General features: G+C 65.1%; 59 protein-coding genes, 1 tRNA gene and 1 pseudogene (2 of these 61 cut by a window edge). 14 read left to right on the forward strand and 47 right to left on the reverse strand.

The features are described 5' to 3' along the window. On the reverse strand, nucleotides 1-382 hold the 5' portion of the coding sequence (yedA, locus tag AC5P8F_RS14535; protein ID WP_049404006.1) for a drug/metabolite exporter YedA. 524 nt of this gene lie to the left of the window's left edge; the window shows 382 of its 906 coding nt (coding positions 1-382); its start codon is at nucleotides 380-382; its stop codon lies beyond the left edge, outside the window. Between the two features lie 223 nt (nucleotides 383-605). On the opposite strand from yedA, the gene AC5P8F_RS14540 reads away from it, so the two are divergent. Both AC5P8F_RS14540 and AC5P8F_RS14545 read left to right on the forward strand, forming a co-directional pair. Next, nucleotides 606-1940 (forward strand): MFS transporter, encoded by a 1335-nt coding sequence (locus AC5P8F_RS14540; protein ID WP_014645636.1) that lies wholly within the window; start codon nucleotides 606-608, stop codon nucleotides 1938-1940. Between the two features lie 67 nt (nucleotides 1941-2007). Then, the gene (locus AC5P8F_RS14545) at nucleotides 2008-2304 is read left to right on the forward strand and encodes a hypothetical protein (RefSeq protein ID WP_014645635.1); all 297 of its coding nucleotides are present in this window, start codon (nucleotides 2008-2010) and stop codon (nucleotides 2302-2304) included. A gap of 127 nt (nucleotides 2305-2431) precedes the next feature. Here the strand turns inward: AC5P8F_RS14545 and AC5P8F_RS14550 are convergent, their stop codons facing one another. The 4 genes from AC5P8F_RS14550 to AC5P8F_RS14565 form a co-directional block, all read right to left on the reverse strand. Beyond that, the gene (locus AC5P8F_RS14550) at nucleotides 2432-4084 is read right to left on the reverse strand and encodes a M28 family metallopeptidase (protein ID WP_329768297.1); all 1653 of its coding nucleotides are present in this window, start codon (nucleotides 4082-4084) and stop codon (nucleotides 2432-2434) included. A gap of 105 nt (nucleotides 4085-4189) precedes the next feature. Next, entirely contained in the window at nucleotides 4190-5122 is a 933-nt protein-coding gene (locus tag AC5P8F_RS14555; protein WP_495228445.1) for an MBL fold metallo-hydrolase, read from the reverse strand. Nucleotides 5123-5326: 204 nt separating this feature from the next. Next, complete coding sequence (locus AC5P8F_RS14560) at nucleotides 5327-5623, reverse strand: hypothetical protein (protein WP_032956243.1); 297 nt, start codon at nucleotides 5621-5623, stop codon at nucleotides 5327-5329. A 172-nt stretch (nucleotides 5624-5795) separates the two neighbouring features. Further along, entirely contained in the window at nucleotides 5796-7091 is a 1296-nt protein-coding gene (locus tag AC5P8F_RS14565; RefSeq protein ID WP_032956245.1) for a tryptophan--tRNA ligase, read from the reverse strand. 108 nt (nucleotides 7092-7199) lie between these two features. Between AC5P8F_RS14565 and AC5P8F_RS14570 the strand changes: the two genes are divergently transcribed. Then, nucleotides 7200-8006, forward strand: coding sequence for a hypothetical protein (locus tag AC5P8F_RS14570; protein WP_142235561.1), 807 nt, complete (start codon nucleotides 7200-7202; stop codon nucleotides 8004-8006). Between the two features lie 73 nt (nucleotides 8007-8079). Here AC5P8F_RS14570 and AC5P8F_RS14575 read toward each other — a convergent pair whose 3' ends face one another. From AC5P8F_RS14575 to rocF, 3 genes are all read right to left on the reverse strand, one after another. Continuing rightward, the gene (locus AC5P8F_RS14575; RefSeq protein WP_004153772.1) at nucleotides 8080-8301 is read right to left on the reverse strand and encodes a CsbD family protein; all 222 of its coding nucleotides are present in this window, start codon (nucleotides 8299-8301) and stop codon (nucleotides 8080-8082) included. A gap of 202 nt (nucleotides 8302-8503) precedes the next feature. Next, nucleotides 8504-8641 carry an entericidin A/B family lipoprotein gene (locus tag AC5P8F_RS14580; protein ID WP_014035659.1) on the reverse strand — a complete coding sequence of 46 codons (138 nt, stop codon included), beginning with the start codon at nucleotides 8639-8641 and terminating at the stop codon, nucleotides 8504-8506. Nucleotides 8642-8801: 160 nt separating this feature from the next. After that, nucleotides 8802-9722, reverse strand: coding sequence for an arginase (rocF, locus tag AC5P8F_RS14585; RefSeq protein WP_053494622.1), 921 nt, complete (start codon nucleotides 9720-9722; stop codon nucleotides 8802-8804). A 274-nt stretch (nucleotides 9723-9996) separates the two neighbouring features. Between rocF and AC5P8F_RS14590 the strand changes: the two genes are divergently transcribed. The 4 genes from AC5P8F_RS14590 (at nucleotide 9997) to AC5P8F_RS14605 (ending at nucleotide 12209) form a co-directional block, all read left to right on the forward strand. Further along, the gene (locus AC5P8F_RS14590; protein WP_046428110.1) at nucleotides 9997-10446 is read left to right on the forward strand and encodes a hypothetical protein; all 450 of its coding nucleotides are present in this window, start codon (nucleotides 9997-9999) and stop codon (nucleotides 10444-10446) included. A gap of 179 nt (nucleotides 10447-10625) precedes the next feature. Continuing rightward, nucleotides 10626-11381: an SGNH/GDSL hydrolase family protein gene (locus AC5P8F_RS14595; RefSeq protein ID WP_111206487.1), complete on the forward strand. Its 756-nt coding sequence runs from the start codon at nucleotides 10626-10628 to the stop codon at nucleotides 11379-11381. Between the two features lie 152 nt (nucleotides 11382-11533). Further along, complete coding sequence (locus tag AC5P8F_RS14600) at nucleotides 11534-11773, forward strand: hypothetical protein (protein ID WP_229653733.1); 240 nt, start codon at nucleotides 11534-11536, stop codon at nucleotides 11771-11773. A gap of 88 nt (nucleotides 11774-11861) precedes the next feature. Next, a complete protein-coding gene (locus tag AC5P8F_RS14605; protein WP_111206489.1) occupies nucleotides 11862-12209 on the forward strand; it encodes a hypothetical protein in 348 nt (115 codons plus the stop codon). A gap of 24 nt (nucleotides 12210-12233) precedes the next feature. On the opposite strand, the gene AC5P8F_RS14610 is transcribed toward AC5P8F_RS14605, so the two are convergent. Next, on the reverse strand, nucleotides 12234-13004 hold the full coding sequence (locus AC5P8F_RS14610; RefSeq protein ID WP_495228448.1) for a DUF3011 domain-containing protein: 771 nt from the start codon (nucleotides 13002-13004) through the stop codon (nucleotides 12234-12236). 570 nt (nucleotides 13005-13574) lie between these two features. Here AC5P8F_RS14610 and AC5P8F_RS14615 point away from each other — a divergent pair. Together AC5P8F_RS14615 and AC5P8F_RS14620 are read left to right on the forward strand one after the other, a co-directional pair. Further along, entirely contained in the window at nucleotides 13575-13982 is a 408-nt protein-coding gene (locus AC5P8F_RS14615; RefSeq protein ID WP_329768296.1) for a hypothetical protein, read from the forward strand. Next, entirely contained in the window at nucleotides 13982-14392 is a 411-nt protein-coding gene (locus AC5P8F_RS14620; RefSeq protein ID WP_229653732.1) for a hypothetical protein, read from the forward strand. The genes AC5P8F_RS14615 and AC5P8F_RS14620 overlap by 1 nt, the downstream gene beginning before the upstream one ends. A 51-nt stretch (nucleotides 14393-14443) precedes the next feature. On the opposite strand, the gene AC5P8F_RS14625 is transcribed toward AC5P8F_RS14620, so the two are convergent. Beyond that, nucleotides 14444-14746 (reverse strand): addiction module antidote protein, encoded by a 303-nt coding sequence (locus AC5P8F_RS14625; protein ID WP_111206494.1) that lies wholly within the window; start codon nucleotides 14744-14746, stop codon nucleotides 14444-14446. A 147-nt stretch (nucleotides 14747-14893) separates the two neighbouring features. On the opposite strand from AC5P8F_RS14625, the gene AC5P8F_RS14630 reads away from it, so the two are divergent. Beyond that, entirely contained in the window at nucleotides 14894-15865 is a 972-nt protein-coding gene (locus AC5P8F_RS14630) for a type I restriction enzyme HsdR N-terminal domain-containing protein (RefSeq protein ID WP_495228451.1), read from the forward strand. Nucleotides 15866-15970: 105 nt separating this feature from the next. On the opposite strand, the gene AC5P8F_RS14635 is transcribed toward AC5P8F_RS14630, so the two are convergent. From AC5P8F_RS14635 to birA, 9 genes and pseudogenes are all read right to left on the reverse strand, one after another. Beyond that, a complete protein-coding gene (locus AC5P8F_RS14635) occupies nucleotides 15971-16852 on the reverse strand; it encodes an AbiTii domain-containing protein (protein ID WP_111206498.1) in 882 nt (293 codons plus the stop codon). Between the two features lie 107 nt (nucleotides 16853-16959). Further along, a complete protein-coding gene (locus AC5P8F_RS14640) occupies nucleotides 16960-18633 on the reverse strand; it encodes a protein kinase family protein (RefSeq protein WP_111206499.1) in 1674 nt (557 codons plus the stop codon). 13 nt (nucleotides 18634-18646) lie between these two features. Further along, nucleotides 18647-19369: a hypothetical protein gene (locus AC5P8F_RS14645; protein WP_495228453.1), complete on the reverse strand. Its 723-nt coding sequence runs from the start codon at nucleotides 19367-19369 to the stop codon at nucleotides 18647-18649. A 2-nt stretch (nucleotides 19370-19371) separates the two neighbouring features. Further along, on the reverse strand, nucleotides 19372-20205 hold the full coding sequence (locus AC5P8F_RS14650) for a vWA domain-containing protein (protein WP_111206503.1): 834 nt from the start codon (nucleotides 20203-20205) through the stop codon (nucleotides 19372-19374). A 403-nt stretch (nucleotides 20206-20608) separates the two neighbouring features. Then, a pseudogene (locus AC5P8F_RS14655) lies at nucleotides 20609-20836 on the reverse strand (phage portal protein); the annotation flags it as partial. A gap of 457 nt (nucleotides 20837-21293) precedes the next feature. Continuing rightward, a tRNA-Thr gene (locus tag AC5P8F_RS14660) sits at nucleotides 21294-21369 on the reverse strand. A 40-nt stretch (nucleotides 21370-21409) separates the two neighbouring features. Beyond that, nucleotides 21410-22264: an SPOR domain-containing protein gene (locus AC5P8F_RS14665; RefSeq protein WP_111206505.1), complete on the reverse strand. Its 855-nt coding sequence runs from the start codon at nucleotides 22262-22264 to the stop codon at nucleotides 21410-21412. 9 nt (nucleotides 22265-22273) lie between these two features. Beyond that, complete coding sequence (locus tag AC5P8F_RS14670; RefSeq protein ID WP_134808428.1) at nucleotides 22274-23005, reverse strand: type III pantothenate kinase; 732 nt, start codon at nucleotides 23003-23005, stop codon at nucleotides 22274-22276. Further along, nucleotides 23002-23970: a bifunctional biotin--[acetyl-CoA-carboxylase] ligase/biotin operon repressor BirA gene (birA, locus tag AC5P8F_RS14675; protein ID WP_014645623.1), complete on the reverse strand. Its 969-nt coding sequence runs from the start codon at nucleotides 23968-23970 to the stop codon at nucleotides 23002-23004. Before birA ends, AC5P8F_RS14670 begins: the two co-directional genes overlap by 4 nt. Before the next feature lie 144 nt (nucleotides 23971-24114). Between birA and AC5P8F_RS14680 the strand changes: the two genes are divergently transcribed. Next, a complete protein-coding gene (locus tag AC5P8F_RS14680) occupies nucleotides 24115-24399 on the forward strand; it encodes a hypothetical protein (protein WP_142235555.1) in 285 nt (94 codons plus the stop codon). Continuing rightward, nucleotides 24366-25157: a M90 family metallopeptidase gene (locus AC5P8F_RS14685; RefSeq protein ID WP_167692531.1), complete on the forward strand. Its 792-nt coding sequence runs from the start codon at nucleotides 24366-24368 to the stop codon at nucleotides 25155-25157. Before AC5P8F_RS14680 ends, AC5P8F_RS14685 begins: the two co-directional genes overlap by 34 nt. A gap of 85 nt (nucleotides 25158-25242) precedes the next feature. Here the strand turns inward: AC5P8F_RS14685 and AC5P8F_RS14690 are convergent, their stop codons facing one another. From AC5P8F_RS14690 to AC5P8F_RS14815, 26 genes are all read right to left on the reverse strand, one after another. Beyond that, the gene (locus AC5P8F_RS14690) at nucleotides 25243-26667 is read right to left on the reverse strand and encodes an ATP-binding protein (protein WP_014645620.1); all 1425 of its coding nucleotides are present in this window, start codon (nucleotides 26665-26667) and stop codon (nucleotides 25243-25245) included. A gap of 25 nt (nucleotides 26668-26692) precedes the next feature. After that, nucleotides 26693-27376 (reverse strand): response regulator transcription factor, encoded by a 684-nt coding sequence (locus AC5P8F_RS14695; RefSeq protein WP_004136763.1) that lies wholly within the window; start codon nucleotides 27374-27376, stop codon nucleotides 26693-26695. A gap of 73 nt (nucleotides 27377-27449) precedes the next feature. Continuing rightward, nucleotides 27450-27824: a hypothetical protein gene (locus AC5P8F_RS14700; RefSeq protein ID WP_014645619.1), complete on the reverse strand. Its 375-nt coding sequence runs from the start codon at nucleotides 27822-27824 to the stop codon at nucleotides 27450-27452. A 213-nt stretch (nucleotides 27825-28037) separates the two neighbouring features. Continuing rightward, nucleotides 28038-29069, reverse strand: a complete 1032-nt coding sequence (dusA, locus tag AC5P8F_RS14705) for a tRNA dihydrouridine(20/20a) synthase DusA (protein ID WP_197621364.1) — start codon at nucleotides 29067-29069, stop codon at nucleotides 28038-28040. 90 nt (nucleotides 29070-29159) lie between these two features. Next, nucleotides 29160-31574, reverse strand: coding sequence for a peptidoglycan-binding protein (locus AC5P8F_RS14710; protein WP_262087955.1), 2415 nt, complete (start codon nucleotides 31572-31574; stop codon nucleotides 29160-29162). 25 nt (nucleotides 31575-31599) lie between these two features. Next, a complete protein-coding gene (locus AC5P8F_RS14715; RefSeq protein WP_329768287.1) occupies nucleotides 31600-31956 on the reverse strand; it encodes a lysozyme inhibitor LprI family protein in 357 nt (118 codons plus the stop codon). Between the two features lie 465 nt (nucleotides 31957-32421). Further along, nucleotides 32422-33099, reverse strand: a complete 678-nt coding sequence (locus tag AC5P8F_RS14720) for a hypothetical protein (RefSeq protein WP_032956264.1) — start codon at nucleotides 33097-33099, stop codon at nucleotides 32422-32424. 1 nt (nucleotide 33100) lies between these two features. After that, entirely contained in the window at nucleotides 33101-33379 is a 279-nt protein-coding gene (locus AC5P8F_RS14725) for a hypothetical protein (protein ID WP_049405458.1), read from the reverse strand. Then, nucleotides 33379-36867 (reverse strand): TipJ family phage tail tip protein, encoded by a 3489-nt coding sequence (locus tag AC5P8F_RS14730; protein WP_329768286.1) that lies wholly within the window; start codon nucleotides 36865-36867, stop codon nucleotides 33379-33381. The genes AC5P8F_RS14725 and AC5P8F_RS14730 overlap by 1 nt, the downstream gene beginning before the upstream one ends. Further along, the gene (locus AC5P8F_RS14735; protein WP_049405454.1) at nucleotides 36864-37457 is read right to left on the reverse strand and encodes a tail assembly protein; all 594 of its coding nucleotides are present in this window, start codon (nucleotides 37455-37457) and stop codon (nucleotides 36864-36866) included. The genes AC5P8F_RS14730 and AC5P8F_RS14735 overlap by 4 nt, the downstream gene beginning before the upstream one ends. Further along, nucleotides 37450-38190 carry a C40 family peptidase gene (locus AC5P8F_RS14740; protein WP_329768285.1) on the reverse strand — a complete coding sequence of 247 codons (741 nt, stop codon included), beginning with the start codon at nucleotides 38188-38190 and terminating at the stop codon, nucleotides 37450-37452. Before AC5P8F_RS14740 ends, AC5P8F_RS14735 begins: the two co-directional genes overlap by 8 nt. Nucleotides 38191-38253: 63 nt before the next feature. Next, nucleotides 38254-38949, reverse strand: a complete 696-nt coding sequence (locus tag AC5P8F_RS14745) for a phage minor tail protein L (RefSeq protein ID WP_014645608.1) — start codon at nucleotides 38947-38949, stop codon at nucleotides 38254-38256. A 152-nt stretch (nucleotides 38950-39101) separates the two neighbouring features. Continuing rightward, nucleotides 39102-40238 (reverse strand): hypothetical protein, encoded by a 1137-nt coding sequence (locus tag AC5P8F_RS14750; RefSeq protein WP_049441826.1) that lies wholly within the window; start codon nucleotides 40236-40238, stop codon nucleotides 39102-39104. 39 nt (nucleotides 40239-40277) lie between these two features. Beyond that, entirely contained in the window at nucleotides 40278-41417 is a 1140-nt protein-coding gene (locus tag AC5P8F_RS14755; protein WP_053494634.1) for a hypothetical protein, read from the reverse strand. Between the two features lie 12 nt (nucleotides 41418-41429). Next, entirely contained in the window at nucleotides 41430-41882 is a 453-nt protein-coding gene (locus AC5P8F_RS14760) for a hypothetical protein (RefSeq protein WP_075076396.1), read from the reverse strand. A 1-nt stretch (nucleotide 41883) separates the two neighbouring features. Beyond that, nucleotides 41884-43005, reverse strand: a complete 1122-nt coding sequence (locus tag AC5P8F_RS14765) for a hypothetical protein (protein ID WP_329768284.1) — start codon at nucleotides 43003-43005, stop codon at nucleotides 41884-41886. A 31-nt stretch (nucleotides 43006-43036) separates the two neighbouring features. Then, entirely contained in the window at nucleotides 43037-44188 is a 1152-nt protein-coding gene (locus AC5P8F_RS14770) for a hypothetical protein (protein WP_495228457.1), read from the reverse strand. A 61-nt stretch (nucleotides 44189-44249) separates the two neighbouring features. Continuing rightward, the gene (locus tag AC5P8F_RS14775) at nucleotides 44250-45416 is read right to left on the reverse strand and encodes a hypothetical protein (RefSeq protein ID WP_069118138.1); all 1167 of its coding nucleotides are present in this window, start codon (nucleotides 45414-45416) and stop codon (nucleotides 44250-44252) included. A 2-nt stretch (nucleotides 45417-45418) separates the two neighbouring features. Further along, entirely contained in the window at nucleotides 45419-45748 is a 330-nt protein-coding gene (locus AC5P8F_RS14780) for a phage tail protein (protein WP_049441818.1), read from the reverse strand. After that, nucleotides 45745-47109: a phage tail tape measure protein gene (locus AC5P8F_RS14785; protein ID WP_288495791.1), complete on the reverse strand. Its 1365-nt coding sequence runs from the start codon at nucleotides 47107-47109 to the stop codon at nucleotides 45745-45747. The genes AC5P8F_RS14780 and AC5P8F_RS14785 overlap by 4 nt, the downstream gene beginning before the upstream one ends. A gap of 75 nt (nucleotides 47110-47184) precedes the next feature. Further along, on the reverse strand, nucleotides 47185-47442 hold the full coding sequence (locus AC5P8F_RS14790) for a DUF1799 domain-containing protein (RefSeq protein WP_014645600.1): 258 nt from the start codon (nucleotides 47440-47442) through the stop codon (nucleotides 47185-47187). A 50-nt stretch (nucleotides 47443-47492) separates the two neighbouring features. Further along, entirely contained in the window at nucleotides 47493-47801 is a 309-nt protein-coding gene (locus AC5P8F_RS14795; RefSeq protein WP_014645599.1) for a phage tail assembly chaperone, read from the reverse strand. Next, entirely contained in the window at nucleotides 47801-48460 is a 660-nt protein-coding gene (locus AC5P8F_RS14800; protein ID WP_014645598.1) for a phage tail protein, read from the reverse strand. Before AC5P8F_RS14800 ends, AC5P8F_RS14795 begins: the two co-directional genes overlap by 1 nt. A gap of 71 nt (nucleotides 48461-48531) precedes the next feature. Beyond that, a complete protein-coding gene (gene gp17, locus AC5P8F_RS14805) occupies nucleotides 48532-48888 on the reverse strand; it encodes a tail completion protein gp17 (RefSeq protein ID WP_053494639.1) in 357 nt (118 codons plus the stop codon). 23 nt (nucleotides 48889-48911) lie between these two features. Next, on the reverse strand, nucleotides 48912-49262 hold the full coding sequence (locus AC5P8F_RS14810) for a head-tail adaptor protein (RefSeq protein ID WP_014645596.1): 351 nt from the start codon (nucleotides 49260-49262) through the stop codon (nucleotides 48912-48914). Then, entirely contained in the window at nucleotides 49259-49771 is a 513-nt protein-coding gene (locus AC5P8F_RS14815; protein ID WP_495228460.1) for a head-tail connector protein, read from the reverse strand. Before AC5P8F_RS14815 ends, AC5P8F_RS14810 begins: the two co-directional genes overlap by 4 nt. 378 nt (nucleotides 49772-50149) lie before the next feature. Here AC5P8F_RS14815 and AC5P8F_RS14820 point away from each other — a divergent pair, with 378 nt between their 5' ends. Next, nucleotides 50150-51106 carry a cation diffusion facilitator family transporter gene (locus AC5P8F_RS14820; protein WP_014645594.1) on the forward strand — a complete coding sequence of 319 codons (957 nt, stop codon included), beginning with the start codon at nucleotides 50150-50152 and terminating at the stop codon, nucleotides 51104-51106. A 111-nt stretch (nucleotides 51107-51217) separates the two neighbouring features. After that, nucleotides 51218-51643, forward strand: a complete 426-nt coding sequence (locus AC5P8F_RS14825; RefSeq protein ID WP_004153735.1) for an organic hydroperoxide resistance protein — start codon at nucleotides 51218-51220, stop codon at nucleotides 51641-51643. 231 nt (nucleotides 51644-51874) lie between these two features. Here AC5P8F_RS14825 and mmsB read toward each other — a convergent pair whose 3' ends face one another. Next, nucleotides 51875-52765: a 3-hydroxyisobutyrate dehydrogenase gene (gene mmsB / locus AC5P8F_RS14830; RefSeq protein WP_032962101.1), complete on the reverse strand. Its 891-nt coding sequence runs from the start codon at nucleotides 52763-52765 to the stop codon at nucleotides 51875-51877. Next, nucleotides 52762-53895, reverse strand: the 3' portion of a protein-coding gene (locus AC5P8F_RS14835; protein ID WP_495228462.1) for an enoyl-CoA hydratase/isomerase family protein. It continues 42 nt past the right edge of the window; 1134 of the gene's 1176 nt are visible here — the last part of the coding sequence; its start codon lies off the right edge, out of view — the gene reads right to left on this strand; the stop codon is at nucleotides 52762-52764. Before AC5P8F_RS14835 ends, mmsB begins: the two co-directional genes overlap by 4 nt.

The raw sequence follows: 53895 nt of genomic DNA on the forward strand, positions 1-53895 counted from the left end.
CGCGCAGCGCCGAGAACAGCGCCATCCACAGCGGCACCGAGGCCACCGCGGTGGCGGCCAGGCCCGAGGACACCTCACGCTCGGCCAGCACCACCATGCCGTTGCCCAGCACCAGCATGGTCACGCCCATGATGACCAGGTTGCGCCATTGCCGCAGGGTCGGGTTCGGCAGCTTCCAGAACAGGCGCAGCGCCAGGAACATCAGGCCGCCGGCAATGATGAAGCGGCTGCCGGAGACCATCGTCAGCGGCAGTGCGCCGCCGTGCAGGGCCTTGGCGATGCCCAGGTAGGTCGAGCCCCAGACCACATAGACCAGCAGCAGTGCCAGCGCGACAAGGCCACCCCGGGGGGCAGCCGCAGACGAAGAGGGGGGAGCCGACATGACACACCAGGGAGCCGGGGGAAGGCGGATTCTAGGACGTTTTGAGTATGGTCCGGGACCCCATGCGGTGGCACGCTGTCATCCATCCATGAACCCTGCTCTGGTCTGCTACCCCGTGTTGACGGTCGATGCAGTACCAAGAGGGCTGCCCGGCCGCGCCGCCCCAAGGCCGGGCGCCGTTTTCCCTGCGCACGGACGCGCCGCATCGAGGATTCCCACCCAGATGAGCACCACGCCCCAACCTGCTGTCCCCGCGAACGACCGCGCCGCCCTGCGGCGGTCGATCTCCAACACCCTCAAAGGCTCCGCCGGCAACCTGGTGGAGTGGTACGACGTCTACGTGTACTCGGTGTTCGCCGTGTACTTCGAATCGCAGTTCTTCTCGCCCGACGACAAGAACTCCACGATGTACGTGTGGGCGATCTTCGCCGCGACCTTCCTGATGCGCCCGATCGGCGCCTGGTTCTTCGGCCGCTTCGCCGACCGCCATGGCCGCCGCCTGGCGCTGACCGTCTCGGTCACGCTGATGGCACTGTGCTCGTTCCTGATCGCCATCACCCCCACCGCCGCCAGCATCGGCATCTGGGCCGCGGTCATCCTGCTGTTCGCACGGCTGCTGCAGGGCTTCGCCACCGGTGGCGAGTACGGCGCCAGCGCCACCTACATGTCCGAAGCCGCCATTCCCGGCCGCCGCGGCTTCCTGTCGTCCTTCCACTACGTCACCCTGGTTGGCGGCCACGTGCTGGCCCAGCTGACCCTGCTGCTGATGCTGACCTTCTGGGGCAAGCCGGAAATCTCCGAGTGGGGCTGGCGCATCGCCTTCGGCATCGGCGGCATCGCCGCGGTGGTGGTGTTCTGGCTGCGCCGTGGCATGGACGAGTCGCTGTCGGAGTCGTCCATCGAGGCCGCGCGCGAGGGCAAGGCGCAGAAGTCCGGCTCGATGTACGAGCTGTTCGTGCACCAGTGGCGACCGCTGCTGCTGTGCTTCCTGATCACCGCCGGCGGCACCGTGGCCTTCTACACCTACTCGGTGAACGGCCCGAAGATGATCCAGAGCGCCTTCGCCGGCAACGATCCGATGACCGGCACCCTGATCAACCTGGGCGTGCTGGCCTTCCTGATGGTGCTGCAGCCGGTCGGTGGCTGGCTGTCGGACATCATCGGCCGCAAGACCCTGCTGGTGTTCTTCGGCGTCGGCGGCGTGCTGTACAGCTGGTACCTGATCACCCAGCTGCCGCACCAGCATGACGCCACCCTTGCCTTCCTGACCCTGGCGCTGGCGTTCGTCATCCTCACCGGCTACACCTCCATCAACGCGGTGGTGAAGGCCGAACTGTTCCCCACCCACGTGCGTGCACTGGGCGTGGGCCTGGGCTATGCGCTGGCCAACTCGCTGTTCGGCGGCACCGCCCCGCTGCTGTACCAGGGCGCGCTGAAGACCGGCCACGTCGATTGGTTCGCCCTCTACGTGACTGCCACGATCGCGGTATCGTTGGTGGTCTATGTGTTCTTCCTCACCAACAAGGGCCCGAACTGGCTCGACGGCACCCGCAAGTAAGCGCGTTGCCCTGATCGCGGCCACCGGTGCAATGCCGGTGGCCGCTGCGTCTCCCGCTCCTCCACTGATGTGGATCGCGGTGACGCTGGCCGCAGCCACGGCACTGGCCTGGCTGCTGCGCCGCCCCAGCGCACAGGCCGCATGGCCACGCATCGGTTTCGGGATCGCCCTGCTGCTGTTCTGCGCCGCACTGGCGCTGCAGCTGGCAGTGGACCTGGGCAGCGGCCACAGCTCGCTGCAACTGCGCCTGCATCGCGGCGTCAACGGCGGATCGCTGGTCGGCCTGCGCACGATGGTGGCGTGCTATCTGGCAGCGCTCGCCGCCAGCGGCTGGGGCGCGTGGAAGCTGCTGCGCCGGCGCTGACGAACACCCGGTCGTGCCGCCGGCTGGCCGACACCTCCACATTCTTTCGGTCGTGCCGGCCGCTGGCCGGCAACCTCATGAACCTCCGGAAAGAGCAGGGACTTGCCGGCCAGCGGCCGGCACCACCTCAGCGGCGGGCCGCTTCGCTCTTGTCGCGCGCGCCGCGGAACTCCGATTCCTTTTCCCACGTCGGCCAGCGGCGGCTGTTGGCCAGCTCCGCGCCCAGGTCGTAGACCAGCAGGGTATCGGCAGCGTGGCCGCTCGGGTCCCAGCGCGGCGTCCAGGCATCGCAGGCCTGGTGGTAGCAATCGGCGAAGTACTTCTCGCGCAGCGCGCGGCCGGCTTCAACCCCACCGTCCAGCTTGTCCAGGCCCGGGCCGATGGTGATTGCCGGCACGCCCAGGCGGGCGAAGGCGAAGTGGTCAGCGCGGTAGAAGAAGCCCGCTTCCAGGTTCGGGTCCGGGCTGTAGCTGCGGCCGCGGGCCTTGGCCACGCGTTCCAGGTCGCCTTCCAGCGAGACCCGGCCCTTGCCCCACGACGCGATGTCGCGGGTCGGGCCATCCGGGCTGAACATCTCGATGTTCAGCACCGCGGCGGTCTTGTCCAGCGGCGCCAGCGGGTGCGCGGCGTAGTAGCTGGCGCCCAGCAGGCCCTTCTCTTCGGCGGTCAGCGCCACGAAGTACAGCGTGCGCTGCGGCTGCGGGCCGGCGGCGAACACCCGGCCCAGTTCCAGCACCGTGGCCACGCCGGTGGCGTTGTCGATCGCACCGCGGCGGATGCGGTCGCCCTTGGCGTCGGGCTGGCCGATACCGAAGGCATCCCAGTGCGCAGAGAAGATCACCGCCTCGTCGCCATGCTCGCCACCGGGCAGCTTGGCCACCACGTTGCGGGTCACCACCTGCTCGCGCTTCAGCGCGAAGTCCACGCTCAGCTTGGCGTTGTCCAGTGCCACCGGGCGGAAGTCGGCGCGCATCGCCTTGCGCTTCTCCGCATCGAAGTCCAGGCCGGCGTCGGCGAAGATCGCCTCGGCCAGCTCGCGCTGCATCCAGCCACGCAGCGGCGTGTGCTGCGCCATCGCCTCCTCCTGGCCGCGCTCGATGTCGAACAGCGGCGATGTGCCCGAGCTCTTCACCGTGGCCCAGCCGTAGGCGGCCGGCGCGGTCTCGTGCACGATCAGCACGCCTTCGGCGCCACGGCGTGCGGCTTCCTCGAACTTGTAGGTCCAGCGGCCGTAGTAGGTCACCGCCTTGCCGTCAAACGCGCCCGGCGCATCGGCCTCGAAATCAGCATCGTTGATCAGCACCACGGCGATCTTGCCGTGCAGGTCCACGTCCTTGTAGTCGTTCCACTGGCGTTCCGGCGCATCGATGCCATAGCCGACGAACACCAGCGGCGCATTCCTGAACTGCACGCGCTTGCGCGGCTGCAGGCTCTGCAGGGTCACGTCCACGCCATTGGCCAGCGCACGCTTGCCCTGCTTCAGCGACAGGCTGGCCTTGGCCGGGCCGTCCAGCTGCGCGCGCACCAACGGGACCGGCTGCACCCAGCTGCCATCCACGCCGCCGGGCTGCAGGCCGTAGCTGCGGAACTGCTCGATCAGGTACTGCACCGTGCGCTCTTCACCCTCGGTGGCCGGCGCGCGGCCCTCGAATTCATCCGACGCCAGAACGCGCACATGGCGCGACAGCGCCTGCGGATCGATGCCGCCACCCGGCAGGTCGTTGGCCGCATGGGCAAGGCCACCGACGAACAGGCAGGACGACAGCAGCAACACGCGCATCGGATTCACGGCAGTACCACGGCTAGCTTGGAAGTCACCAGAGTGTAACGTGGTCGTGACATCACGGCGCGGCTTGGGCCCGCGTCATCCACGCAGGGCGTGGATCTACCTGCTGATGCGATCCAGCCAGCAGGCCAGGCCCTGTGCATTGAGCTCGATATCCATCGCCAGCACGGTGGTCACTGCCGCATCGTCCAGCGCACAGCCATGCAGCTGTGCACGTTCCAGATACAGCGCCTGCAACGCGGCCAACAGGCAACGATGGCGGTCCGGTCGACCGTCGCACTGGCGGCCAATGGCGGCCATCGCATCGATCTGCTCGAACAGGTCGCCGGCCAGTTTCTCCACCTGTTCCACACGACCGTAGTGGGTCAGGTACATCGCCTGCGGGCCGTAGCCCAGCATGCGCTGGATCGAGGCCTTCATCGCCTCCGGGTCGAACTGCACCGGCGAGGAGGTCGGGAAGATGAAAGCGCCCTGCGCGCTGTCCAGCTCGCGGTAGGAGATACCGAAGGTATCGCCGGTGAACCAGCTGCGGCTGCGCGCATCCCATACGCAATAGTGGTGCAGCGCGTGACCCGGCGTGTGCAGCAGCACCAGCTCGCGGCCGGCCAGATCGATGCGGTGGCCGTCTTCGGCCACCACCACGCGCGACTCCGGAATCGCCTCGATGCGGCCATAGCTGCGCGCGATCTCTTCGGCGCCATACACCGCCGTGGCACCGGCGATCAGCCGGGTCGGGTCGATCATGTGCGGCGCACCGCGCGGGTGCAGCACCGCCTTTGCGTTGGGCAGCTGCTGCATCAGCAGGCCGGCGCCGCCGGCGTGGTCCAGGTGCACGTGCGTGAGCAGCAACCAGTCCACCGCTTCCACGCCCAGGCCGGCATCCGCCAGCGCCTGCAGCATCGCCGGCACCGACAGGCCGGTGCCGCAGTCGACAAACGCGGCGCGGCCGTTTTCAACGATCAGGTAAGCCGCGTCGAAGTCCGGGCGCTGGAAGCCGGTATCGATGGTGTGGATGCTGGGGTCGGAGGTCATCGGCACGCACCTGGCAGGATCGGGAACAGACGCCCATGGTAGGCGCGCAGGCGGCCCGGGTTCGATGCGGCTTTGGTCGGAGTCCAGATTCCGTAGAGCCGAGCCCATGCTCGGCTGCCTTTCTGCCAGACATCAGCCGAGCATGGGCTCGGCTCTACAGAGGGCGCGTGCAGTCGAGCATGGCTCGACTCTACAAAGGCGGGGTTACCGGTCCAGCCAGCGCGGTCGCAGCAGCAACGCCAGCACCAGCACCGCCAGGAACGCGCCGTAGGCGTACAGCACCGCCAGCACCTGCGGCCAGATCGGGCCGGCGCCGGGTTGCACCACGCCGATGCGGTAGCCCCACAGCATCGACACAATGCTCAGCGCGAACGCCAGTACCAGGGTGGTGCCATCGAACAGGCGCCGCCGCGCGGTACGCGGCTGGCGCGGGAACAGCCAGTACAGGCTGCCCAGCAGCAGGAACCAGGGCAGGAACAGCAGCAGCGACAACCAGGCCATCGCAGACTCCATGTCATCGCGCCGGCGGCGCGCGGACATCATGCCATGGGTGCTGTGCCACGGTCGTGCCGGCGGGGGGCTTCCCTGTAGAGCCGAGCACGGGCTCGGCTCTACAGGGGCGGAGCAAAGTCGAGCATGGCTCGACTCTACAAAGGGCAGGCAGGCCCGGCGATCAGGCCGCTTCGCGCAGCACGGCCAGTGCGGCCAGCACGGCGTCCACCTCGGCGTCCAGCTTGAACAGCTCGCTCTGCAGCTGGTCGCCCTGCTCGGCCTGCTTGATCACCGCGATCAGCTGGCCGGCATCACGCGGCGAATCGAAGCCTTCGCTCTGGATCAGCAGCGTGCCGTCGCCGGCGGTCAGCTTGAAGTAGAACCGGCCGTCCTTCTCGCGGTACTGCTTGAATTGCGGCGGCGCCACGCGGGCCACGCCGGCATCTTCGCTGGCGATGTCGCCCGCCGTGGACAGGTCGCGCAGACCCACGGCGTGGCGCAGTTCTTCCAGCAGCGGTGCCGCCAACTGCTCGCGCAGCTGCTGCCCACGGCGCTTGAGCAGCGCTTCGATCTTCTCCGGCTCGGCCATCAGCGCGTTGTAGCGCTCGCGCAGCGGCGACAGTTCGCTGTCGATGCGCTCGAACAGCTGCTGCTTGGCGTCACCCCAGCTGATGCCGGCAGCGAACGCCTTGGCGAACTCTGCGGTCTGTTCCGGCGTGGCGAACGCCTGGTACATCTGGAACAGCGCCGAGCCTTCGGTGTCCTTCGGCTCACCCGGTGCGCGCGAGTCGGTCAGGATCGAGAACACCAGCTTCTTCAGCTCCTCGCGCGGCACGAACAGCGGAATGGTGTTGTGGTAGCTCTTGCTCATCTTGCGGCCATCCAGGCCGGCCAGCGTCGCCACCTGCTCATCGATCACCACGTCCGGCAGCGGGAAGTACTCCTTGCCGTACACGTGGTTGAAGCGCTGGGCGAAATCGCGCGCCATCTCGATGTGCTGGATCTGGTCACGGCCCACCGGCACCTGGTTGGCCTTGAAGATCAGGATGTCGGCGGCCATCAGCACCGGGTACATGAACAGGCCGGCGCTGACGCCTGCGTCCTCGTCCACGCCTTCCTCGCGGTTCTTGTCCACTGCCGCCTTGTAGGCGTGCGCCCGGTTGAGGATGCCCTTGCTGGCGATGGCGGTCAGGAACCACATCAGCTCGGTGGTCTCGCGGATGTCGCTCTGGCGGTAGAACCACACGTGTTCCGGGTCCAGGCCGCAGGCCAGCCAGCTGGCCGCGATCTCCAGGGTCGCGCGCTGGGTGCGCTGCGGGTCCTGCGACTTGATCAGGCTGTGCAGGTCGGCCAGGAAGAAGAAGCTCTCGATCCCCGGCGCGCGGCTGGCGGCGATGGCCGGACGGATGGCGCCAACGTAGTTGCCCAGGTGGGGCGTGCCGGAGGGGGTGATGCCGGTAAGGACTCGGGTCGTCATGACTGCGTGGGGTAACCTTCGATGAACGGGGCCAGTTTACCTTGCACGCCACCAACCCCGTCAGGGCCTGCGGCGCGTTCATTCACCCAACCCCGCTGGAGACGCCCGATGAAACGCCTGCTGCCCCTGCTGCTGATCCTGCCCCTGGCCGGCTTCCGCCCGGCGCCACCTCCGCCACCGGCCTACGAAGGCGGCCCGGTGCGCATGACCCTGGTCGACCGCGACCGTGGCACCGAACTGCGCAGCTACCCCGCCGAGGGCCAGCGCTGGGTGGCCGGCGAGCGCGGCCACCGCTACGCCGTGCGCCTGTACAACGACAGCCCGCGCCGGGTGCTGGTGGTGCTGTCGGTGGACGGCGTCAACGCCATCTCCGGCGAGGATGCCGATCCCTCGCAGACCGGCTACGTGCTCAGCCCCGGCCAGCGCGCCGACATCACCGGCTGGCGCAAGAGCCAGGACGAAGTGGCGCAGTTCGTGTTCAGCAGCCCCAGCGGCAGCTATGCCAGCCGCACCGGCCGCCCGGACAACATCGGCGTTGTGGGCGTGGCGGTGTTCGAAGAGGCACGTCGCTGGCGCCCCGAGCCGATCCTGCGCCGTGGCCTGCCGCTGCCGGCCCCGGCGGCCGAAGCGGCGGCCGATGCCAGTGCCAGTGCCAATGCCAGCCGCATCGAAGGCTACGCCAGCAAGTCGCAGGCCCCAGCGCTGGGTACCGGCCACGGTGCGCGCGAGCAGTCCTCGGTGCGCGATACCGACTTCGAGCGCGCCAGCCGCAGCCCCGCACAGGTATTGCAGCTGCGCTACGACAGCGCCCGCAACCTGCGTGCGCGCGGCATTCTGGTGGATTCGCCCTCGCGCCTGCCGCGCGAACCGCAGGCGTTCCCCAACCGCTACGTGCCGGACCCGCCGGCGCGCTGATCGTCCCGCGCAGACAACACGACGCCCGCAACCTCACGGTGCGGGCGTCGTGTTGTGGGGGAAACCGAAGCGCTTACTTGTAGTCCGGGTAGTCCTTGCTCACCGCGTCCTGGAACTCGCGCACTTCCTTCTCCGCGCGGTCCTTGGCCCAGCCATAACGTTCCTGCAGGCGGCCGGCCAGATACTCGGCATTGCCTTCGGCCACATCGAAGTCGTCGTTGGTCAGATCGCCCCACTTGGCCTGGGCCTTGCCCTTCAGCTGCGACCACTTGCCGGAAATGATGTCTTTGTTCATTGCTGGGAGTCCTTGGTTGCAACGGCGTTCTTACCGTGGCTCCAGCTTCGCGCAGCGGCTGTTGAGTACCGGTCAACCGGCAATGAAATACATGCTCACCTGCTTGAATGGTTCACTCCGCTTCGACGGCCATGCGGCAAACAGCGCGCACAAAAAAGGCCGGGAAGATTCCCGGCCTTTTCGCTTCCAATCCGCGCCGGGCTCACTTGCCCTTGGCGGCGTCCTCAACTTTTTCACCGGCCTTCTGCACGTCCTTGCCGGCACCGGCAACGGTATTGCAACCGGCCAGCAGGGCCACCGAGAACATCGACAACAGCATCAGGGCAACTACGCGCTTCATGGGCTTCTCCTTGGGTTCGCCGCTACACCGCTTCATTCGCGGATGGGGTTCTGTCGCTCGGCGGGAGGGCACACTGCCACCGCCGCCGCGTGAAGTGCAATCTGGCGGCAGCGGCGTGGAGCGGGTGTGAACGGATCGGCGATCCGTTCAGGCCAGGCCCTCAGTCGCGCATCAGGGTGGACTTGCCGAACAGGCTTTCGACCAGGTCCACGGCCAGTTCGGCGGTGGCATTCTGCTTGTCCAGCAAGGGGTTGAGCTCGACGATGTCCAGCGATCCCATGCGCCCGGTGTCGGCGATCATCTCCATCACCAGCTGCGCCTCGCGGTAGTTCACCCCACCCGGCACCGTGGTGCCCACGCCCGGCGCGATGCTCGGGTCGAGGAAGTCCACATCGAAGCTGACATGCAGGTGGGTGTTCTCATCGATGCCGGCCAGCGCCGCCTCCACCGCGCGCTTCATGCCGTTCTCATCGATGTAGCGCATGTCGTACACATCCACCTTGTGGGTCTTGATCAGGCGCTTCTCCTCCGGGTCCACCGAGCGGATGCCGATCTGGTGCATCTGCGCCGGGGTGATCGCCGGTGCGCTGCCGCCCAGGTGGGTCAGCGCCTCCGGGCCGAGGCCGCACAGGCAGGCCACCGGCATGCCGTGGATGTTGCCCGACGGGGTGACATCGCTGGTGTTGAAATCCGAGTGCGCATCCAGCCACAGCACGCGCAGGGTCTTGCCCTGCTCGCGGCACCAGCGCGAGACGGCGGTGATCGAACCGATCCCCAGGCAGTGGTCGCCGCCGAGCATGATGGGCATGCGGCCGGCCTGCAGCTCGGCGTAGCTGGCTTCCATCAGTGCATGGTTCCACGCCACCACTTCATCCAGATGGCGGTAGCCTTCCACCGGCGCGGTCCACGGGTTGCGCGGGCCATCCAGATTGCCCACGTCACGGACGTCCACACCACGTGCTTCCAGCGCCTCCGGCAGGCCCGCCACGCGCAGCGCCTCCGGCCCCAGCCGTGCACCGCGATGGCCCGCACCGACGTCGGTGGGAACGCCAATCAGGGATACGGAGATGGGATGGGCCATGGGTGCCTCCTGCGGTGGGAAAAAAGAAGCACAGTCTAGCCAGAGCTGTGTGACACCACTCGCGGCGGTGCAGCAGGGCAATACCCGGATCGCCGCGAGCACAAAGGCGCCCCCGTCAGGGATTCCAGCGCTGAGCGGTCAGGAACCCGCCCTTCCTTGATCCACTTCACACCCGAGTCGGCATCGCCTCTTACCCACGGCGGTCCTTGTGTCCACCCTGCTTCGGCACCCGGACGGTGCGGCTTCATTTCCCCAACCCTGGAGAACGACGCAAATGAAACATGCACTCAATGGATTTGCGGTACTGGCAATTGCCCTGGGCGGACTGTTTCCGGCAGCTGCCAATGCCTCCTCGCAACGCATCACGCATACGGTGACCACCGACGCGTATCCCATGCAGACTGCCAGCGCACGCCAGGTGCTCGACTGGGTGGCGCAGCGGGTAAAGCCGTCGTTCGCCCCGCAGGGCTACGGCAACGTACAGGTGGAACGGCGTGCATTCTCGGTGGGGCGCGCGTCTGCACGCGCGGATGAATCGATTCCGGGAAAGCTGCCGGAGCAGGGCATTCCCGGTGAGATCTACCGGGTGGAAAACCTGCTTCCCGACGGCTCCCTGCAGACGTGGGAATTCACCTGGGTGGAACCCTCGTCCGGCCATGGCGGCGGCTGGGATGTCACCGGGTACACCTACAAGAAGGGAAATGACCCGGTAAACCAGCAGTAGCGGGACGCTGCCCTGCCCCGCCCCAGGCACGACGCCGCGGAATCTCGGCAAATCGGCGTCAGGCGCGCGGCAAGCAGGCCCCCGAACAATCGCGAGGACCTGCTGCAGCCTGTGGCTTGACGACCGATCAGGAACGAATCGGTACCGATAGCGGCATTCGGGAGGGGTAGAATCCGTCCATGATCTTCATACTCCGACTAGCACGACTGGCCGCCGTTTCGCCCCTCCTTGTCGCCTGCTCTGCGCCCGTCACTACTGCAGATGCTGCGGCTCCGGTTGATGCGACAACGAAGCAGATCCTCATCGAGGAATATGGCGACTCCACGACCGTAGGCTACACCGCCACGCCTTCCGGAACGATCATCGCCGCGATGAATCAGCCCAACACACTGCAGCGTTTGCTGCGGACAGAGTACGGTGATCGTGTCGTTGTGAAGAACGAAGGGATTGGCGGAATTCAATCCTCAGATGCGCTGAACGGGACCGACGGAATTCACCAGTCGTGGGAGTCTGTCATGGCGAAATCCCATGCCCAGATCGTGACTCTGAACTTTGGGCTTGGCGATGCCTATCTGTTCTCCCGTCCAGAGTCTGGGAAGATCTCCGCATCACCACAGGAATACAAGCGCGTGATGGGCGAGCTGGTTCGTATTGCAAGAGAACATGGCAAAACCGTGGTGATCTACGAGCCCAATCCATCGTGCCACCCCGCCCGAGAAACAGGGATGCCGTACTACGTGATGCATCTCGATCAGTTGGGCCACGAGATGAACATACCAATAGCTTCCCAATTCTGGGCATTGCTTGCCACGCCCAATTGGCGAGAGCTGCTGTCTGACTGTACACACCCTACTCCCGAGCTCTACCAGCTGAAAGGTGAGAACGCGTACAAGGTGCTTCGACCAATCGTGAAGCAGATCATCGACGCCAGCTGACATCCTATGCAATCGGAGAATGCTGTAAGTCCCAGGTTTCAACCGAACCTGAGCGCAACCTCCGTCAAGTCCACAATGAAGATAGCGGTGGTTCGCGGCCCCATCGTTACGCCGCCGACCGGGAACGTGTTGGGGGTTACGACGACGTACAGGTGGAACGGCGCGCGTTCTCCGTAGGGCGCGCGTCTGCACGCGCGGATGAATCGATTTCGGGAAAGCTGCCGGAGCAGGGCATTACCGGTGAAATCTACCGGGTGGAAAACCTGCTTCCCGACGGCTCCCTGCAGACGTGGGAATTCACCTGGGTGGAACCCTCGTCCGGCCATGGCGGCGGCTGGGATGTCACCGGGTACACCTACAAGAAGGGAAATGACCCGGTAAACCCGCGCTGACCTCCGTCCTGGCGTGCCGCAGCGGTGCAGCAGTGAAACGGCATGGCATGATGCCGCACTGACCTGCCGCCTTTCATGGAAGATTGTGATGTCGCCCTTTATCAACACCGCCTGGCCACGCTTCTTCATCGTCGCGCTGCCCATCGCTTTTTTTGCGGTTCTGTTGAACAGCTTGATCGATGCGTCGCCGAACGGCTGGCTGATGCAGGCGGCGCTGCTGCTGACGCCATTCTCGCTTCTGCTGTTCTTGGCGTTCGGTTGGCAGCGTCTGCGCAAGGCGCACGCTGAGTATCCGATTCTGACAAGCGAACTGGACCGGATGTTGGCGGCGTTGATCGGCAACGTTAAGGTGGCCGCGGCGTGGTTCGGCCTGACCGTCATTGGTGTGTTCACCCTGATACTGGCATGGGTGCTACTGCGAACACCAGGCGGCTGACGGAGGCCCCCGCCCACGGCGAACTCAACCGCCGCGGCGACGAACCGGCGTCAGGCTCTGCACCTGGCCGTTGTTGCGCATCATGCACAAGAAGCGGCCATCGGGGTAATCGATGATCAGTTCCTGGTAGTCGCTACCCACCGGCATCCGGGTCACCAGCGTGCCCTGCGCGCCCTTGCGCAAATTGCAGGAGCCCAGCGCGGTATCACCCGCCGGCGCGCTGTACGCCACCTTGGACACATTGCGGAACACCGCCCGGCACCCGCCGTTCACCCATACCGAGTGCCGCGACAGGCCCCAGTTCTGCCCTTGTTCGCAGCGGGTGTGGCTCAGCTGGCGCACCACCTCCACGTTGCCGCGCGTATCCATCTCGCACGACACCTGCTGCTGGTCGGTGGATTCGCAGGTCACCTCGCGCGGCAGCGCCGCATCGCTGTCGTCATCGTGGCGACGGCGATCGCGATGCTCTTCCCGCGCCGGCGTTCCGCTGGCACTGACCCGGCAGATGCCATTGGCGCCGCCACGGCCGGTGTAGCTGATCTGCGGCGTGCCATCCTCGCTGCTGCTGATCGACAACGTGATGCCGCTATTGGCATCGCGTGCTTCGACGTAGCGGTCGTTGAAGCGCTTGAGCGCCGCCTCGCGGCCCTGCACGTAGACGGGGCCGCCTTCGTCGGCGTGCACATCGACACCGCCCGGGCAGCTGGCGTTGAAGAACGGCACCGCGGCCATGGCCGGGGCCACGAAAGCGGTGGACACCAGTGCGACGGTGAGCGACAGGGCATGGCGACGCATGTGCGGATCCCGAAGGGGCCCAGGTGGGCGTGTAGCCGCAGTATGCGGTGGGCGCTGCGGGCGGTCCGTGAGGAATATCAAGATCCGGGTAGCGCGCGTGGGGATTCACGCCTGGTATCGTTGCCTTGGTGCCTTACCGAGGCTGTTAAGCCAGCTTTACGTCGCACAGTGGCGCGGCCCGGATGGCCGATGATGACGGCACTGCGCGATATGTCGCTTCTGGCATTGCAATGCTCGAAACAGGCCAAACGCGATAATTCATTTTTCCTTTCAGATCACCCGATGCCATCAAAACAAACGACTGGCAGGCGGGGATTTCGCGTGCGCATGATGAATCGCCACCTGCAAAAGGTGGTCGGGACTTCCAAGCCCGTGTTGTCAACGATGTATACGCTTGCCAGCCGGCGTCGTCCTTTCAGGGGCGGCGCCGGCTGGCAATCCGTTAGCCGATCGACGGCGGGCGGTGCGTGGGGGCCTCGTGCCCGCCGATTCGTTGACCCGGTCTTGGAAGCCACGCATCGCCCGCCACCCTCTTCGGGTGGCCCCTCTGTTGCCGACGAGGACGCCCGCATGCCCAAGACCCATCACCCGTACCTGAGCGCCACCCTTGGCGAGGCCGCGCTGCGCCTGCCACCCGAACTGGCGCAGCCGTTGGAAGCCGCTTTCGCCGCTGCGAACGAAGCCCCCGCACCGATCAATCTGCCCGGCTGCCTGCAGCGCATCCAGGCCGGTGACGCCGCCGATGGACAGCCGTGGCCGGGGCCCGCCAGCACACCCGGCCAAGCCGTGGCCGCCGCTCGCCGGGACCGCGCTGCGGTGGGTCTGGTGTCGTTGTTGGAGCTATATCACGCCGCCGAACGCGTGCGCGTGGACGGGGAAGAGAAAGACGATATCGGCGACGGTGTGCGCGAGGGGCTGATGCTGGCCTGCCGGGGGCTGGCGGAGTATGTGGCGCTGCAGGTGGGTGGGGCTCAGTAATGCAGAACATTGAGATCCCCAATGCACAGGTTCACAACGTCACTGCCCAGGCTAGCGAATCAGGCAGACCCGCTGCTGGAATGAGCACACCCTATCCAAACCTGAAGCCTGTTCTCGTTGAGCTGCGGCTGGACGAAGTGGATTCGCGCGGCGGCGCTGTTGCCGAGATGATCGCCTCCACCGCGCGCCCCATGGCGCTTTCGATAAGCCCTGAACTTATGTGGTACGGCTTCGTCTTGAATGACTGCGGCATCACCCGGATCACGCCGGGAACGCTGGCACACTGCACGATCTCATTCATCAACCACGACGGTGCGAAAGAGGTATTCCCCTGTGGCACGGTGGCCGCCTTCGGAGACGGATCGTCGACAAGAGGGTTGATCCGCATCATTCGGTTTGATTTAGGCTGATCGCACCAGACTTCTTGAGGCGGCGGAAGTGGAGCGCAGTGCCTTGATGCCTCACACGGCACTGGCATGCAGGCGCACACCCAAAGCGCGGGTCACCTTCAGGATGGTGGCGAAATCAGGGCTGCGCTCGCCGGACAGTGCGCGGTAAAGACTCTCGCGCGACAGGCCCGCCGCGCGCGCAGCCTTGCTCATACCCTGAGCGCGCGCGATGTCGCCGAGCGCCTTGGCGATGAACGCGGAATCGCCGTCGCTTTCCTCGATGCAGGCGTCGAGATAGGCTGCCATTTCTTCGGGTGTCCGAAGGTGTTCGGCCACATCAAATGCTTTGAGTTCGACTTTTTTCTTAGTGGCCATGATGGAATAGCTCCAGTACTTCGGTATTGACTCGTTTCGACTACAGCCGGTTCGACGCTCACAGGGCACGTGCAATCACCACTTGGCATGCCACAAGACGGTCTCAATGTCCGCTTCCGGCCAAGAGCAGACTCTCCCAGCTATCGGATGAGCTCTCGCATCAGGTCACAAAAGGGCTATTCCATCGCCAGGGCCGGAGACCGGACCAGCAGATATCGGACCGGTTCGGCGGCTGAGGCGAGCCTGCCCAATCTGCTTGCATTGCAAGGATCCGGGCAAGAAGCCAATATGCAGAAGTCATCCGAGCAAGGAGCTGAGGACGTGCTGAAGATCCCCAAGAAGGTAATGGAAAGGTGGCCTGCGGCGGTGAAGTCTCTGGTAACAGTAGCGGTATCCCACAAGACGAGAGATGTTTCCGAAGCTGACACGGTAACTCTAGTCAAGGACATGCTCGCCGAGATCTTCGGCTATGACAAATACAACGAGCTGACTGGAGAGCAACAGATAAGGGGTACGTTCTGCGATCTTGCCGTAAAGATCGACGGCAAGATCCGCGTGCTGATCGAGGTGAAAGCTGCGGCGATCGCTCTAAACGAGACTCATCTACGCCAAGCAGTAAATTACGGCGCCCATGAGGGCATCGAGTGGATTGTGCTCACCAATGCACTTGAGTGGCGACTCTACAGGATCAAGTTTGGCCAGCCCATTGACTACGAGCTGGTTTCATCTCTGTGCATTGCCGACGTAAACCTAAAGAACGAAGAAGACCAACGCCGACTCTTCCTTCTTTGCAGAGAAGGCATCACATCAGATGCAATGGGCTTGTACCATCAGCACATCTCTGTGCTCAACAAATTCACCGTCGCCCAAGTTGTGCTCGGCGAGCCCGTTGTCTCCGTCATTCGCCGGGAGCTTCGTCGCCTTTTCCCAGAACTTAAGATTGAATCGGAGGCGATTGTTGAACTTCTCAACAATGAAATCCTGAAGCGTGAAGTGCTGGATGGAGAGAAGGTTAAGGACGCCCAACAGCGAATTCGACGAGCGGCGTCTAAGAACGCCAAGGCCCAGGCGAAGAAAGATGCTTCGTCAAGTGCCGCCCCGGCCTCAGTCGAGACATAGGACCGACCGTAGAGCCTTGCTAAGCTCCATTCAGTAGGGTGCGATCGGCTCAGCCAGGCCGATCGCGCGAGATGGAGCTCCCAGCGTTCCCCCAGCCCATAGGCCTCACCGGATTCCAATTGCTCCCATTAGGCCGACAAGCTGGGGAACATAGCTAGAAAGCACGCCACCAGCTGCTCCCTCCAGAACCGCTCGTAGCGATTTCAGAGACTCCTCCACGACTCCCCGCTTGGGAGACTCGGACTGGAGTTGAATCAGAAGCGTGTCAATGTCCACGGCTACTTGAGCCGGGACACCGTCGAATGTGGCGTGATCTTTGATCTGCTCCAAGAGGGATACAAGCTCGTCGCGCCTCTCCATCATCTGGTACGACTGCTGCCCTGCAGACAGCTGCTGAAGCTGCGAGTTGTGCATCGTGCCAATGTTGTTGGTGATGTTTGTAACATGCTGGGCAGCCCTTACATCGGTAGGGCTGAAGCTCATACCGTCACCAACTACTCCTGCGGACTCAAGATCGAGCGCCCACTGGAGAACGCGGTTTCGGACGGTGTCCAAGACACCGTGGAAAACACTTTTAGAGATAAAGAGCGAAGGCTGCATTTGCACTTCCATATGCTTCAGGAAGTAAGCCGTGACCTTTGGTGGAAAGCTGAAGCGAAGCTCGTCCTCCGCTCCTCTGAGAAGCGCCTCCACCTCTGCCACGCTGAATCCCATGGGTAGCCTACAGAACTTCTGCTCCATCTCCGCTGGCATGTTAAAAGGCAAGTAGCCATGATAGTGATTGTGTACCTGAGGGAGCCCACGCAGATCTCTATAGGCAGGCAGCTCAGCATCATCGGTGTAGCCTGAAAGCTCGGCCTTGATCCAAGCGGTGTCCTCACTGATCTTGAGCTTGGTTGACACCACCAACGCCTTTCGAAGCAGGTCACTGACGCCGGTCTTAGGGTCTAGCGCGTCGCGCTGGATTTCCTGCACCAAACTGGACATACATCTCCCAAAATTTGTCTAGTGGGCTCGTTTGCTAGCAGCCACGTCTACGATCAAACCAACACATGCAAAAAAAGGCTGAAAGCCTCCTGTACCGTAGCCATCCTCTACCCTGCACACATCTTCAGCACCACTGCGAACAATGCGCCGGCTATTACGACTGGCCAGCACCCGGCGTTGGATGAGACAGGCCTGGGAGGAGCGCCCCCGGGGACGGGTGGTCGATGTGGTGGCCTCGGGGGGGGAGTCGTTGACTGCCGCTGCATTCCCCCTACGATCGCTTGATTCCGACTCTGAGATGGCGACGGATTCGGGCTTGGCTGAGGGAGCGGTCCAGGGCTTGGCACCGCTCCGCCCATCCCCTTGATGATGTTGGCATTTGGGCTGTTTGCTTGCGTCGTGACACCGCCCAAGGCAGCTCTAACAGGCTTCCCTGCTACCAGAAGCCGGAACCTTGCATCCTTCTCGACAAGTGTTTGTATCTGACCAGGAGAAGTAATCGTAATCGACAGGTGGGTATAGCTAATCGACCGAGAACTGTTCTTGACGCGAACACTGTTGCTGTAAGGCGGATCAACTAGGCCCATTACCGAAACCCAGCGCCCAACCCAGGATGCATCGGGCATGCCGGTCTTGATGGCGTCTATCCCGTCGGACCAGATCGACAGCTTCACCGCCAGCCCTCGCCAGTCAGCGAAGTTCACGAAGATGTATGGCTTGCCGTTCCTGGCACGGCCACGCCTTACCTCCTGGACGCGCCCGACGAGCTCCACTCGATTGCCGACCTGCAGCAGTACCTGTCCGTAGTTGGCGGCGTCAGCGACCACATAGGGGCCCTGATAGGTTAGTACTCTGGGCGCCGCGCTGATCGAAATCGGCCCCGCCGGTATACCATTCCCCTTAAGGAACTCGGCTAGCGAAGGAACATTCGAAAAGGGAGCTGCAGCAACTTTGGCTAAATTTTCCACATGAACGCGAGCGCCAGGAATGGCCACAGCACTCTGGAAGGACGTGGATTGGGTCGGGTCCAGAAAATCGTTGCGGCGGAATACGACAGCGCTTGGCTCAGATTTAGTAGACGCCCACATCGTCGGAGCCGCAATTAGAACCTGCAGCGCCACATCCAGCGTCAAGAAGGAGAAACGATCCAACGTGGGACCGAAATCGTTCGCCGAACGCTGCGGGTGCTGGAAGTTGAGCTGGCCCAGCTCGGTCGCCTTTGCTCCCGTAAGTGATTCCACATACAGGCCGTCGTAGTCAATCAGCTGAACAGTGCCGCCATCAGCACTGACCATCAGGTTCTCTGGCTGGATGTCTCCATGAGCAACATTATTCTGCTCTAGGTAAGCAGCCAATGACATCAAAGCAGCCCGCAGCCTAGTCAGCGCCGCCTTGTCAGCGTGCTTCGCCTCAAGAAACTCAGCCAACGTGCTCCCGCTGGCCCACGCCATCTTGACGGTAGGGTAGGTGCCCCCCTGAATCCGGATGCCCGCAGGATTGAACTCAAAATTTAGGAAGTACGGACTATTAAGCTGCTTCAGTCTTGACGAGATCGCCTGATAGCGATGCTCCAGCTCACGAGATTCTTTGTGGAAACAACGCAAAGCATATTTTTTGGAGCCTACCGTCACCTCGTACGTCAGCGCGAACCCGCCGCACAGCGCCAAGGGCAGACCGAGACCAGTGGTTCTCAGCGCACCGCGCTTGAGCTCAGGATCCAGTAGCACCAGCTGAGGGGACTGCAGTGCCTCGTTGTACTGCTCTAAGGACGGGTAGGCCATGGTCAGATCCTCCTCATGACCTGGTAACCGAAGCGATGATCAGTGTTGAGTCATCGCGACGCATTCGGCCCGCGGCACGCTCCTTCTCTACGAGCTCAACAAGCTCATGCGATTCTCGGATACTGCACAAGGATTCCAGTGCTGACGCATCTCCTCTCTCTTGATGGGACAGAAGCCAGGCACCAAGCGCATCGGACATGCACAGGAGGAACCTGTGCCCTTGCTCCTCATACTCCCATTCGTGCACAGAACAGTGCAGACCGTCCGGCTCGTTCAGATCGATCCTTGTAGACAGCAACGTCGGCCTGTCCAGAAACTGCTCCGAGCTGCCATATGGGACTGATGCCAGCATCTTGTCCCCATCGAGCCATACGGCAAGGCTATCTCCGACGGCGGAGATCCTAACCAAGTTTGATTCAGGGAGGTCCTGAACGACTAGCAGCGTGGCAAAGCTTCCCCGCTGGTATGCGGCTGCCTTTGACCAGGTGAGCTGCTCCGGGTCATGCATAGCCTCGTAGGCCTGCGCACAGGCCCCGACCGCAGCCACCGATAGATCTTCATCAGCCATGCGGTCAACAAGGAGCTGCGCCCAATTGCGGGCGTCAAAAGACTCTGACGCCCCATCGGCCAGAACGATCCTACCCACGTCGGGGGCTAGGCGGTAGGCATCCTCATTGTCGCTCGGTGACTCTTCGTGCTTAGCCACCGTCCCCTCAAACAGAACCGACAGGGCCATGATCAGCGCAGCTGCGCGGCCCTCGTACCGATGTCGAAGAAGTCGACGATCTCTGCGATTTCACCATTGAACACGAAGCCCTTCGATTCCATAGTTGCCTTGATACCCTTTTCCTCGGCAACCTTTTGGAGATGCGGAGGCAGAGCACTGGACATCCGGTACAGCAACTTCGCGTAAGAGTCACTCAAGCCAGCGTCGGAACTTGGGAACTTGACCGGATCTCCACCGCTCGTGCTCACATGCAGATTGAACAGCAGCACGCTTCCATCGTTAGTGCTGATCTGCTGCAATTGATGCGCAAGCGACTCGGGATCGCCATCTGTCGACTCACCATCAGTAACGTGAAGTACCGTCGGAGGGTAGCTGTCTGGGTGCGCATCACACCAAGCAGCCAGCTCACCAGCCGCGGCGGTGATTGCGGTGCACATCGGAGTGCCGCCGGAGGCACTGGCCTCAAACCAGACCGGGAACTTGATCGACTGATCGACGAGTCCGCCAGCACCGTCGTCAATGCGCTTGGTTCGGTTCTCCACACGGAGCGGATTGGCTTCAATCTCGGAAATGGGATGGAGAACTGTCGACGCGAGCCCACCGCTCAGGCCATTGCTGGCAGAGGATCCTGAATAGCCCAGGACACCGACCTCGAAGTAGTCCCGGGTGCCTTCGGACTTAGTGCATCGAGTGATCAACGTAGCGAGCGTGCGATTGAGCACGTCCGCAACGAATTGTGCCTTGGATTTGCCGTTCTCCATGTTGTCCTGCATGGAACCGGACTGGTCGACAAGGAAAAGGAAAGCCGTTGGGCTGGTCCTACTAATCTCAGCGGTGTAAGTCATCAATATCCCCTGGAGTCTGAAAGGTGTGAGGCAGTGACGATCTCGACAAAATTAGACCAGATCGCCCCCTCTCCTTATCATGCCGCGCCCGCGCAGAAACCTCCACCAGCGACCTCACGCAGGCGGGTGGGATTTTTCTGACAACCTAGGCAAGGGTCAACTGAGCAACTCTGCCCAAAGCAGTGGGGTCTCCGGCCAGAGACCAAATGCTTGAGCGGGCCAGCGTCGCCGAACTGCCGGGACTGCGTCTAAGGCTCTCTCGCTGGAACACTGAACCCCGGTACGCAGCGCGCAGTCGTGACGATGATCCGGTAGAGCTTTCGCAGGAACATCCGCTTAACTTTTTAATTGACGATGGTGTTCCAGAACTCCATCTCCTCGCCAGCAATTAACTTAGGCAGCTCACATAACACGTGATAGCGAACACCAGACTGTGCGCGGCTCCTGACATGGCGCGGCGACGCTCGACATACCCCATGCCGAAGGTGGTGTAGTCCAGCGCCAGCTGCGAGAACGCCTCGCGGCTCAGCAGCCGGTGCGGTCGGAACGTGCGCACCAGCATGTTGCGTTTGAATGTCAGGCCGCTGTGCAGATACGGGTTGGAGCGCGTGGTGCGCGACAGCCCTTGCAGATCCGTGGACCAAGGATCTGCGCGCGGGCCGTGAAGTGTCTACAGAGCTACCGAGACGAACGAATGCAGGCCCATGGGCGGCCGGTACCGATCAAACCTGAGCAACGACGCCTTCTGGTTTCAGAGTCCGGCACCCCTCTCACGAAATCAGCCCTCGACAGCACCTGGCAACGCCTGATCCGCCGCGCGGTTGCGGAGGACGTGATCGAGAAGGAGCAGCGGTTCGCGCTCCATGGCCTGAAGCATCGGGGAATCACCGACAACGAGGACAAGGCCGCTGGCGGCCACGTGACCGAGGCCATGCGTCAGCTGTACGACCATTCCGTACTGGTGGTAAGAGCGGCCGTGAAACCAAAAAGAGTCGCTAATTTTCCCAGTAGACGAACAAAGGCCAGCGCACCGCACTGGCCTTTTCCGTTGAAACCCCTGTTTTTAAGGGGTCTCGGCGCTTCCCGAGTGGTGCCGCTTATCCGAATCGAACGGATGACCTACTGTTTACAAGACAGTTGCTCTACCAACTGAGCTAAAGCGGCATGGGTGGTGCACCGGCGGCAGCGCCGCGGTCCGGGGATTCTAGCGCAACCGCGTGCATTCCAGCGACCGGCTCTGTGCCGCCCCGCTGCGCTGCTGGGCCTGGGCCGGCTGCGTGCCCGCCGCCAGTTGTCCTTCCAGCCACCATTGGCCGGCGTCGCCGCTGGCCACCAGGCGCGGCTGGAAGCCGGCGGCCTGCACCGCTGCCATGCGGCGCTCGGCGCCTTCGCGATTGCGGTACTGGCCCAGCGCCACGGCGTTGGCCTCCTCCCCCTGGCTGATGATGTAGTAGTCGCTCAGGCCGGCGGCGACGATACGTTTCACGGTGGCCTGCGCTTCATCACGATTGGCGGCGGCCGGCAGCATCACCCGGTAACGGGCGCTGCCGCTGGCAGCGGGCTGTTCGCGCAGGCGCACCTGGCTGAGCAGCGTGCCGGCCTTGCCTTGCGCACCGGTCGCGGCAGCGCGGTCGGCGAACGGGCCCAGCGCGACGCAGCGCGGCGGCTCGGCGGCCGCGGGCGGGGTTACGGGCTTTTCCGGTGCCGGAACGGGTGCAGGCGGTGTTGCCGGCTTGGCGGCGGCAGCAACCGGCGTAGCGTCAGCCGTCTGCGGCTTGGGAATTTCCGGCTTGGCCAGCACGGCCGGCGCGGGTGCGGGCGTCGCAGCCACTGCGGTCTTCGCGGCCGGTTCGCGCTCCATCAGCGGTGCGGTCGGGGCGGCGGCGGTGGCCTCGGCTGCGGCATTGGCATCCGCGCCACCGGGCACCCAGCGCAGCTCGGCCACACCAGCGGGTTGCGGCGGCGGCGCAGGCTTCTGCGGTGCATCGCGCAGCAGCCACCAGCAGGCGACGCCAAGATTGAGAACGGCCAGTACGACGATCAGGGCACGGGTCAGCATGCGCGGATACTAGCCTGCGGGCTGGTGCACCGCCCAGCGGGCGAGGCCATCCAGCACCAGCGAGGGGTGGTAGTCGGCGCCCGGCAGCAGCGGCATCAGCGCCGGTGCGCCGCCGCCGTGCACCAGCAGCGACGGCGCTACGCCCAGCAGCGCGTGCGCCTGCTGCGCACTGCGTTCAATCAGCGCCACCGCAGCGCCATCGCAACCGGAGGCCAGCGCATCGGCGGTGTCGTTGGCGAACTCGCTGTAGTCGCCGCCGGTAGCCGGCAGCTGCACGGCGCGGGCGTGCAGCGCTTCGCGCATGGTCGTGGGCGACGCGGAAATGCGGCCACCGTGGTGCTGGCCGTCGGCGTCGAGCAGGTCAATCGTCAGCGCGGTGCCCACGCCGACCACCAGCACCGGGCGCTGTGCCTTTGCGGCAGCCAGCAGGGCCAGGAAGCGGTCGACGCCGAACTTTTCCGGCTTGGCGTAGGCAATGCGCACACCGGCGCATTCGGCGCTGGTGCGCACCACGTGCACGTTTTCGAAGCGGCGTTGCAGCTGGTCCAGCATGGCGCTGGTCAGCGAGGGTGCGGCCACGCTGGCCACGAACGCGGTGGTACCGCTGGGCAGGCTGTGCGGCGGCTGCCTGGCCATCCCTTCGGCGCCATGCGCCCAGGCCTGCACGTCACCGGCACGGTCACCCTGCAACGGCGCGAACTTGAAGCGCGAGTTGCCGAGGTCGAACAACCAATCGCTCATGCTGCCCTCACGCTGACTTCGCCGGCGTGCAGCAGGCGCTCCTGGCCATCGATGCGCACGCGCAATGCGCCGTCATCGGCCAGGCCAAGCGCGGTACCGTGCTGCCACTGCCCGTCCAGTTCCACGCGTACTTCGCGGCCGGCCAGCATGTCGAAGGCGGCGTAGCGCGGCAGGAACGGAGCGAGGCCTTCGCGATCGAATTCCTCCAGCGCCGGCAGCAGACGGGCCAGCACAGCGGCAACGACCACGTTGCGGTCCACCGGCTTGCCGGCCAGGGTGTCCAGGTCCACCCACGGCTGGCTGATCTGCTCGGCGAACGACGGCGGCATGTGCGTGTTGATGCCGATGCCGATCACCGCGCGCGCCGGGCCGGCGTATTCGCCACCGCCCTCTGCGAGCAGGCCGACCAGCTTGCGCTTGCCATCGACGATCAGGTCGTTCGGCCACTTCAGCTGTGCCTGGGCATAGCCCAGGTCGTGCAGCGCTTCAGCCACGGCGATGCCGGCCACCAGGCTCAGCCCGGCCAGGCGGCCGAGGCCACCGGAGTACAGGCGCAGCACCGACAGGTAGATATGCGCGGCCAGCGGCGAGGCCCAGGTGCGGCCACGACGGCCACGGCCACCGGTCTGGCGTTCGGCCAGCAGCACGCTGACCCCGCGCTGGGGCGCGCTGCACCGCAGCAATTCAGCGTTGGTGGAGTCCACCGTCCAGGCCACCTGCAGGTCGTGCAGCAGCGGCAGAACCCCGGCCGGCAGGCCAGCACGGATCGCCGCCGGGTCCAGCAGGTCAACCGGGCGGGTCAGGCCATAGCCCTCGCCGGCACGGCCCTCGACATCCACACCGGCGGCCCTAAGCCCTTGAATACGCTTCCAAATAGCCGCACGGGTCTGGCCCAGCTCACGGGCCAGGGCGTCGCCGGACAGGCGACCGGCAGCGAGTTTGGCCAGCAATTGGCGATCGTCCACGGCAGCTTCCACGAAGTCAGGCAGGAATTATGCGGGAAAGCCGCCAGCGACGCCCGCCACGCTGGGTTCCGCGGGGGCTTCCAACGGGGCGCCGGGTTCGGGCTAGAATCGGGAACTCACCCTCCCTTAACGTGGATGTCGTCAATGCGCCGTTATGCCCATTGCCTGATCGTGCTGATGATGCCCTTCGCGGCGTCTGCGACGGCAGCGCTGGACGACAGCCGCGGCGCCTGCGTGTCCTCCAACGGTGATGCCGCCTCGCAGCGCGCGCCGACCGCGACTGCCTCGGCTGCGACCACCAAGCCGGCACCGGTACGCCCTGCGGCCAGCAGTGCCACCAGCACCGGGGGCGGCGGCAGCGACGATGACGTGCTGCAGCGCATCCGTGCGCCGAAGTGGCACAGCTACCTGCCGGGAATGTTCCGCTGATCAAGTCGTTGCTGCAGTGGCTGCGGCCTACGCCGCGGCCGATCGACGATGCACTGTGGGAACACGCCTGCCGCCGCGCGGCCTGGCTGGACGGACTGGACGACGAACGCCGCGCGCGCCTGCGCGTACTGGCCACGCGCTTCCTGCACGAGAAGACCATCACCCCGATCGGTGAGCTGCAGCTGCAGGCCGGTGACGGCGTGCTGCTGGCCGCGCTGTGCTGCCTGCCGCTGCTGGCGTTCGGTGAGGTGGGGCTGGAGGGCTGGTCGCAGCTGATCGTCTACCCCGATGCCTTCCGCGTGCACCGCAGCCACATGGATGCGGCTGGCGTGCTGCACGAGTGGGATGACGAGCTGATCGGCGAGTCGTGGGACAGCGGTCCGTTGATCCTGTCCTGGGCCGATGTGCAGGCCGACCTGGCGGCGCCGCACGAGGGCTACTGCGTGGCGGTGCACGAGATGGTGCACAAGCTGGATGCGCTCGATGGTGCGATGGACGGTACGCCGCCGCTGCCGCGCGAATGGCAGCGCGAGTGGGCGGGCACGTTCCAGCGCGCCTACGACGCGTTCTGTGCGCAGGTGGACGCAGGCGAAGAGACGCTGATCGATCCGTATGCGGCCGAGGCGCCGGAAGAGTTCTTCGCGGTGGCCAGCGAGTACCACTTCTCGGCACCGGATCTGCTGCAGCAGGCGTTGCCGGAGGTGGCGGCGCAGCTGCGACGGTTCTACGGCGAGCCGCCCAGGATCGCAATGCGGTAGTGCCGGCCGCTGGCCGGCAACCCCATGATCTTCGATGGCATTGCTTGGTTGCCGGCCCGCGGCCAGCACTACCGATCAACGAGGCTTACGGCCCTGGCGGCAGGCGCACTTCGAAGCGGGCGCCGCCCAGTTCGGCCGAACGGCCCACGGTCAGTTCGCCGCGGTAATCCTTGATCAGGTCCTGCACGATCGATAGGCCGATGCCGTGGCCCTGCACGCGCTCGTCGCCACGCACGCCACGCTGCAGCACCTTGCCGATGTCGTCCGGGGCAATGCCCGGGCCGTCGTCATCCACCGCCAGCAGCAGGCCGGCGCGGCGCGCGTTCGGGGCCGGCAGCGGCTGCGCGGTCAACAGCACGCGGCGGTTGGCCCACTTGAAGGCGTTCTCCAGCAGGTTGCCGAGCAGTTCCTGCAGGTCGCCCGGTTCGCCGTGGAAGCGTGCGGCCGGATCGATATCGAATTCGCACAGCACGCCCTTGGAAGCGTAGACCTTTTCCAGGCCACGCACGATTTCCTCGGCATTGGACTCGATCGGCAGCGGCGCGGAGAACAGCTTGTGGCCCGAGGAGGCCGCGCGCGCCAGCTGGTACGAAACCAGGTTGTTCATGCGCTGCAACTGCACGTCCAGTTCTTCGCGCAGCGCGCCGTCGCCGGCACCGCTGTCCATCTGCGTGCGCAACACGGCAATCGGCGTTTTCAGGCTGTGCGCCAGGTCGGCCAGGGTGTTGCGCTGGCGCTCGAGGTTCTCGCGCTCGCTTTCGATGAAGGCGTTGATGCTGTCAGTCAGCGGTTCCAGCTCGCGCGGGTGGCGCTCGCTCATGCGCTCGGTCTCGCCGCGCTGCACCTTGGTCAACTCGGTGATCACCCGGCGCAACGGGCGCAGGCTCCACTGCAGGATGACGGTCTGCAGCAGCAGCAGGATCAGGCCGATGCCGCCCAGGTAGAACCAGACGCGGCCACGGAACACGCGCAGCTGGGCACCCAGCGCGCGCGAGTCTTCCATCACATAGATGGTGTACGGGAATTCGGTGGCAGGATCGGCGTCGGCGCCCCACACCAGGCCGAGGCCGTAGCGGTACACCGAGCCTTGGCTGCCGTCGATCTGGATCATCGGCAGCGGGCCTTCGAACACCTCCTGACGCGGTGCCAGCAGGCCGCCGCCGACGGTGGGCAGCATCGGGCCTTCGGCGGACATCGAATTGCCCTTGCCGTGCGGCATCACCACCTGCAGGTACAGGCCACTGCCCGGCACGTCGAAGCGCGAATCCGGCGGCTGCTCGCGGATGTACAGCGAGCGGTCACGGGTGAAGTCGATGCCGGCCGCGTAGGAGGTGGCGTAGTTCTTCAGGCGCTCGCGCAGGTTTGCCTTCGCCGTATCGGCGAAGGCGGCGTCGAGCGCGTAACCGGCCAGGGCCAGGAACGCCACCAGGCCCACGGACGCGGCGAGCATCTGGCGCGCCTGCAGTGAGCGCGGCCGCCAGCGTCGGAAGAACCACAGACGGCCGGACATCGTGTTATCGCCAGGGTGAGCCGGCTCAGCCCTCGTTGCGCGGGATCGCGAAACGGTAGCCGCGACCGCGTACGGTCTCGATCGGCTTCAGTTCGCCATCCGGGTCCAGCTTCTTGCGCAGGCGACCGATGAACACTTCCAGCACGTTCGAGTCGCGGTCGAAGTCCTGCTGGTAGATGTGCTCGGTGAGGTCGGCCTTGGAGACCAGTTCACCGGCATGCATCATCAGGTACTCCAGCACCTTGTACTCGTAGCTGGTCAGGTCGACATTGCTGCCGGCCACGCTGACGGTCTGGGCGGCGAGGTCCAATGCGACCGGGCCGCATTCCAGGGTCGGCTTGCTCCAGCCGGCGGCGCGGCGCAGCAACGCGTTGACGCGGGCCAGCAGCTCTTCGACGTGGAACGGCTTGACCAGGTAATCGTCGGCACCCTGCTTCAGGCCCTCGACCTTGTCCTGCCAGCTCGAACGCGCGGTCAGGATCAGCACCGGGAACTTCTTGCCTTCATCACGCAGGGCCTTGATCAGCTCCATGCCCGACATCTTGGGCAGGCCGAGGTCGATGATGCCGACATCGAACGGAACTTCGCGCCCCATGTAGAGGCCTTCCTCGCCGTCCTGCGCAGCATCGACGGCAAAGCCTTCGCGCTTGAGCCGGGCTGCCAGGGTCTCACGCAGCGGGGCTTCGTCTTCGACCAGAAGGATACGCATGAACTCTCCCTAGTGTCCTGGGTGTGGCCCGGAGGCCTGTGGGGTACGGGTTGATAGCGACAACTATCCCTGTTCAGGGGTTATCGCCGCGTAGTGATGACATATCCGACCGCGGCGTGCGCGGCTGTGAACGCGACGGGGCGGGGTCGTCCATGTAGCGGACCCGGCCCCGGTCGTCCATGTACTTCACCCGGTTGATATCACGACCATCGAACGGCACGCGCTCGGCACCGAGGATGTGACCACCCGTGGTGCGCTGCACGCGGCGCACGGCATCGGACAGCGAACGCTCGTCGCCACGGTTGCCGCGCTCGCCCCGCTCCATCATCTCCGCACGCCCCTGCTCACCCCGCGGCGGCTGCTGTGCCAGCGCCGACGACAGCGGCACGGCCGACAGGACCACGCAGGTGGCCAGGGCAATGCGGCGATGGAAGGGAGCGGAAGACATCGATGCGATCCTAGCCGAGCACGGCGATTCGTTCAAAAGTCGTAAATCCGGATGCCGGGTTCGGGGCCCGGCGCTTTACAAATCCTTTGCAAATTCTTGGTTTGGGGCAGTGAATCCGGTCTGAACTTTTCCGGCCGCGACCCCACGATGTTCAGCTAGGTGAACATTCGGAACGAATCGCCGCGCCTTGTCAAGTCAGGAATGTGACAGCGGTCACGCTGCGGCGCGATCAGCGTCGCGTTCGGTCGCGGCAAGCGCCTGCTCGACCAGGCTCCAATCGGCGCCCGGGCGGTGTGCGCCCTCGCTCAGCACCTGGCGGAATGCGCGGCCACCGGGCTGGCCATGGAACAGGCCGAGCAGGTGGCGGGTGATGTGCTTCAGCGCCAGGCCTTCGCCCAAGCGCGCTTCCACGTAGGGGCGCAGCGCGCGCAGCAGGTCGCCGCGGGCCTGCAGCGGGGCGCCGGTCTGCAGCGCCTCCAGCTGATGCAGCAGGTAGGGATCGTGGTAGGCCGCGCGGCCCAGCATCACGCCATCGACGTGCGCGGCCTGCGCCTGCACCGCCTCGACGCTGGCCAGGCCGCCGTTGAGCACCACCGGCAGCGCCGGGCGCTCCTGCTTCAGGCGGTAGGCCCAGTCGTACTTCAGCGGCGGAACCTCGCGGTTCTCCTTCGGCGACAGGCCCTTCAGCCACGCGTTGCGCGCGTGCACCACCACCATCGCGGCACCTGCGGCGACCTGGCGGTCGACGAAGGCGGCGAACACGTCGTAGTCGTTGTCCTCGTCCACGCCCAGGCGGCACTTCACCGTCACCGGGATCTCGACGGCATCGACCATCGCCGCCACGCACTCGGCCACGAGCATCGGCTCGCGCATCAGGCAGGCGCCGAAGCGCCCGGCCTGCACGCGGTCGGACGGGCAGCCGCAGTTGAGGTTGACCTCGTCGTAGCCCCAGTCGGCAGCGATGCGCGCAGCCTGCGCCAGCAGCGCGGGATCGCTGCCACCCAGCTGCAGCGCCAGCGGCTGTTCGCTGCGGTCGAAGCCGAGCAGGCGCTCGCGATCGCCGTGGATGACCGCGTTGGCGTGCACCATTTCCGTGTACAGGCGCACACCCGGTGCCACCACGCGATGGAACACGCGGCAATGGCGATCGGTCCAGTCCATCATGGGGGCCACGGACAGGCGCAGGGAATCGGCGTAACGGGCGGTGGCGGACGTCATCGGGGTGTTGATCGTGGAGACTGGCATTGCCAGTGAGATCAATAGTTTACACCGGACGGCTGAATGGCGGCGGGTGTCCCCGGGGCCGCTCGACCGGCCCCGGGGATACCGCGTGGCTTACAACCCGCGGTTGCGCACCTGTTCCTGCTGCTGTTCCTGCGCACGCTGGTTGAACTGACTGTCCAGCGCTTCGCTCTGCCGGCTGCTGGCCTCGACCGAGTGCGACACCGCCTGCTGGCGGTCGACGAAGGTCCGCTGCGCTGCCGGGTCACCCAGCTCGCCCTGCACCGCGAACAGGCCGGTGCCGTCCGGGCGGGCCACGACATGGTCGATCTGGCGCATGCCGGACACCTTGCTTTCGTAGGCCAGCTGGCCAGCCGCTCGTTCGGCTTCCTGCGAGTTGGCGAACAGCGGCTTCAGGCCGGCCTGGGCGCGCTGCTGTTCGAGCGCCTGCAGCTTCTCCAAAGCCTGGCCGAAGCGCGCGTTGTCGGCATGCCCGGCGTCGCGCATGCTGGCCGGCGCTGCAGGTTCGGCCTGGGCCGGTGCCGCCGGCGCGATACCGGCCTTCACCGCGTTGGGCGCATCCACCTGCGCCAGGGTCCTGCGGCCGGCCTTGCCATCGTCGTCCAGGCCATTGTTGGCCTGGAACTGCTTGACCGCTGCAAAGGTGTCCTTGCCATACACGCCATCGGCGTGCAGCGGCTTGCCGTCGGCCCCGGCGTAGCCCAGCGCCGCCAGCTTGCCCTGCAGGGCCTTGACCTCATCGCCGCGCTCGCCCTGCTTCAGCACGCCATCGGCCATCGGCGCCTGCTGTGCACTGCGTGCGGCCTGCGCGGCCTCGGGGCCCTGCGCGTGGACCTTGCCGCCCAGGGTGATGCGGTCGTTGAGCATGTCACCCAGGAACCTGCGGTACTGATCGGGCTCGAGCTCGATATGCGCGTGCACGGCACCCGGGGTACCGGCATCGGACTGGCGGATCAACGGCGCACCGTACTCGACGAAATCACCGGTCTTGTAAGGGGTGGTTCCACGCGCACCGTGCAGCACCTGCCCGACCAGTTCGCGCTGCGGATGCCCGGCCGGATGGCTCCAGATGCTGATCGAATTCCACTTGTCATTGTTGACCTGGACATACCCGGCGACCGGATTGGGAATCATCACCTCCCGGTCGCCGCGCGCATTGCTCAGGATCAGATCCTTGTGCACCAGCGGGATGCCGTTGCGATCACCGCGGGTCCGTACCGTTTCCAGTTCGCCCTCGACCATGGCCGACGGGCGGTCAGCCTTGGCGGCATTGCCGGTGCGCACGGCCTCGGCGTTGGTGTTGGGGTGATGGATCTTCAGTTCGCGATAGGCATCCTCGCCACTGGTGCCATGGCGCAGTGTGCGGTTGCTGCTGCCGTTGCCAAAGGGTTCGACCACGACGATGCGCTGGCCACCGGGCGCGGCGGCGGCATCGGCTTCCCGCGCAGTCGCGGGTGCGGGTGCCGCAGCAGGAGTGACCGGTGCAGGCGTGGCCGGTGCCACAGGCTGCGCCGGCGTGTGCTCGCGTACCGCCGTATCCAGGGCCTGCAGGGTCTGCCGGCCGGCCTTGCCATCGACGGTCAGCCCATGCGCCTGCTGGAACTCGCGCACTGCATGCTCGGTATTGGCACCGTAGTGGCTATCGGCTGTCAGCGGTTGCCCGTTGCGACCGCTATGGCCGGCCTGGATCAGCTTGGCCTGCAGGGCCTGGACCTCGGTACCGCGCTCGCCGGGTGCCAGCACGCCGTCGGCCATCGCCGATGCCGCCGCACGCTGGCCGCGCTGGCCGCGCTGGCCGGGCTCAGGTTCACCGAACACCTGCTGGTAATCCTTGCCCCGGTAAGCCTCGGGGTTGTGGTTGACCTGGTCGTAGCGCGCCAGCCCGACCAGTGCGGTCTTCTCGGTGAGCGCACGATCACGCAGCGAATCCCACAGGGTGGGCGAGCTCTGGAAGTGCACCTGCACATTGGCGTGCTTGTAGTCCTGCACCGCGCGGACGATCTGCTCGTCACTCAGCTCAGTCAGCTTGAAGTCTTCGCCATAGGCCTGCTGCAGGCCCTTCTGGAACACCGACCGGGTCATGCCGCGGTACTGCACCGAGGTGCTCCACAGCGCATCCTGCACGGCCGCACCACGGCCGGAGAGATCGATGCCCACATCCTTCAGGCGGCCCATCTGCACGTCGTAGTACTTGTGCTGGATGAAGTCGTGCTGGTCCCTGGCAAACCCTGCCGGATCGGCGGCCGCCACTTCCTTCCAGCGTTCGGTGAAGGCCGGGGTTCCTGCCTGCAGGCCGTTGAAGCGGTTGCCATAGCGCGAGGCGGCGACGTACTCATCCACGCCGCCAACGTTGGTGGCGTACTGGTAACTGCCATACGACACGCCGCCATGGTCGCCCCTGCCGGTGGAAACGTGGCCGGGGCCGCGACCTCCGGTTTCGAAATGCGCCGACGTCTGGCCGCGATGCCAGTTGTCCATTGCCTGCTTTGCCTGGGTCACAACATCCATTTTCCTGCACTCCTTTGCGGGGGAATTACTTCGAGGTCAGTGCCTGCAGCACGTCGGCACGGTTGGCGGTGCGATTGATCCGGCAGGACTGCGCGTCCAGCATCTGCCCCTGCCCGTCTTCGGCAGGGTTCCAGCTGCAGTAGCGATTGGTATCGGAGATGTAGGCGGCCTGCTCGTCCATCAGCCTGTCCTTGTCCTTGCCATCGGGACCGTCGACGATCTTCATGAAGGCCTGCTCGAGTCGCTGCTCCTGCCAGGCAAGCTCCTCATCGCCACACGCCTGCAGTGCGGGGGTCTCGCCGCCGCTGGAGTTCACGCACGTGGCGTACTGCGGCCGCAGCGTGGCTTTGTTGTAGGAATCATCCGGGCGCTGCGGCGGCATGTCCTGATCATCGGCATCGGCCGCTGTCGTGGCAGGTGCGGCGCGTGCAGGCTCTGCAGTGGCGGGCGGCGATGCGGTGGCGGGCGCGGCGGCCGCGGGGGCAACTGCCGTATCCGCCTCCGGGCTCTTGGCCTGACATGCTGCCTGGCTGAGGCCCAGGGCCAGCGCAAGCGCGATGGCCCCGGCCCTGCCGAACGTTTCGCGGGGGGCCGCTGGAAGGTGGTTTGTTCCCTGCATTGCTTGCATCTCCTTGGCATCCAGGCACGTGGCCCGTCAACGCGGGGCCGTCCATCGGCCCCATCGGGAACTGCATGCTACGCGAGCGTGGATTTCAGATGCCTGACTGGATTCAGAATGCGTGCGCGTCGTCTCAGACGCGAACGCGGAAGCGTCAGTGCCCGCCGCCGCCCCCGCCCACCTGTTCGATCAACTCGAGCAGGCCGATCTCGGCCAGCATGGCCGACACTAGTAGCCGGTTACATCAAGCACCGCGAGGGCTGCATTGTTCCCGGTATAGGTGAACCGGGTGGGTAGAGGTAGTCCGTAGTAGGGGCCGTAGGTACGCCGCGCCGTCTGCGTCATCCCGAACGTGATGGTTCCACCGTTGACCGCCCCTCCGGAAACACTTACGTCCTCGTGTTGCAGGTATTCCTGCGGATCGCCCCATCGCTGGAACGTGTTCGCCGAATCGTACGCGTGAACCAGGGGCATCACTGCCCAGGCACGTCCAGGATCAAACTGGGCGCTCCCCTGCCAGCCAGGCCGTGTCGACGCAGAACGAAGGCCAGCCACCCGCGCGGCTTTCCGGCCTGCGTCGAACATCAGGCGGCCGGCACCGTCACGGATGATCAGTCCAAAATTGCTTGGTGGCTCCTGCGGTGGCGCGTACACATACCACTGCACCACTGCGCCGGGCGGACCAAACAGATACAGCCCAGCCGAATAGCCGTCGATCTGATTGTAGTACTGGCTTCCAACCACCGAGGTTGAACGCACGGCAACCATGCCGGCATGGTTGCCGATGTACCTGCTTCCTTCGCCATCCAGCGTGGTAGTGCCTTGAGCCAGCATGGCGAGTGTCGGGAAGGCATCGTCGATCAGTACGGTGCCCCAGTCATTGATGATCTTGATTCCTGCAGTCATATCAGCGGGCCCATATTTCGACGATGCCGGGATAGCGGTCCTTGGCGGGAACATTGACGTGACGCCAGCTGACGATGCCGGAGGCCACGTCGATGGAGAAGTCCGGGGCATACCTGCCGCGAGCAACCGCCGTCAGATCGGTATCTTCCGGTTGCCGGGAGAAGGCTGCGCTGCCGTCGACCGTGCTGTACTGGATGCTTGCAAGCACGCGGAACAACCTGCCTTGCGGGTCATAGCCCAGACTGCCATCCGCATTGAAAACCTGGATTCCGACTGGCATTACCACACCCCCATCTGCACGCGCAGCGTTCCTGCTGCATCAAATACCTGGATCACGTTGTTGACGATGGTCAGATAGCCACCATTGTCGGGGCCGGTCATCGTCATCGCGCCGCTCTTGTCCAACCGCCAGCGTGGCTGCCCTCTCGCACCCACCGCGTTGGACTGGATGAAATCACCGATCATCGCGTTCTGGATCCTGCCGTTCCCGATCAATGCCTGACTGATGAAGGTCTGGCCGTTCTCGACCACGAAGGGCGTGGTGATCTGTCCATTTCTCTCGTTGATCAGCGCGAAGCGATCGGCCTGCATCAGGATCTGGCTCTGGTAGCTGCCATCTGGCTGCTGCTCCACGCCCAGACCCATGCCGGCCATGTAGATCTGCCCGGCGCTGGTGATCTGCGCCTTGACCGTATAGGTCGCGCTGACCTTGCCATCCAGGTTGACCACGGCCTGCGAGACCTGCTGGACCGCGGCGCTGACGCCCTCGATCTTGCCTGGAACACCTTCGATGGACGCTTCGACCGTGTCCACGCGCTTGGCCAGTGCCGCGTCCTTCTCGGCCATCACGCTGTAGACGGTGATGGCGCCGGCGCTGACATCGTTCTCGCCGACGTTGTAGTCCTCCTCGCCGGCACTGTGGTCGCTGACCTGGGCGAACAGGCCATCGACCTTCTGCCCCTGCGCAGCCACCTTGCCATCGACGTCGGTCACGTCCATTTCCAGCTGGTCGACACGGCCGACGATGGCGCCCGCCTCGGCGATCGCGTCGCCGATGCTCTTCCAGTGGCTGCCCGGCGGCGTCTCGTTGCCTGCAGCGGCGCCCTGCCAGCTCCAGATCCGGCCGTCGTGGATGACGGTCTGGCCCGGGGTGTAGATTGCCGAGGCATCCCAGACCAGCGGCAGCACTTCGGTGACGCGCTCGATCTTGCCCTTCAGCTGTTGACCCAGCGCGCTTTCGTTGATGCGGCCGGCGAAGTAGGCGTCGTAGTCATCCGGGTTGCTGCTGGACTCACCCATCACCCCGGCTTGCGCCGGATACCACGGGCCGATGTTGCCACTTCGATCCACCAGCCGTCCCCAGAACCAGAAGCGCGCGCCAGCGGCCAGGCCGTTCATCTGGTGCTGGGCCTGCGGGTAGGCGAAGTCGCCCAGCTTGATCGCGCTCTCGCGATTGGGGCCAGTGCTGTACCAGAGTTCGGTCCGTTCGGTATCGGTTGCACCTGCGGGGAAGCCCCAGGACAGTGCGATGCCGAAGGGGCGGGCAGTGCTGGTCAACGATGCCAGCGAGGGGGGCGGCGTCGTCTTGCCTTCAATGGTGGTGAGCGCGCTGAGCGTCGGCTGCGACACCGCGCCCAGCGCATTGACCGCGCGTACGCGGGCCAGATACTCGCCTGCGTAGACGCCCCGCACTTCCAGGCTTTGCGTCCCGACGCGACCAGCGCGGACCCAGTTGAGATCGCCACGGCGCCATTCCACGTCATAGCCGATCGCCTTGTCCGCAGCATCCCACTCGATCGTGAGCACGGAGGTAGCGATGCCCTGGTCGACCACCACATGCGAGGCCATCCGCACGTTGGCCGGTGCCGGCTGCACGCTGGGCGGGATGATGCTGATCGGCGGCTGCTCCAGGCGCGTGCCGTCGTCGATGGCGGCGTACTTGCCCGGCACGTGCTTGAGCGCGGTGATCTGATAGGTCAGGTCCTCGCCTTCGCTGATCGACAGCACGCGATAGTGCTGCAGGGCCAGCTCCGGCGATTCCAATGCCCAGACCGACTGCGCCACCGGCACCGCCGACCAGGGCGCGCTGACGGTCACCGTCTCGCCGTCCACCGACTGCACCGTGCGTGCTTCGGTCTGCCCGCTGGGCAGGGTGGCACGCAGGGTGTCACCGGCCGCGATCTGTTCCGGCACGCGGTCCAGCACCAGGCTGCGCGCACCTGCACTGCGGATGCGACCCGCATTGCGGCGGCCGGCGCGGTTCGGGTCGGCCACCTGGATCACATCACCGGGCATGCAACCCAGCGCATCCAGGCCCACCGAGAAGCTGATCGTCTCGGTTTCCAGCATCTCGGTATGCAGGATGTGGTTGCCCACGCGCTGCGCCTGCGAACGTGAGTGGCAACCCACCGCCGTCACTTCGGTCTGGTTGATGCCGTAGCGGGCCACGCCGGGCAGGTGCTGGACCACTTCGACCTTCTGCCGACCGAAGTCGTCCGGATCGATCCACGACACCAGGGCCACCGTGTGCCGCGCCGTGCGGCTGCTGCCAGCATAGTGGAAACGCCCTTCGATGACGTTGGCCTGGCTGTAGGTCAGCACCGGGTCCTTGGGCATGTCGGCCGAGGCCATCACCTGCCCCGCCGCATAGAAGCTGATGCCGCGGAACATGGTGGCGATGTCCTGCAGCACGCGGTAGGCCTCGGCGCGGGTCTGCAGATACAGGCTGCAGGTGAAGCGCGGCTCCTTGCCGCCCTGGCCATCGCTGACCAGTTCATCGCAGTAGCGCGCGATCTGGTACAGCCGCCACTTGTCCACCCAGTCCAGCGGAACACGATGGCCCAGGCCGAAGCGATCGTTGGTGACGATGTCGAAGAACACCCAGGCCGGATTGTTGGTCCAGCCACTCTTGAAGGTACCGTCCCACACACCGCTGTAGAGACGGCTGAGCGGATCGTAGTTGGAGGGGATGCGTACGATGCGACCCCACAGCTGGTAGGACCGGGTGGGAATGTTCTGGAACTGGCTGGCATCAACCTGCACCGCCGCCAGCGCACAGTTCGGATAGCGCAGCTTGGCATCGATGATCTCGGTCATCGACAGCACGTTGACGGTATCGGCGATGGTGCTGCTGTTGGCGTTGGCGGTCAGCCGGCGGATGCGCACCTGCCACTGGCTGCCGGCAGGCAGATCGATGCGGCGGCTGCGCTCGTACTGGCTGGTGGTCTTGCCGCTGAAGGCATCGGTCAGCACCGTGCTGAACGGGCCGCCGTCGGTGGACAGATCCACCGCGTACATGATCCGGTAGCCTTCAGTGTCGCCGTTCTCGGTGTTGGTCTTCTGCAACGCCGGCACCGCAAAGCGGATACGGACGGCTGACAGATCGGCACCCGATACGGTGCGCACCACCGGCGCATCACTGCGCAGCTCGACGTTGACCCCGACTTCGTTCTCGATGGAGGGGAAGCCGCTGATGTGCTCCTGGTCCTGGGTGCCGGAACGCGTCTGCACGTCCACGCCGGAGAAGTTCAGCGTGCCGTCCGGATTCTCGATCGGCACCTGGTCCAGGTAGATCGACTGCTTGCCGGCAACCAGGCCACGGATCTCGCCCTCGCTGGCGAGGTCGATGATGCGGGCCACCGCCATCGAGTGCAGGCTGTCGGCGGTTTCGACCGGGGTTCGGGCGTTACTCGCGCCCTTCTTGGCACCCGCCAGCACTGGCGTGGCTGCGCCGCGCGTGCGCGGCGTGGGATGAGTGGTCTGATTCAAAACTGGTCCTCCGCCAGGATGCCGCCGCTGATCACGGCCGAGCCGATGAACATGCCCTTGGTGTCATGGCCGCCATAGGCGACCGGCACGGGGTTGCCTTGCGCCTGCGTGTTGACGGTGCCGTTCATGCTGTAGCTGGGTGCGTTTTCGGGTGTGTCTTTGGCGCCCAGGCCTTTCGGCTGGGGGGAGAGCATCTGGGTGATCCCGCCAACCACCATGCTGACGCCGGTTGATACCAGTGCAGCTCCGCCAGCCCAAGATGTGTAGCTCCCCACAACGATCAGCACGATGCCAATGATGGTTTGCAGTACACCGCCCCGCTTGCTGCCCACCAGCACCGGCGCGATGCGGATGTCATCCTGTCCCGGCGGGTCGTGCAACTGATCCCGCGACAGGTTCTGCCGGCCGTTGAACACGGCAAACTCCATGCCCTTGGCCTTTGCGCCCATCAGGTACTGCTGGAATCCTGGCAGCATGGTGCACAGTGCATGCACCGCCTCGGCCGGGCTGTTCACCGCCAGCCGGAACCTGCGCCCGAAGCGCGCACCCAGCTTGCCGTACAGGCGGATCGTACGAAGGCGGTCAGTCATGGCGCACCCCGCGATGGCGGACGATGCAACGGGTGCGCTCGGCCCACATGCCGCCGTACGGTACGGTCTCGGACAGGCGGCCATGCAGGTGATGCAGCATCTGCCCGTCGCCGAGGTAGATGCCCGCGTGGTTGGTGACCGGCGAACGGATCTGCATCAGGATCATGTCGCCCCGCTGCGGCTCGCCCTCGATCAGGTCGAAGCCCTCGGCGTGCAGCCGTTCAAGGCTGTACAGGTCCTGGCCGTGGCTCCACCAGTCGTCCTGGCGTTCGTACTCGGACAGCGGGATGCCCAGTTCGCGTGCGTGGAAATCGCGGACCAGGCTGTAGCAGTCCAGCACACCGTGGGCGAACTGGCGACCGACCAACGGTGCCATGTAGCCCGTGGGATGCAGGGTCTGCAGATCACCGCACAGCGGTGCCTCGCCTGTTACCTGGCCGACGCTGACGATGTGCCAGGTCAGCCCGCTGCGCTCGCACATGACCCGATCGGCGTCGGACGGCGTTGCGGCGGCATCGGGATGGCTGTGCACCAGGGCCAGCACCTCGCCCTTGTCCTCGGCCACGGCATAGTCCTCAGCGGGCAGGCGGAAATGCTCGCTGGACGTGGCGGCCACGTTGCGGCAGGGAAGATAGCGTTCGTGGCCTTCAATGGCCACGATCAGCCCGCAGCATTCGCGCGGGTACTCGGCCACGGCGTGCGCCTGGATGGCCTGCAGAGTTGTCGGTTGCATGTTTCACCCATGAAAATGGCCCGCGCGGGCGGGCCTGGAAAGTGGAATTCGGGAGGGGATCGATCAGGAGCGCAACAGGCCCGCGGCGGGGAAGCCGCCATAGGGCAGCGGCTTGTCCTGGCCGAAGCGCAGCTTGCAGCTGCGTACCCGACCGCCGCACTGGTCACGCGCCGGATCATCGGTGGCGACGTCGTCGCTGTCGGCCACCGCTGGACCGTTGTAGCCGCAGTACGCGCCGCGATAACCGCCACGCACCAGCCAGCCACACATGCCGGCGATGATCTGCCTGCCCGGCAGCTGCTGCCCATTGAGATCGATCGCGGTGGTCAGCTCGAATTCGACCATCTGCTTGTCCTCACCGATCTTGCGCTCGATGAACCAGACTTCATCAGGGAAGTGCTCGCCAGGATCCGCGCTGGGATTGCCTTCCTCGAAGTTGGCGGCATCCAGGTACTTGGCCAGTGTCTGCCGGCGGATGATGCGGGCACCGACCAGGTCATCGAACAACAGGCACATGGCGGTGATGCGGCCATCGATGTTGCTTACGCGCAGGCGCGGGTTCGGCGGCTGGTCGCTGGTGCGCTCGAAGCCGCTGGCCTCGATCGGCCAGGGGCCATATTCCTGGCCCTGCCACCAGATGAGGCCACTCTGCAGGTGCGCGTGGAAGAAGAGCTTGTCGGCGCCGAAACTGCTGGCGTCGAGTTCATAGACGGTGATGCGGCCACCCGGCTCAAGCTGCTGGGCATCGGCGGTGATCATGGGGTGTTCTCCTGTGCGGCATTGGGAAGAGGGGGTGGCACGGGGTACCGTTCCTGGCCGCACGGTACGATGACGTGGTGGCCTGGGCGCAGCGAAGCAGTGGTGGTGAAGCAGGCGTGCTTTGGCGCCTGCGGAGCGGGGGTTGTCATGGCTCAGAGCTCCGCATCGGCCTGGACCAGCACCTGCGAGGTGGTCGACCACACCACCACCGCGCCCCAGAGCTGCATGTTGTTCGGCATCGAGGCGATGACTGCCGCGTCAACCGTGGACTGCCAGCTGGGCGCTCCGCCGTCGAAGTTGACCAGGTTGCCGGCATTGCCGAAGCCCACCAGGTTCAGCGCGGTGGACGGCGAGGAGATTCTGGGCGCTGAGCGTTTGCGCACCTTGAACGGGATGCACGCACGCGTGTCGCCGTTGGCGGTGTAGGTGATGCCGATGATCCGGTTTACATCCACCGTCTCGTAGTAGCGCTGGCACAACAGCAGCTCCAGTGCTTCGGACCGGCGGTCGAAGTCGGTGGCGGTATCGCCTTCTTCGATCTGCACTTCGGCCACTTGCACGCTGCCGCTCTTCTGCCCGGCGGCGAACGCGCGGCCGCCGAAATCGGCACCTGCGTCCAGCCAGAAGCTCAGTTGCAGGTAGCTGTCCGGGCCCAGCGTCTTGCCGGCAAGACCGGGAACTTCCACGGTGACCTGGTGCCATCGCCACAGCGTATCGAGCACGACCGAGGCGCCGATGCTGTCGCGCGCGGTAGACCCACCCGTTCCGTAGGACTGCTGCAACTCCACGCCGATGCGGAAGTCGTCCACCGAGGCGCGCGCCTTGAAACTGATCGTGACGGTGCGCCCGGCCAGTGTCCGGACATCCTCGATGCGCTGTTGGACCAGCGCCATGTTGCCGGCACCGGCAACGCTCTGCACCTCCAGCCGAAGCAGGTGGCGCGACCCAGCCAGCAGGCGCCCTCCCTGGCCGCCGCCTGGAGGCACATCCTCGCGTGAGGCAGCCACCCTGGTGCCGATGGCATTGACCGCCCAGCGGTCAGCGATGTAGCGAGAGCCCGTGGATGCAGGGAACACTGCACCGCGCTGCCAGAACCGGAAGTCGCCGTTGATGAGCGGGTTCCTTCCGGCCATGCGGCCTTCCAGATGCATGAGCGCCGATTGCGCGTCGTCCAGACCAGCGTAGATCTCGGCGAAGTTGTCGTTGATCTTGGTGAATGCCGGCCGCTGGGTCTCACCTCGTTTGCCGTTGGGCTGGACGGTGTCCAGGTCGATGATTCTTCGTGTCATGTGCAGTCCTCGCTGCGTGCGCCGGTGTTGACGGCCAAGTCAGATCTCGGCGTCAGCCGCCCAGTTGCCGCCCACCAGATAGGCATAGAACGGCGTCAGGCCAGAACCGAAATCAAGCTGAAGCGTGAATCCATCGGGACGAAGGAACAGCGGGACAGCCATTCCGCGTGACCACCCGTTGCCGTTGAACAACGACCAGTAGCCGAGGGCCGGCGCCACTTCACTATTGGAGTAGAGCGTGAGTGCGGGCACAGTGCGTTTGGCGACCTTGAAGGAGATCTGCTCACTGCGCGCCAGGCCTGCCTGGAACGCGGCGGCGACGCCCTGCGGTGACGGCATGCCAAGCTGCGGTGCCTGTTCCAGCGGGAAGCTCTTCTCGTAGTACCGCTGGCACAGCATCAACTCGGTTGCGTCATCACGCATGTCGTAGTCGGTAGGTGTCGCCCCCTTCTCCAACTGCATGCAGGTCAGCGAGAAGGACCCAGACTGGCCGACAAGCTGTCCGCCATAACCACCGGGTGTCGCAAAGTCGACGATGACGTGCAGCTTGCTGTTGGCTCCCACGGTCTTGCCAGCAATGGATGGCAACTCGACGGTGAAGTACCTGAGCGCGGCCGCGGTGCCGATCTCCTGGACGCCTGCCCGGACCGTCACATCCGGAGACCCATTGGTACCAAACGTCTGGATGAAGCGAACGCCGATGCGGCAGCCCGGCGTCGCGGCCCATGCCTGCATGCTCAGCGTCACGGTACTTCCCGCCAGCGTCTGCACGCCTTCCACCGGCTGGGTGACGAACGCCTCGGTCGCGGCCGTCGATCCGGTGAGATCGCAGTTCATGAATCCCGTGACCCCGAATGCCGGGGCATCGAAGCTGCGGCGTGACACCGCGACCTGCCCCGCCCCGGTGCATACCACCTGGAAGCGATCGGGAACATACACCGCCAGAGGCGACACCACAGTGCGGCTGCTGCCCCGTTGCCAGAACCTGAAGTCACCGTTGATCAGCCGGTTCCGGCCGTTCTGCCTGCGCCGGAGATCCTGCACCGTGGTTTCGAGTTCATCCAGATCCGTGTAGAGATCGGCGAAGTTCTCATTGACCTTGGTGAAGGCCGGCCGTTGCGTCTCACCCCGCTTTCCGTTCGGCTGCACGGTATCAAGGTCGATTGTGCGTCGTGCCATGCGTCGTCCTCCTCAGCCGCCGATGATTTCCGGCGCCTGCTCGGCAGGCCAGCCGAATGCATCCGGCTGCGGCAGTTGCGCCTGGACCTGCCGCCAGTCCGGCGCGTTCTCCTCGGCGGTGGACTCAATAGTCTCCAATGCGAGGTTGACCCCGTCGCGCCAGGCAATCATGGCGATGGCGTCCTGCGCATAGCGCGGCACCGCACTGCCCGCGTAGCTGCAGCAACTCTCGATGCTGTCATAGCCGCGATCGCGGGCACACTGGGCCATCCACTCCCACGCCTTTCCGCGGATGAAGCGATGGAACTGCGCCGAGCCGGGTACGAACAGCGGCGGTACCGGCTCCGGCTCATTGCCTGCCGTACACCAGGCTTCATAGTCATTCCACAGACGGTGGCCACGTGGAATGAAGGCGCCGGTCTGCAGGCACTTGATGGTGTCGATCTCTTCGGTCAGTTGATACATGTCATAGCTCCGCGTCGGCGGTCCAATGGAAGGAGGAGCCCCAGTTGCCTGCGGCGGATTGGTAATTGACCTGTGCGCCGGACTGGCCGGCATATACGATGGATGTCACCGTGCCGATGCCGCCGCTTGCGCCGGATATGCGCCCTGCCTGCCCGTTCACATCGCTGTAGACCGTGTAGGCTGGGATGGCCCGCTTGGGGACGCGACACCGGATTTGCGAGGTGCTGCCAACGCCGACACTGCGGTCGTAGAACTGGTTGTCGCGTCCGATGCCATCGGCCGTGCCAGGCGGCACATCCAGGTTGTAGCTCTTCTCGTAGTAGCGCTGGCACAGCTGCAGCTCGTGAGCCAGCGGGCGCAGGTCGAATGCCGTTGCCCTGTCGCCGCGCTCCAGCTGCATCATCGCAAGGCCGAACTCTCCGCTCTGACCGGAGATGACACCGCCATAGGCATCGGCGCACAGATCCACCACCAGCCACAGGAAATCGCTGTCGGCATTGCTGCCCAGCGTTTTCCCCTTCACCGATGGCAATCGCGCACTGAGCTGGAAATAGGTCCAGGACGCGGCGGTGACCGCTACGGTTCCCAGCTCTACGCTGACCGCGGCGGACGGCGAACCACCGGTGCCAAAGTGCTGGATGAGACGAACACCGATGCGTTTTCCTGGCGGGCCATAGGCGAAGCCGGAAACCGTCACCTCGCCGTCGGACAGCGTGGCGACCCCTTCGACCTTCTGTGCGACATAGGCGCTGCTGCCAGCACTGACCTTGGAGACAACGCTGTTGAGGAAACGGCGCGATTCCGGCGCGGCTCCGCCGGCAGGAAGATTGGCCCCGCGATTTGCGGTATGCGTGCAGCTCAGCGCTGCCACGGTCCAACGATCGGCCACATAGATCTCGCCGCCTTGGGTGGTGCCAGTGGTGGCCCGCTGCCAGAAATCGAAGTTGCCGTTGATCAGGCGGTTCCTGCCTGGAGCCGCGCTCTGCAATGCGCTTTCCAGCGAATCCAGCGCGCCATACACTTCGGCGAAGTTGTCGTTGATCTTGGTAAACGCCGGGCGCTGTGTTTCACCCCGCTTACCGTTCGCCTGAACGGTATCGAGGTCGATGATTTTTCTCGTCATTGCTGTCGTCCTGTTCCCTGCGGGCGCCCCGTCAAAGCTCGGCGTCGGCCCACCAATGCCACCAGCCGCCCCAGCGGCCTGGATTGTTGGTCCAGCTGACTTCGTACCCGGAAGGCGAGGCGTAGTTGACCAGGCAGGGCACGCGGGAGATGTTGTCTTCCGCGATGTGCCCATCCTGCTGGATGTTGTCGGCCGAGATGATCATCACGTAGGGATGGGCACGCTTTGCCGTCTGGAATCGCACGCTCTGGTAATGCGCCATCCCCGGTGAGTTGATCGAGAATGCCTCGCGCCCTTCGTTGTGCGCCGTGTTGGGCACGATGTCGAGGTTGTAGCTCTTCTCGTAGTAGCGCTGGCACAACGCCAGTTCCACACCTGGCGGCCGCCAGTCGAAGCATGTCGCTGCGCGGCCCGATTCGACCTGGAACTGGGTAAAGCCGAACGAGCCGTTCTGTGCCACCAGCTCGCCCTTCTGACCAGCACCGCACAGGTCGAACACTACGTAGAGGTGGTCGTTGCCGTTGCTGCCGAGCACCTTTCCCCGGGTACTCGGCAACGTCACCGTGATGCTGTGACGTTTGGCGGTGGTGCCCAGAGTGAGCACACCGGCTTCCAGCACCACCTGCGGCGAGGGTGAGCCGCCGGTTCCGAAATCCTGGATGACACGCACGCCCACACTGCGACCGGGCGCATCAGAGTTCGCCCATACCGAGATCGTGATGTCTCCACTTGCACTGCGGACACCCTCGATCTTCTGCCCCATCCAGGCGCCACTTCTGGTGATGGCCTCGGATACGGTGCAGACCAGAATCGACCGTGTGTCTTCCGGAAATCCGGCCTGCCCGTCGTACGCCACCCGCTGTACGTCGTGGTTGCAGACCAGCGCCGAGTTCGTGAAACGGTCGGCGAAGAACACTTCCGCGCCCAGCGTCCCCGACCCAGTGCCGACACGACCAGATGTACGGCGTTGCCAGAACTGCAGGGCGCCATTGATGAGCAGATTCCTGCCTGGAACGCGCTCAGTGATGGCATTCGCCACGGTTTCCGGGATCTTCGCGACCTCGGTCAACGCGTCGTAGACCTCGGCGAAATTCTCGTTGATCTTGGTAAACGCCGGGCGCTGTGTTTCACCCCGCTTTCCGTTCGGTTGAACGGAATCGAGGTCGATGATCTTTCGTGGCATTTGTGCTGTTTCCTTGATGGTTTCGGTTGCGAAGGAACGCTCTCCAGCCCTCCCGCGGACCTCAGATTTCGGCATCCATGGTCAATCCAGTGCCCTCCGCTGCCGAATCTCCGCTCTGCAGGATGCCGGCCTGACCCGCTGCGGCAGTGTTCAGCGCACCGATGATGGTCATGCGGGTCGACGTAACTTCCGCCGCACTGAGCGCTGTCAGGCTGGTTGCACCGTCTCCCGTGAGCAGCCGCCATTGCGATGGGTTCGAGAAGGCGACCGCGGGTACCGACCGCATTCGCTGATTGAATCGGTAGGTGAGGTACACCGCGTTGTCGCCCCGAATCAGGCCCACGCCAGCGTTGAAGCGCGATCCACCGTCGAACGGCACGCCAGTGGCATCCACCTGGTAGTAGCGTTGGCACAGCCGCAGCTCTTCCCCCTTCGGCCTCCACTCGAACGGCGTCGCGAGCGGGCCCGCCTCCCACTGGAACTCTCCGAAGTACAGCTGGCCCTGTTGCGCGCCCAGTCCTGCGGTGCGGCTGGCGAACTGCGTGCCCGCCGTTACCCATATGCAGACCACGGCCGCACCGTCACCGGACAGTGCCTTCCCTGAGATGGAAGGCAGGGTCACCGTCCTGCGGATCCGGTTCAGGCCGGAGGCCAGCTCGACCACCTCCGGCGCGATTCCCAGCACAGGCGTGCTTCCCCCCGCGCCAAAGGTCTGGGCGAATTCAAGGGCGATCTTCCGCCCGGCGGCGCCGGCGTTGAACACCAGGAACGAAACGGTGCTCTCCACGCCCGCGAAGTTGCGGACGTCTTCCACGCGCTGCTCGAAGACAAAGAAGTGGTTTGTGCCATCCGTATTGCCACTCGAACTGACCGACAACGTGAAGGTGCTGAACGGGAAGTTGTTGTCGCCTGCCGCTGCGGGATTGCGCTTGAACACGGCGTCTTCGACGTTGCCCATCTGCAGGAACCATCGGTCGGCTGTGTAGTTCCCGGAGATGCCGAAGCTGCTGCCGCGCTGCCAGATGTCGAAATTGCCATTGATCAGGCGATTGCGCCGTGCCGGCGCGCGCATCATGGTATCGGCGAGCTGCCCGGGCAGGCCGTCGACTGCCTGGCCAACCTGCTGGAAGTTCTGGTTGATCTTGGTGAAGGCCGGCCGCTGGGTCTCCCCACGCTTTCCGTTGGGCTGGATGGTATCCAGGTCGATCCGTTGAAGATCCATGCTCATGCCTACGCGTGGAAGGTCTGCTCGAAGGTGGCGGTGATGGTCGATACCTGGCCGCCGAGATGGCTGTCGGTGTAGGAATCACACATGTACAGCCCCTGCCCCAGTGGCCCTTTCCACAGGAAGCTGCGGCCGGCATGACCATCCAGGAAGGTCACGATCTCGTTGATCGTTTTGCGGTTGCCGACGAACTGCAGCTGGTAACTGCGTGAAGTGGCGTTCAGGCCATCGGCAGCGGCCTGCGCATAGCCATCTCCGAACTTCGCGCGCTTCACGGCGGCGGTGGTGGTTCCAGTACTCTGGCTGGTTGCCGGCCAGGTGAAGGTGTCGGTCATTGCATGGCACTCCTGCTGAGCACACCACCTGCCTTCAGGTCACGACTCTGCAGCTCGCGGTACTTGCGTTCCACGAACTGGCCAATCTCGTTGCCGAACTGCTGCAGCATGCTTTCGTTGGTGGTGACTTCCTTGCCACCGTTGTTGTCGATGCGGATGCTGACTCCCACTCCGCCACCACCGCCGCCACCGTGCGCGGCCACACCCAGGCGGCCGTCCGGCCCGCGCCGCAGCGGCATGATCGCTTCCGGTCCCGCTTCGCCGAATACGCCGGCGCCCCTGGCAAAGGCGAACAGCTGCGGGGTGTTGTAGACACCGCCGGAATAGGCCGACAGGCTCGGCGACTGGTAGACGCCACCGTTGGCGTTGGCCTCCACCCCCGTGCCATATCCGAACAGGCCCGCGATCTTCTTGACGCCCCAGACGATTGCCTGTTGGATGGCGATCATCTTGAGATCGGCGATGATCGACTTGGCCAGATCCTTGTAGTTGGACTTGCCCGTCTTCACGAAGCTCTGCAGTGCCGCCTCTGCGCCGGTGAACGCCTTGGAAAAGGCATCCTGGGTGGACTTGGCGGAGTTCTCGGTCTTTTCCATGTACTCGCCGAGCGCGCTGCCGAAGCCCTTGCGGAACCCCGAAAGTCCTGTGGTGCCCTTGGTGTCCTTGGCGTCCTTGGTTTCGCCCGCCTTGGCATCACCGGCCTTGGCGTCCTTGGCAGTCGCCACGCCTGCAGCCACCGCCGCCGCGTCCGTCGCTGCATCCTTGGGCGTCAGGTCGACCCCCATCAAGCCGGCGATCTTCCTCGCCCCCCAGACCAGTGCCTGCTGTGCGGCGATCATCTTGAGGTCGGACAGGATGGACTGGGCCAGTTCCTTGTACTTGGACTTGCCGGTGGTCACGAAGCTCCTCAACGCTTCGTCGGCGCCGGTGAATGCTTTGTCGAAGGCTTTCTTGGCAGCCGTGGCGGTGTTTTCGGTCTTGCCGATATAGTCGCCGAGCGCGCCGCCCAGGCCCTTGCGGATACCCGCCAGGCCCTTGTCGTCCTGTTGGGCCTTCTCTTCCTTCCTTGCAGCCTTGCCGGCGTCCGCGCCCGCTGCGGTTGTTCCTGCCTTCGCCGCCGCCTGCAGCTGCGTGTTCAGGGCAGTCAGCTGCGCGGACAGTGCGGTGACCAATGATGCGCTGGTGGTCAGCACGGCATTGAAGGCCTGCTGCACCGTGTTGATCTTCTCCAGCTGCCGCTGGAACTCCTGTGTGGTGCCGGTCATCTCGGTCATGCCGCGCCTTGCTGCCTGCATGGCCGTTTCCAATGCGTTGCTGGCCTCCACGGTGGTCCGTGTGCTGCCAGGCGATGTAGTGCTCATTGAGTGTTCCTCGGGAGAGTCGGCTCCGCTTCGGCGGAGCCGGGATCGGCCATCGGCATTGCCGCGATGGCCGGCTCATTCCTGTTGCATCTGCTCCAAGGCAGCGCGTTCGATGATGCGGATGGCCGCCATCACCTCGTCATGCTGGTCGCCGTCGAGCGCTTCGCGCTCCAGCTCCCGGTAGACCACGTTGTAATCCAGCCCGATCGGGCCACCTGCGCCGACGCGCCACTGGGTGGCAACCCGCGAGAAAAGTTCTATGGGAAGCACGCACTCCGGCCACAGCTCGACCTGCGGCGGTGGAAAGTGCTTTGCCTTCAATCCAAGCTTCATCAGCTCGGACTCGGTGGGGGCCCGCCAGTACAGGGCCCCCACCGCATCGATCAGTTTCCCTTGCGTGCGACCTGCAGGGCCTGGGTGTAGCCACCGATGATGGCGCCATCCAGGCCGGCCTGCTGCTGCAGCGCCAGCTCGACGCCGGCGGTGTCCAGCGCCACATCGGCATCCCAGTCCACCACGATGTCCAGGATGGCCTGGGCCACGCTCAACGTGTCATCGCCCAGACGCTCCAGCAGGCTGGCGTAGTCGGCTACCGACAGGTGCCGGTAGGTCAGGTTGAGCTTCTGCTCGCGGCCGTGACCGACGATGGTCAGGGTGCTCTTGAAGCTCTCCGGCGCCTTGACCTGGAACATCAGGCGCCCTCGACCAGGATGGAGTCTGCCAGCGCGGTGAAGGTCGCGGTGGTGCCCATCGGGGTGTTGGCGGCCATGGTCGGGTCGCCGTTGTAGCTCAGGTAGCCGTACCAGTACAGCACGTCGCCACCGACCAGCTTGGCCCGCAGGATCACCGGCTCGCCCTTGGCGTCAGCGTTCTTCAGTGCCGAATACCACGGCTTCTTCGGATCGTAGAACAGCGGCAGGGTGATGGTCTTGGCGTTCTTGAAGGTCGGCATCTGGACCTGGCGACCGGTCGGGTCTTCGAGCAGCGTGCCGCTCCAGTACTGCTGCTCGCCACCGGCGGTGGTCGGGTCGCCCTGCTGGTCCAGGTCGACGAAGGCGCCCGCCTTGCGCAGTACACCGGCACCGCTGGTGCCGGGGAACAGCACGGTATCGGTGGTGTCGATGCCCAGCAGTTCAACGCTGCCGGTGGCTTCAGCACCGGCGCGGGTGGCGCGGTTGTTCAGGGCCGGCCAGCCCGGCAGTTCAATGACTACCACATCGCCGGTGTCGACGCTGTTGGCGGCAACGCTGGCCAGCGCCGGCGCGGCCTTGGAGATCGCGCTGGTGGCGATCGCGGTGGAGACGACCGGTGCGAAGCCGAACTGGGTGCCCTTGGGAAGCTTGAGTGCCATGGTGTATTTCCTCGTTGGATAAAAAAAAGCCCGGCGAATGCCGGGCTGGGGTGTTGCACGGGTGATGCGGTTTACGGGTCGACGTACCACAGGCCGAAATCGAGCCGCGCGCCGTACTTGTGCAGCATCGGCTCATGCACGGCGATTGCAGCGCCGAACGATTCGGCGGTCGGCAATCCTGCGCATACCTGATCCTCGATGTTGCGGATCAGGGCGTTGGCCTGGGCGCGGCTGTCTGCCCAGACGGTCAGCTGCACGCGAGCGTGCTTCTGTTCGGGAATGGAACCTTCGTTGAACCACACGGACTGTCCACCCATCTGCTGGTAGACGGCACACGGATAGATGACCGGTTCCGGCGGAAGGTCGGGATACAGCCGGCCCTGCAGCAGCGGGGCCAGCAGCGCGTGCAGCTGTGCTTCGTAACTCATCGCGGTGTCCTGGTTGGCGTCGCTCAGGCGATGCCTGAAGACTGTTCGGTGAACAGCACCGTGGTCTGGCGCCGGCTGAAGTCGGGCGCAACGCCGGTGATGTTGAAAACACGACCGTCATGCACGATGCGCATGCCGGCCTGGATGCCTGCCTGTCGTGCGGCTGCCAATCGGACATGGAAGCGCTGGCGCCGGATCGTTGCCGGCAGGCGGCTTTCCAGCGTCAGCCGCTGCACGCTGTCTGCGCGGTCGGCGATGATGGCGGCCCACAGTTCTGCCACCGGCTGCCAGGCGTCCAGCGGCTGCCCCCACGCATCGAGCTGGCCGTCCTGGCGCTCGATGCGGATGCGGCGATTGAAGTGGCCGGCGTTCATGGCGTTGCTGCCGATCGGTACGGATCAAGCAGCGCGGCCACGCCGAACGGCAGCTCCAGTGCGATGGCAGCGGCGCCTGCCGGTGCATCGAACGTCTGCGCGGAGACGACCACGGCTTCGCGATGGGCGTACAGGTGGCCCAGCAACAGGCGCACCGCTGCACGGATGCTGTCGTTGACCGGCATGCCCTGCAGCAGGCGCGCACTGCGCGCGGTCGCCACGGCCAGGCGGCGATCGGCCACATCACGCATGGCCTTGGCCTTGGCCGCGTTGGTCTCGGCATTGGCGGCGGCAACCGCGGCTTCATGCCCGGTCACCGCCGCCGCCATGTCCTGCGGCAGCTGGTCCAGCGCCTGGTCCAGCGCGGCCTGGTCGGCGTACAGCTCGCGGCCCAGGTAGGCCGCGGCTGCGTCGCTGGCTGCGGCCAGCAGGTCACCCAGGATGGCGTCGTCAAAATCGCCGTCGATACGGCAGTGCGCGCGGCACTGCTCAAGGGTCAGCAGGGGCATCGAATCCTCCTTCGTTGATGGATGTGGAGTGCCCCGATCCTGCGCGCACGGCGGCGCCCCACGCGATCACCAGGACGGCGCGGGAAAGGCAGGATCGGGGCGGAAAACAGAACGGCTGCGACGGGGACGTCAGGGCCGGTGGCGGTGACCTCGCAGCGCGCGACGGCGCAAACGAAAGAAGCCCCCGGGGTCACCGGAGGCTTCTATGTCATCGTGGTACAAACGATACGCTTCGGGTGTGCACCCGTCAATCCGCAAACGGTTACCAGTCTGGTGACTTTTCCAGGCGCTGTGCGGGCGTGGTCATGGCGACGTGCCGCAGGCTGGATAGAATGGCAACGCGCTGCTTCCGCAGCCCATTTCCCGCTGGATTCCCGCATGCCTGCCAACACCGAACGCTTCTTCGATGCGCGTACCGAACAAGGCGTGCTGCGCCTGTCCATCGCAGGCTCATTGCTGCTGGCTGCCGCTGCGGTGGTATTTGGTCTTCTGGCCAATTCCTCGCTGATCATCTTCGATGGCATCTACGGCCTGATCGATGTGGTGATGACGTGGCTGTCACTGCTGGTCGCGCGTCTGATCGCACTGTCCACCAGCACCGACGCGCTGCAGTCGCGGCTCAACCAGCGCTTCACCATGGGCTTCTGGCACCTGGAGCCCATCGTGCTGGGGGTGAGCGGCACGCTGATGATCGGCGCGGCACTGTATGCGCTGGTCAATGCGGTGGATGCGCTGATGTCCGGCGGCCGCCACATCGCACTCGGCCCAGCCATCGCCTTCGCCGGGTTGTCGATCATCGGCGAAGGTGCGCTGGCCTGGTTCGTGCTGCGCGCCAACCGCCGCATCGGTTCGGAGTTCATCGCGCTGGACGCGAAGAACTGGGTGATCGCCGCCAGCATGTCGGCCTGCTACCTGCTGGCCTTCCTTGGCGGCGTACTGGTGCGCGGCACCTCGCTGGCCTGGGTCGGGCCGTACATCGACCCGGCCATCCTTGCCTTCGTCTGCGTGCTGGTGATGATCGCCCCGCTCGGGACGGTGCGCCGGGCGCTGGCCGGCATCCTGCTGGTCACCCCGCCGGAACTGCAGGCGCACGTGGACGCGGTGGCACGCGCGATCGTGGCCAAGCATGGCTTCGTCGAGCATCGCAGCTACGTCGCCCAGGTGGGGCGTGGCGAGCAGATCGAGTTGTTCTTCGTGGTACGCGAGGACGACCCGCCGCGGCCCCTGCTGGAATGGGACCAGCTGCGCGACGAGATCGGCGATGCGCTGGGCGAGGCCTCGCCGGACCGCTGGCTGACCATCATGTTCACCACCGACCGCGAGTGGACGATCTAGGCCAACAGGACGATCAATCAAGTTTTTCGTACGGACTGCAACCCAACGTACGCAGAAACCGGGCAAAGTAGGCTCCATAGCAGTACCCACCCACTGACCAGGAGCATCCCGATGTCCATCGAAAAGGTTCTGTATACCGCCCAGGCCACCTCCACCGGCGGCCGTGAAGGCCGTTCCGTCTCGTCCGACAACGTGCTGGACATCCAGCTGTCGACCCCGCGCGAGCTGGGTGGTGCCGGCGGCCCGGGCACCAACCCGGAACAGCTGTTCGCCGCTGGCTACTCGGCCTGCTTCCTGGGCGCGCTGAAGTTCGTGGCCGGCCAGGCCAAGGTCGCGCTGCCGGCCGACACCACCGTCACCGGCAAGGTCGGCATCGGCCAGATCCCGACCGGCTTCGGCATCGAGGCCGAGCTGACCATCAACGTGCCGGGCGTGCCGCGCGAGCAGGTGGAAGAACTGGTGCAGAAGGCGCACATCGTGTGCCCGTACTCCAACGCCACCCGCGGCAACATCGACGTGACGCTGATCGTTGCCTGATGCGGTGCTGCCGGCCAGCGGCCGGCACTACCCGCGCGCGGTGCAAAAAAATGGGCGGATGCCGGTCGAAACCGGGCATCCGCCCATCCCACCTCGGGTGGGCCCCAGCACGTGGCCGGGGACGCATTCGCTGCGGCGCGCATCCATCCTTCTGGAGAAGAGCCCCCTTGTTGTTCAAGGGGGCGCGCCAACGGCGCGGGGATAAGGTGGAATGCGCGGACCAGCGACCAGTTACTGGTCGCTGGTGATGAGCTGCACGACGCTGGAGAAATCCAGCTTGCCGCGGCCGGCCTGGTGGTTCATCGAGTAGAGATTGCGGGCCACTTCGCCCAGCGGAATCGAAGCGCCGACACTCATCGCCGCTTCCACCGCCAGGCCCATGTCCTTCAGCATCAGATCACTGCCGAAACCGCCGCTGTAGCCACGCGAGGCCGGCGCATTCTCCAGCACGCCCGGCCACGGGTTGCACACTTCGGTGGCCCAGCTGCGGCCGGTGCTGACCGCCATCATCTGCGACAGCACCTTGGGGTCCAGCCCGTGCGCCACGCCCAGTGCGATGGCTTCACCGGTCACCGCCATGATCACGCCCAGCGCCATGTTGTTGCACAGCTTGGCGACCTGGCCGGCACCGCTGGCGCCAACGTGGAAGATGTTCTTGCCCATCGCCTGCAGCACCGGGCGTGCGCGTTCCAGCGCGTCTTCCTCGCCGCCGACGATGAAGGTCAGGGTGCCGGCCTGGGCGCCGGCGGTACCGCCGGACACCGGTGCGTCGATCATCTGCAGGCCACGCGCGGCGGCCGCTTCCGAGACCTTGCGGGCGCTGGCCGGGGCGATCGTGCTGCAGTCGATGACCAGCGCACCGGCCGGGATCGCGGCAAGAATGCCGTCGTCGCCCAGGTACACGCCTTCGACATGACGGCTGGCCGGCAGCATCGAGATCACCACTTCGGCATCGGCCAGGGTGTCGCGCGCCGACGATGCAGCGCTGGCGCCGGCGTCGACAGCGGCCTGCACCGCGGCCGGAACCAGATCGAACACGCGCACGCTGTGGCCGTTCTTGACCAGATTGGCGGCCATCGGGCCACCCATGTTGCCCAACCCGATGAATGCAATGCGGCTCATGCAAGGCTCCTTTCAACAAGGGGAGTGCCCAGGTCGGCCAGCGGATGCGCGGCGTCGGCCCAGGGGGAAGCGAAGAAGGTGTCTGCCCACGCGCCAGTGGCCTCGGCCAGGGTGGCCGGGTTCCACTGCGGATTGCGGTCCTTGTCGACCAGCAGCGCGCGGATGCCTTCGGCGAAATCACCATGGGCGGCGCAATGCAGGGCGACGATGTACTCCAGGCGGTAGATCGCGGCCAGGTCCTGGCCGGCACTGCGGCGCTGCAGTTCGTACGCCAACCGTGCCGAACCCGGTGCACCGGCAGCAAGGGTCTTCTGAGCCGCCTGCAACCAGGCGTCGTCGGTCTGCAGGCCGGCAATGCGCGCCACGATGGCTTCAAGGTCATCGCCTTCGCACAACGCATCGACCTGCGCCGCGTGGGCCAGCAGTGGACCGGTGGCGGCATCGCTGGCATGCGACTGCAGCAGATGGGTCAGGCGTTTGTGGTTGTGTGCGGTGTCATTGGACCAGGCCACCTGCAGCAGCGCATCGAACACCGCGCTGCGGCGTTCTTCGGCCACGTGCACGTCGGCCAGGCCGGCGTAGATGGCATCGCCCGGGTTGAGCAGTGCGCCGGTCAGGGCCAGGAACAGGCCACCGTTGCCCGGCACGCGCGACAGCAGCCAACTGCCACCGACATCGGGGAACAGGCCGACGGTGATTTCCGGGAAGGCCAGCTTGGAGCGTTCGCTGACCACACGGTGGCTGGCGCCGGACATCAGGCCGATGCCGCCGCCCATCACGATGCCGTGGCCCCAGCACAGGATCGGCTTGGTGTAGGTGTGGATGAGGTAATCGACGCGGTATTCGACGTCGAAGAACTCGGCGGCATAGGCGTTCTGGCGGATGTCGCTGTGGCCGGCCTCACGGAAGGCGACCATGGCCTTGTACAGGCTGTGCAGGTCGCCACCAGCACAGAACGCCTTTTCGCCGGCGCCCTGCAGCACCACCATGGCGATGCCATCGTCGTCGGCCCAGGCGTCGAGCTGCTTCAGCAGCAGGTGCGCCATCGGCAGCGAGAAACCGTTGAGCGTACGCGGCGCATTGAGCGTGGCGATGCCGATGCGCGTGCCGTTGCCAGCCACGCGCTCTTC

The organism is Stenotrophomonas sp. YJH_SMC_69 (assembly GCF_059370495.1).

What these genes read in the sequence shown, in the direction of transcription:
- AC5P8F_RS14625 (WP_111206494.1), bottom strand. Translation starts at nt 14,746, where the DNA reads ATGGCCACTAAGAAAAAAGTCGAACTCAAAGCATTTGATGTGGCCGAA.
- AC5P8F_RS14760 (WP_075076396.1), bottom strand. Translation starts at nt 41,882, where the DNA reads ATGTATCAACTGACCGAAGAGATCGACACCATCAAGTGCCTGCAGACC.
- AC5P8F_RS14615 (WP_329768296.1), top strand. Translation starts at nt 13,575, where the DNA reads ATGCCCAAGACCCATCACCCGTACCTGAGCGCCACCCTTGGCGAGGCC.
- AC5P8F_RS14795 (WP_014645599.1), bottom strand. Translation starts at nt 47,801, where the DNA reads ATGTTCCAGGTCAAGGCGCCGGAGAGCTTCAAGAGCACCCTGACCATC.
- AC5P8F_RS14635 (WP_111206498.1), bottom strand. Translation starts at nt 16,852, where the DNA reads ATGTCCAGTTTGGTGCAGGAAATCCAGCGCGACGCGCTAGACCCTAAG.
- AC5P8F_RS14645 (WP_495228453.1), bottom strand. Translation starts at nt 19,369, where the DNA reads ATGGCCCTGTCGGTTCTGTTTGAGGGGACGGTGGCTAAGCACGAAGAG.
- AC5P8F_RS14800 (WP_014645598.1), bottom strand. Translation starts at nt 48,460, where the DNA reads ATGGCACTCAAGCTTCCCAAGGGCACCCAGTTCGGCTTCGCACCGGTC.
- AC5P8F_RS14570 (WP_142235561.1), top strand. Translation starts at nt 7,200, where the DNA reads ATGAAACGCCTGCTGCCCCTGCTGCTGATCCTGCCCCTGGCCGGCTTC.
- AC5P8F_RS14775 (WP_069118138.1), bottom strand. Translation starts at nt 45,416, where the DNA reads ATGAGCATGGATCTTCAACGGATCGACCTGGATACCATCCAGCCCAAC.
- AC5P8F_RS14780 (WP_049441818.1), bottom strand. Translation starts at nt 45,748, where the DNA reads ATGACCGACACCTTCACCTGGCCGGCAACCAGCCAGAGTACTGGAACC.
- AC5P8F_RS14810 (WP_014645596.1), bottom strand. Translation starts at nt 49,262, where the DNA reads ATGAACGCCGGCCACTTCAATCGCCGCATCCGCATCGAGCGCCAGGAC.
- AC5P8F_RS14590 (WP_046428110.1), top strand. Translation starts at nt 9,997, where the DNA reads ATGAAACATGCACTCAATGGATTTGCGGTACTGGCAATTGCCCTGGGC.
- AC5P8F_RS14565 (WP_032956245.1), bottom strand. Translation starts at nt 7,091, where the DNA reads ATGACGACCCGAGTCCTTACCGGCATCACCCCCTCCGGCACGCCCCAC.
- AC5P8F_RS14735 (WP_049405454.1), bottom strand. Translation starts at nt 37,457, where the DNA reads ATGACTGACCGCCTTCGTACGATCCGCCTGTACGGCAAGCTGGGTGCG.
- dusA (WP_197621364.1), bottom strand. Translation starts at nt 29,069, where the DNA reads ATGCCAGTCTCCACGATCAACACCCCGATGACGTCCGCCACCGCCCGT.
- AC5P8F_RS14770 (WP_495228457.1), bottom strand. Translation starts at nt 44,188, where the DNA reads ATGCCACGAAAGATCATCGACCTCGATTCCGTTCAACCGAACGGAAAG.
- AC5P8F_RS14620 (WP_229653732.1), top strand. Translation starts at nt 13,982, where the DNA reads ATGCAGAACATTGAGATCCCCAATGCACAGGTTCACAACGTCACTGCC.
- AC5P8F_RS14820 (WP_014645594.1), top strand. Translation starts at nt 50,150, where the DNA reads ATGCCTGCCAACACCGAACGCTTCTTCGATGCGCGTACCGAACAAGGC.
- AC5P8F_RS14720 (WP_032956264.1), bottom strand. Translation starts at nt 33,099, where the DNA reads ATGACTGCAGGAATCAAGATCATCAATGACTGGGGCACCGTACTGATC.
- AC5P8F_RS14690 (WP_014645620.1), bottom strand. Translation starts at nt 26,667, where the DNA reads ATGTCCGGCCGTCTGTGGTTCTTCCGACGCTGGCGGCCGCGCTCACTG.
- AC5P8F_RS14670 (WP_134808428.1), bottom strand. Translation starts at nt 23,005, where the DNA reads ATGAGCGATTGGTTGTTCGACCTCGGCAACTCGCGCTTCAAGTTCGCG.
- AC5P8F_RS14550 (WP_329768297.1), bottom strand. Translation starts at nt 4,084, where the DNA reads ATGCGCGTGTTGCTGCTGTCGTCCTGCCTGTTCGTCGGTGGCCTTGCC.
- AC5P8F_RS14815 (WP_495228460.1), bottom strand. Translation starts at nt 49,771, where the DNA reads ATGCCCCTGCTGACCCTTGAGCAGTGCCGCGCGCACTGCCGTATCGAC.
- AC5P8F_RS14540 (WP_014645636.1), top strand. Translation starts at nt 606, where the DNA reads ATGAGCACCACGCCCCAACCTGCTGTCCCCGCGAACGACCGCGCCGCC.
- AC5P8F_RS14560 (WP_032956243.1), bottom strand. Translation starts at nt 5,623, where the DNA reads ATGGCCTGGTTGTCGCTGCTGCTGTTCCTGCCCTGGTTCCTGCTGCTG.
- AC5P8F_RS14665 (WP_111206505.1), bottom strand. Translation starts at nt 22,264, where the DNA reads ATGCTGACCCGTGCCCTGATCGTCGTACTGGCCGTTCTCAATCTTGGC.
- AC5P8F_RS14580 (WP_014035659.1), bottom strand. Translation starts at nt 8,641, where the DNA reads ATGAAGCGCGTAGTTGCCCTGATGCTGTTGTCGATGTTCTCGGTGGCC.
- AC5P8F_RS14575 (WP_004153772.1), bottom strand. Translation starts at nt 8,301, where the DNA reads ATGAACAAAGACATCATTTCCGGCAAGTGGTCGCAGCTGAAGGGCAAG.
- AC5P8F_RS14740 (WP_329768285.1), bottom strand. Translation starts at nt 38,190, where the DNA reads ATGCAACCGACAACTCTGCAGGCCATCCAGGCGCACGCCGTGGCCGAG.
- AC5P8F_RS14700 (WP_014645619.1), bottom strand. Translation starts at nt 27,824, where the DNA reads ATGTCTTCCGCTCCCTTCCATCGCCGCATTGCCCTGGCCACCTGCGTG.
- AC5P8F_RS14725 (WP_049405458.1), bottom strand. Translation starts at nt 33,379, where the DNA reads ATGCCAGTCGGAATCCAGGTTTTCAATGCGGATGGCAGTCTGGGCTAT.
- AC5P8F_RS14610 (WP_495228448.1), bottom strand. Translation starts at nt 13,004, where the DNA reads ATGCGTCGCCATGCCCTGTCGCTCACCGTCGCACTGGTGTCCACCGCT.
- AC5P8F_RS14755 (WP_053494634.1), bottom strand. Translation starts at nt 41,417, where the DNA reads ATGGCACGACGCACAATCGACCTTGATACCGTGCAGCCGAACGGAAAG.
- AC5P8F_RS14825 (WP_004153735.1), top strand. Translation starts at nt 51,218, where the DNA reads ATGTCCATCGAAAAGGTTCTGTATACCGCCCAGGCCACCTCCACCGGC.
- AC5P8F_RS14765 (WP_329768284.1), bottom strand. Translation starts at nt 43,005, where the DNA reads ATGACGAGAAAAATCATCGACCTCGATACCGTTCAGGCGAACGGTAAG.
- AC5P8F_RS14545 (WP_014645635.1), top strand. Translation starts at nt 2,008, where the DNA reads ATGTGGATCGCGGTGACGCTGGCCGCAGCCACGGCACTGGCCTGGCTG.
- AC5P8F_RS14640 (WP_111206499.1), bottom strand. Translation starts at nt 18,633, where the DNA reads ATGGCCTACCCGTCCTTAGAGCAGTACAACGAGGCACTGCAGTCCCCT.
- rocF (WP_053494622.1), bottom strand. Translation starts at nt 9,722, where the DNA reads ATGGCCCATCCCATCTCCGTATCCCTGATTGGCGTTCCCACCGACGTC.
- gp17 (WP_053494639.1), bottom strand. Translation starts at nt 48,888, where the DNA reads ATGAGTTACGAAGCACAGCTGCACGCGCTGCTGGCCCCGCTGCTGCAG.
- AC5P8F_RS14555 (WP_495228445.1), bottom strand. Translation starts at nt 5,122, where the DNA reads ATGACCTCCGACCCCAGCATCCACACCATCGATACCGGCTTCCAGCGC.
- AC5P8F_RS14605 (WP_111206489.1), top strand. Translation starts at nt 11,862, where the DNA reads ATGTCGCCCTTTATCAACACCGCCTGGCCACGCTTCTTCATCGTCGCG.
- AC5P8F_RS14710 (WP_262087955.1), bottom strand. Translation starts at nt 31,574, where the DNA reads ATGGATGTTGTGACCCAGGCAAAGCAGGCAATGGACAACTGGCATCGC.
- AC5P8F_RS14680 (WP_142235555.1), top strand. Translation starts at nt 24,115, where the DNA reads ATGCGCCGTTATGCCCATTGCCTGATCGTGCTGATGATGCCCTTCGCG.
- AC5P8F_RS14715 (WP_329768287.1), bottom strand. Translation starts at nt 31,956, where the DNA reads ATGCCGCCGCAGCGCCCGGATGATTCCTACAACAAAGCCACGCTGCGG.
- mmsB (WP_032962101.1), bottom strand. Translation starts at nt 52,765, where the DNA reads ATGAGCCGCATTGCATTCATCGGGTTGGGCAACATGGGTGGCCCGATG.
- AC5P8F_RS14595 (WP_111206487.1), top strand. Translation starts at nt 10,626, where the DNA reads ATGATCTTCATACTCCGACTAGCACGACTGGCCGCCGTTTCGCCCCTC.
- AC5P8F_RS14750 (WP_049441826.1), bottom strand. Translation starts at nt 40,238, where the DNA reads ATGACACGAAGAATCATCGACCTGGACACCGTCCAGCCCAACGGCAAA.
- AC5P8F_RS14650 (WP_111206503.1), bottom strand. Translation starts at nt 20,205, where the DNA reads ATGACTTACACCGCTGAGATTAGTAGGACCAGCCCAACGGCTTTCCTT.
- AC5P8F_RS14790 (WP_014645600.1), bottom strand. Translation starts at nt 47,442, where the DNA reads ATGAAGCTTGGATTGAAGGCAAAGCACTTTCCACCGCCGCAGGTCGAG.
- AC5P8F_RS14695 (WP_004136763.1), bottom strand. Translation starts at nt 27,376, where the DNA reads ATGCGTATCCTTCTGGTCGAAGACGAAGCCCCGCTGCGTGAGACCCTG.
- AC5P8F_RS14745 (WP_014645608.1), bottom strand. Translation starts at nt 38,949, where the DNA reads ATGATCACCGCCGATGCCCAGCAGCTTGAGCCGGGTGGCCGCATCACC.
- AC5P8F_RS14785 (WP_288495791.1), bottom strand. Translation starts at nt 47,109, where the DNA reads ATGAGCACTACATCGCCTGGCAGCACACGGACCACCGTGGAGGCCAGC.
- AC5P8F_RS14630 (WP_495228451.1), top strand. Translation starts at nt 14,894, where the DNA reads ATGAGCTCTCGCATCAGGTCACAAAAGGGCTATTCCATCGCCAGGGCC.